Origin of the sequence: Achromobacter sp. K91 (genome assembly GCF_003576205.1) — a bacterium.
GTDB classification, from domain to species: domain Bacteria; phylum Pseudomonadota; class Gammaproteobacteria; order Burkholderiales; family Burkholderiaceae_B; genus Achromobacter; species Achromobacter aegrifaciens.
The window spans coordinates 1-50,452 of the sequence record NZ_QWFB01000007.1; the positions used below are offsets into that span (position 1 = coordinate 1).

Here is a 50,452-nt window from a genome sequence, read left to right on the forward strand (position 1 = left end):
CGAAGTGGAAGCGCAGTTGCTGTCGCAGCCGGAAGTCAGGGAGGCGGTGGTGGTGGCGCGCGACGGGCCGGGCGGAGCACGGCTGGTGGGTTATGTGTCAGCGCAGGTCGGAAACACCGTCGACGTCGGAGAACTGAGGGAGCGTCTGGGTCGGCAGTTGCCGGACTACATGGTGCCTGGCGCGATCGTGGTGCTGGAAAGCCTGCCGCTCAATGCCAACGGCAAGGTGGACAGGAAGGCGCTGCCCGAGCCCGGGCTGGAGAGCATGCGGGCGTACGAGGCGCCGCAGGGCGAGGTGGAGCAGGTCTTGGCGGCGATCTGGTCGGAGGTGCTGGGAGTCGAGCGCGTGGGGCGCCAGGACAACTTCTTTGAGTTGGGTGGGCATTCGCTACTGGCGCTAAGCGTCCTGGAACGCATGCGTACGCAGGGTTTGGCCGTGCAGGTGCGTACGCTGTTTCAGCAGCCTGAGCTGGCGGGTCTTGCGCAAGCCGTTGCGCAGGCTGAGGATCGGCATGACGTCGTTGTTCCACCCAATTTGATCCCGGCTGGCTGCACTGCAATCGAGCCGGAGATGTTGACCCTGCTGGAGCTTGATGCGCGGGAGATAGGATGGATCGAGGCGGTGGTGCCCGGAGGTGCGGTAAACATCCAGGACATCTATCCGCTGGCGCCGCTGCAAGAAGGCATCCTGTTCCATCACGTGCTGGAGCAACAGGGCGATGCCTACGTGACTCCCTGCCTGTTGAGCTTTGACAGCCGGGAGCGACTGGAGCGCTTCATCGACAGCTTCAACCGGGTGATCGCGCGCCACGACATTCTGCGCACGGCGGTACTGTGGGAAGGATTGAGGGAGCCGGTGCAAGTCGTTCAGCGACAAGCGCATTTGCAGATCGAGTGGTTGCAGGAGGCCGACACGGACAGTGCCGCCGATCGGCTGAATGCGCATGTCGATCCACGTCGCCATCGTATCGATGTGCGCCAAGCTCCGATGATTCGCGCGGTAGCCGCGCGGGATACGGTACAAGGACGTTGGCTGCTGCAACTGCCCAGCCATCATCTGGTGCTGGATCACACGACGTTGGAACTGATAGTCCAAGAGATTGCACAGATCCAGCAAGGCCAGGAGGCCGCGTTACCCGTGCCCGTGCCGTTCCGGCGCTTTGTCGCCCAGGCGAGACTGGGCATCAGCCGGGCCGAACATGAAGCCTTCTTCACCAAGATGCTGGGGGAGGTGGATGAGCCGACGGCGCCGTTCGGACTGCTGGACGTGCAGGGCGACGGCAGCGAGATAGAAGAAGAGAAGCTGACGCTGGAAGCAGAACTGTGCGCCGATATCCGTCGGCAAGCGCAGCGCCATGGCGTGAGCGCAGCCAGCCTGTTCCATCTGGCTTGGGCGTTGGTGCTTGCCAAGACGACGGGCAAAGCCGACGTGGTGTTCGGCACCGTGCTGTTCGGACGGATGCAGGGTGGGGAGGGGGCCGAACGAGCCTTGGGAATGTTCATCAATACGCTTCCGATCCGCGTCAAGCTGAGCGGCCGTAGCGTACAGCAATGTCTACGCGAGGTTCATGCAGGGCTGACGGGCCTGATGCATCATGAACATGCCAGTCTGTCGCTGGCTCAACGCTGCAGCGGGATGCCGGGCGGGGCGCCATTGTTCTCGGCCTTGCTCAACTACCGCTACAACGTGGCGCCCGACATCGACGCAACGACGCCTGGCTGGGAGGGGATGACGGCTCTGGGCGGCGAAGAACGCACGAACTACCCAATCTCCATGTCAGTGGATGATCTGGGCCGTGGCTTCGTGTTGGTGAGTCAGGCGCACAGATCCGTAGGCGCGCAACCGCAGTGCGAGTATATGAAGGCGGCACTGGCGGGTATGGTGAAGGCGCTGTCGAACGGTCAGCAGCAGGCAATTGGTGAAGTGGAGCTGCTCACCGATTTCGAGCAGCAACGACTTCAGCGGTGGGCGGAGAATACAAGACATTACCCTGCAGTGGAGCCGGTGCACCGGTTGATTGAGCAACAGGCGCGAGAACGCCCGCACGCGACCGCGCTGGTGTTTGGAAGAGAGTCGCTCAGCTACGGAGAGCTTAACGAACAGGCCAATCGCGTGGCGCACCGCTTGACGCGACTTGGAGTCGGGCCAGAGGTGAAGGTTGGAATCGCGGTGGAACGTTCCACCGAGATGGTGGTGGGGCTGCTGGCGATCCTGAAGGCGGGTGGCGCCTACGTGCCGCTGGATCCGGAATACCCGGTCGAACGTCTGGCCTACATGATGGATGACAGCGGGATCCGGTTACTGTTGACGCAGCGCGCGGTGAGGAATCGCCTGCCGACGCTGCACGGGCTGACGGTGCTGGAGTTTGATGGGCTGGACGTGAAGGACGAACCTGGACACGATCCGCAGGTCCCGATCCACGCAGAGAACCTCGCATACGTGATCTATACCTCGGGATCCACGGGGCGCCCCAAAGGCGCATCGATCTGCCATGACGCGTTGAGTCGCTGCATGACGTGGATGCAAGAGATGTATGCCTTGACAGCAGCCGACGCCGTGTTGCACAAGGCGCCGTTCAGTTTCGATGTGTCGGTGTGGGAAATATTCTGGCCCTTGACCGTTGGTGTGCGACTGGTGGTGGCTAATCCGGGAGATCATCGTGATCCGCAGCGGATCATTGATCTGATCGTCAAACACGAGATCACGACACTCAACTTTGTGCCGGCGATGTTGCAAGCGTTCCTGGACCAGGCAGGTATCGAGAAGCAGACACGGCTACGCTACGTGATATGCGGTGGCGATGCCATGCCGCTTACCACGCAGCGGGAGGTGCTACGGCGGCTCACGGGTGTAAGTCTGCAGAACCTGTACGGTCCGACGGAGACGACCATTCATGTCACACAATGGACGTGCCAAGAAGAAGGGAACAACCTGGTGCCGATAGGGAGGCCGATTTCGGGGACACGGGCCTACGTGCTCGATGAATCTCTGAAATGGGCGCCCCAGGGTGTGGCCGGCGAACTGTATATTGGCGGTGAACTGTTGGGCCGCGGCTACCTGGGACGGCCAGGGTTAAGCGCGGAGCGCTTTGTTGCGGATCCGTTTGACGAGGTCGGCGCCCGACTGTATCGCACCGGTGATCTGATGCGGTGGAATGCCGAGGGCCAGTTGGAATACCTGGGGCGGATCGACCATCAGGTCAAGATTCGAGGGGTGCGCATCGAATTGGGCGAAGTGGAAGCACGGTTGCTATCGCAGGCGGAGGTGAGAGAAGCGGTGGTAGTAGCGCGCGACGGGCCTGGCGGGGCGCGCCTGGTTGGCTACGTGTCGCTGCAAGCCGGGATGACCGTCCAAGCAGGGGAGCTGAGGGAGCGTTTAGGTCGGCAGTTGCCGGACTACATGGTGCCCAGTGCGATCGTGGTAGTGGAAAGTTTGCCACTCAATGCCAATGGCAAAGTGGACAGAAAAGCGCTACCAGAATCACGAATGGAGAGCGCTCGGGCCTACGAGGCGCCGCAGGGCGAGGCAGAAGAGGCGTTGGCAGCAATGTGGTCCGAGGTACTGGGAGTCGAACGGGTTGGGCGCTACGACAACTTCTTCGAGTTGGGCGGTAATTCGCTGACGGCGCTGCAGCTTGTACGACTCGCGGCCAAATTTCACGGAAGACGGTTTACGTTGCGGGACGTTTTTTCCAGGCCCAGCTTGGCTGGGTTGGCTGGGGAGGAAGCACGTTCCTGCAGCAGTGTTCCTCTGAATACGGTGACGACGCCCCTGCGCACGCTGTTTGTTATGCATGACGGTTGGGGTAATTTGCTGGACTACACCACGCTGGCGCTTACGTTGGAGTCGAGCAACTGCGCTGTGATCGGAATACCATATTCGGCAGATTCTCTGAGGGCGCCGAATGATCTGATGCAGCTTGCGGATCGGTATGCTGCTGCAATCGTCGAGTCGGGTCAAAATGGGCCATTTCTGCTTGCGGGTTGGTCCATGGGGGGAGCCCTCGCCGTTTTGGCGGCCCAGTCGCTTGAGCGCAACGGTCATGCGGTAGAGTTCGTGGGGGCAATTGATCCTTTTGTTCCTGTTGCGCGAAGAGACGAGGGGACCATCGGCTACGAGACCGAATTGCGGGAGTTTCTGGGGATCTTGTTGCCGCAAAACCAACACGAGCGTCTACTGAGTAATCGAACGCTGCAGGGGCTGCTTGACCAAGCCTATCGTGATCCCGAGGCGTTGATCCCCATGCTGAAGGTTTTGCTTACTCACACGGACACCGGTGACTTGCACTGGTATGGAGCGCTGGGGGAAGAAGCGCTGGCAAGAATGTTCCTGGCAGGGCGAAATCTTCGTGCGGCGGGGAACAAGCCGTACCCGGGTATCGAGCTGGATGGACGCGTCAAGGTATGGTGGGCCGAGGATACGGCACCTCAAGAAAGGGCAGCGTTCACAACTTGGGTCAAGTCTCACCTTTCCATTGCCGAAAGTACGTTGGCGGCGGATCACTTTCTTATCGTACGAACTCCGACTCTATTTGACCAAATGCGTCGAGAGCTGCGTCTGATGCGATAGGAGAAGGACGGAGAAGGAGCACCTGCTACTGCAAAGGGGCGGGTGTTATTCGATGGCGGTGTTGTTTGGGGCCAGCGGTTTGCAGATCACCCGGAGGGGGCGACCATTTATGAATGTCGATCCGAGGCAACGCGGAGCTGGCGGAGTGTCAGCGTTTTTTGTTTTAGAGATAGAAGCCTGATCGTTATTCGATCAGGCCAGTTGATGCTATCTCAATGATATGGGGCGGTGAAGCATTCGGTACAAATGACAGCGAACTGGTTAATAGTAGCCTTCCTGTCGTATGTGGCGCCGCCCTGGTTCCAGTGATGTTGCGCAGGACCAGCCACATGACACTCCCCGGAAGACTAAGTGCAGGTGCAATGTTCTGGCGAGTTTCCGTCTAGCGTACCGTGCCTATGAAGGAGCAGATCTTCACCACCTGTAGGTCACTGTTCCCAGCACTTTGCGAGGGTCGCCATAGAAGCACCCGTAAGTGCAAGACGCGATGTAAGTCTTGTCGGTCAGATTCGTCACGTTAAGCGCCAGTTTCCATGGGCCTGTTGTATAGCTGACCATCGCGTCGAACAACGTGAAAGCTGGCACACTTGCATTTCCCCAGTCGCCTCGGCCACGGGCTACGGCCGAACCGACGTAACGTATGCCGGCGCCTGCCTTCAGCCCGGGCAGTCCAAACTCCCCAAAGCTATAGTCGCCCCATAGCGAAAACTGGTTGTATGCAACGCCTTCCGTGCGCTTGCCTTTTTCTTCGGGTGTGAGCGGACTGCTTTCAAGCGTGCGGGCATCGGTGTAGGCATAGGCCAAAATGAGGTTTGCCTGCCGCCCGATCCTGGCCTTCATTTCGAGTTCAAAGCCGCGCGAACGGACTTTGCCGAACTGGACGGAGTAGTCGGGGTCTACCGGATCGGTGACCAGCATATCGGTCTGGGTGAGATCGTAAATGGCGGTCGAGATCAGCATGTCACCCTCGGGCTGGTATCGCAAACCCAGTTCCCATTGTTCGCCGCGAGTGGGTTTGAACCTTTCCCTGTTACGGTCAGTGCCGGATTGGGGTTCGAACGACTGGCTGAAGCTCACGTAGGGCGCCAAGCCGTTGTCTGCCAGGTAAACCAGCCCGACGCGGCCCGTAAAGGCATGGCTCTTCTCGTTGTCGGTGATGATCTCGTCCGTGAAAAATGCGCGTTCACTGTTCCGTGCCTTGTCATACCGCCCTCCCAGAAGCACCACCCACCTGTCAGCGATTTTCGCCTGATTCTGAGCGTAAATGCCGAGTTGGGCGCGATTGTCCTTCCATGAATAGTCCAGTGGCTCTGGCGTGCCCAAGCTTCCGCCATATAAAGGATCAAATACGTCAAGCTCCGGGGCGGTTCGCCTGTAGCGTTCGGATTCATGGTGCTGGGATGTGTAGTCAAATCCGAGCAAACTAGTGTGGCTGATGTTTCCTGTACTCCACTTGTACTGCAACGATGTATCCATGACGACGGCGCGCGAGCGATCCTGCCTGTCTATCGAATTGCGTCTGATCAATGTTCTTAGGTCACTCGCAATTCCACGGTCCCATGTTGAAGGATAGTTATTGTTGGCGTCAAAATAACGCGCGCTGTTTCGCAATACGAGATCGTTCGTCAAGGCATGCTCAAAGAGATAGCCGATTGAGCGTCGTGTTACCTCGAAATCGTCGTAATCTGGCTCACCCACGAAGCGGCTGCGTGAAATCTTGCCATTTGGATTGGACAGAATTGTTCCCTCTGCGGGTAAACCATAGACATATGTCGTACGGTCACGTTGATATTCCGACAGCAGCGTTAGCGAAGTTCCGGCGCTTGGTTGCCATTTCAAAGCGGGGGCTATGTAGGTTCGATCGTCAGGTACGTAGTCGGTGAAACTGTCGCTGTCACGTTTCAACGCGGTCAGTCGATATGACCATGCGCCGTCTTCGGTTAACGCGCCGCTAAAATCTCCTGAAATCTGCTTGCGATTGAAGGATCCCATGTCGACGTTCAATTCATGAAGAGGGTCGGTGGTTGGCCGCTTGCTGACAGTATTGATGATGCCCCCTGGGGCAGCGGTACCGTAGAGTACGGAGGGAGCTCCCTTGAGCAATTCGATGCGTTCCAGGCCGTAGGGCTCCTGCAGGCCGTTGTAGGTGTTGACGTTGTATTTCATTCCGTCGCGGTAGAAGCTCCCGTTTTGGGGGTTCATTACGAACCCACGAAGAAGGAAGGACTCGCTAGTCCGATCTGCGCCCTCGAGGCGAACGACTCCGGCGGTATAGTTGAGGGCATTCATCAGGTCGGCCGCCTTGCGCGTTTCGATTTCCTCCGCGCCGATCACGGAGATCGACTGTGGAGTTTCGATGATCGGTGTGTCGGTCTTGGTTCCGGTCGCGCTGCGCTTGGCGACATAGCCATTGATTGGTCCGCTTGCGCTTTCTGATTCTGCCTCCACGGCTACGGCTGGCAGTATCGTTACCGCCCCAACCGACGGAGGGGGACTGAATGCGGTATTGGGTGCTTGCGCTGCTGCAATGCCGGTTACTGAATTGTCTGCCGTGGCGGCTTGGGCGCGAACTATCCCCGGATCGCTCAGCGTTAGGGAGATGGCGACGGTGAGTAGTGCCGGGTTGAAGCGGATGTACGGGAGACACATTGAGGTCGGTTCCTTGGATGATAGGCAACTAGAAGTAAGTCGACTATGTTCAAGACGAACGATCGTCGCGGATGTACACCCTTTCCGGGATTTTTTGCTTACAGGGGTAGCTGACGGCTTGACGTTTCAGGTGCCCGCAGCATGCGGAGCGGGCTTCGCTTGTCCATCTGATCCTCTGGTCTAGGTACTCAACGAAGTTGCCATACCGGGCCCTTAAGTTCTTGGAATCCGATCAGCAGGACCAAGCACCTGTCTGACGACAGGGCCCAAGAGAACGACGGTGCGATGTAGTCGCCCGAATTGTTCGACTTTGTGCTTAGCCATAGCCTGGCGTTCGCAGTTCATCGATATGTTGGTAGGCGATGGGGATATCGACCGCCCGGATGCTTAGCATCCGAAATCGACACTGTCATTTCCATGGGACTCCGACGTGATCTGGAGCAGGTCAGCGTGCGCCAACCGTAGCCCGCTGCTCTACAGGCCGCCCGGCCGCCAACAACGCCGTACCGATCTCCCCCGTGCGCACCGCCGTCACCGATAGCAGCGTGTCGCTCAACCCGTGCGTCGGTTCGCTGGCACCCTGCATGAAGATGGCGGGATGGAAATCCTGCGAGGTCTGGATCCGGTATTGACGGTCGATATCGAAGTCGCCGAGGTAGGGCGCTAGCGCGGCCAGCAGGGTCTTGTGCTGCTGACGCTCGTAGCCTGTGGCCAGCACCACTGCGTCGTAGCGGATGGTGTCGCCCGGTCCGTCGGCCGTTTCGTTGAGCGTCAGATGGACCCCATGTTCATCGGCGCGGGCGGCCGCGACCTCGCGCTGCGGCAGGATCCGGTGCCGCGCCTGCGCCTTGACCTTCTGTTCGTAGAGAACCTTGAACAGCTGCTGGATCAGTTCCAGGTCCGGGCTGGCATAGTTGGTATGGCGGAACTCGCGCAGCAGTTCCTGGCGTTCGGCCGGGGTGCGGCTGTATATATGGTCGACGAAGCCGGTGTTGAAGATTTCGTTGACAAAGGGGCTGTCGTCGGCTGGCTTGATGGTCCGCGCACGCATGATGAGATCGACCTGGGGAGCCCCAGGCCGGCCATGAAGATCCATGAATATTTCAGCGGCGCTCTGGCCGGCGCCGATGACGGCGATCTTTCCGGCCTGGGCGTTGGCGGCAATGCGGTCCAGGTAGCGGTGGGAGTGAAAGATTCGGGGATCGTCGCGTAAGGAGCGAAAGCTCTCGGGGATCCGGGCAGTGCCGCCCACGCTTACCACCAGGTTGCGGGCCAGGCGCTCGTGTACTTCCCCGGTCTGGTCGCGCGAGCGCACGCGCAGCACGCTGACCACATTGCCGCGCTTCTCGGGCAATACCTCGAACACGCTTTCGCCGTAGATGCAACGGTCTGCGAAGCGGCTCGCTGCCCACGCGAAGTAGTCGCTGAATTCGTGGCGGCTGGGGAAGAATGTCTTGAGATTGATGAAGTCCTGCAGCCGGCCCTTCTCGTGCAGATAGTTGACGAAGGTGTAGGGGCTGCACGGATTGCGCAGCGTGGCCAGATCCTTGAGGAAGGATACCTGCATGTGCGCATGGTCGAGCGCCATGTCGGAATGCCAGGCGAACTCCGCCTGGCGTTCGATGAAGAGCGAACTGAGGCTCGGGCCGCCGGCTTGCCGCTGTTCCTCCAGGGCGATCGCCAGGGCGAGATTGGACGGGCCGAAGCCGATGCCGATGAGGTCATGAATGGCCAATGGCGCACTCCTTGGTCTGATTGGGTAGGCACTGCACGGGGCCGTGTTGCGTGCAAGCGGACCGGGAGGCCGGGTCGCAGATATCTAGACGAGGTGTTATGAAGTTTGTTTAGTGGGGTCGACCGGCTGCTCGACGCCTCATGGACCGGCGTTCTTGCCTGTCGGTTTCTTGTCAATCTGATGTTCCGGCGCCAAGGGGCAGGCACCGCAATAGCTCCGCCTTGGCAAGCGATGGAATAGGCAGCATTGGCGGTGCAGTAGGAGGGGCGTCGTGGCACCGTCCTCCGTGCGCACGGAGACGCGCTGTCGGCCAAAAAGGGGATTGGGGGGGCCGTCAGGACGAAGCGGACGCTGCAGCAGGATTTGCTTGTCCAGGGCGATCCGTTCGGCGTTGCCGGTCAATGCCAGCGCTTGGTCAAGTATGGCCTCCAGATGGCGCGCCGTGTTCCCCCAAAGGATTTTCTCGGCGACGCGTGTCTGTCGGCTGAGGGCCTTGAAGAGCGGATCGAGGTGCGCGTCCAGCAGGAGGCCGTAGCGGACCGCCGGCGGGCTGGCAGGCGCTGCGCTGCCTTCATGGCGAATGTGAAAGCGGATCGGAGCGCCGAAGTCGTTCAGGCTCAGTGCAACGTCTTCGGCCCGCATGGGGAAGACATGTTGCAGCACGCTTGCCGCGGCGGCTGTCGCGGGCAGCAAGGTCCACAGGTAATCGAGACTCCAGGCCGAGGCGGCAGCCCGCAGGTCATTGCCCGAGACGTTCAGATGCGCGGCATAGCGTCGCAGCGTGGCGTCGAGCAGCGCGTCGCTGGCCAGCAGGCGCGCAACAGGAACCGCCCCGGCCGGCCATTCAGCGGCGCAATGCAGCGTCTCCGCATAGGGGGCCCAGTCACCCTGGAACAGCGGAGAAAGCAGGGGAATCACCGCCGCTTCCCGTACATGACGAGGCTCAAAAGCGATACCGTGCGTTGAGAACGACGGTCCGTTCCTGGCCATACTGGCACTGGCTGCCATCGCCGACCGACTGGTAGCAAGTTGCGACATACTCCTTGTCGGCCAGGTTCTGGACGTTCAGCGCGAAGCGCCAGGGTCCTGTGTCGTATTGCAGGGCGGCGTCAAAGAGTGTGAACGACGGCGTTTTCCAGGTGTTGGCTTCGTCGTTGTAGACGGATCCGACATAGCGCACGCCAATCCCGATGCCGAGGCCGCGCAGCACGGAGTCCGGCAGGCGGTAGTTCAACCAGGCCGATGCCATCTGCTTTGGCGTCGCTGTCGGCACCTTGCCCTTATCGGGGCCGTTGCTGTCGGTGATCTTGACGGCGCCGTAGGTGTAGGTGGCGATGAGGTCCATGCCGGGGGCCAAGGCCGCTTTTGCTTCCAGTTCGATGCCCCGCGACCGCACGGCGCCGTTCTGTGTCTGATAGTCGGGGTTCGTCGTGTCCACCGTCAGCGCATTGGTCTTGCGCAGGTCGTACAAGGCGACCGTGTACAAGCTGCGTCCGTTGTCGGGGGTGAATTTCAGGCCCACTTCGTATTGTTTGGCTTCCGTAGGCTTGAAGGGCGTATTGTCGGCATCGCGTCCGACGGTCGGCAGGAACGACTCGGCATAGCTGAAATATGGCGTCCAACCCGTGCCGGTGAGATAGCTGATCCCGAGGCGCTTGGTGAACTTGTTGTCTCTCTGCGTGGTATCGGTTTCCGTCAGACGATCGAGGGATCTCAACGTTGTCCAGTCCATGCGTCCACCCAGCGTGATCAGCCAGTGTGGCGTCAATTTGATCTGGTCCTGCACGTACAGCCCGAGTTGACGCAAGCGCTGCTTGGAGTCGTCGAAGTCCGCGATCGGCGACACCGTCACGGGCTGGCCGTACACAGGGTCGTAGATGTCGAGCGGTCCCGTCTCGCCCGTGTAGACCCGCCTGGCATTGTTCTGCCTTTCTGCGTCCAGGCCGAACAGCAACGTGTGCGCGATGCTGCCGGTCTTGACCTGGCCTTCGACCTGCGTGTCTATCGCAATTTGTTGGTTTTCGTCCTTGAACTTGCGTACCTGGCGTTGCATGGTCCTGCCATCGTCCTCCAGGCTGAGCGACATGATGCGACGATAGGTCACGTCGACCTCGGACAAACGCGTGTTCTGGCGCAGGGTCCAGGCGCTGCTCAGCTTGTGCTCGAACAGGTAGCCGACGGTAGCCTGGTACTGATCGAAGCCCGAATACCCGGGTTCGCCTTCGAGCAGCGACGCGGATTTCCGGGTCGACGCACCGGGCGGTGCATAGCGGAATGCAAACCCGTCGTTGCGATCGCGGAGGAATTCGGACAGCAGCGTCAGCGAGGTGTCCGGGGTCGGTTTCCAGGTAAGCGATGGCGCCAGATAGCGGCGCGTGTTCGAGACTTCATCACCGCTGGCATACCTGTCCTGCGTGTCCGCGTTCATCCCGAGGCCGATGATCCGATACAGGATCCGTTCCTCTTGGTCCAGCGCGCCGCCCACGTCCACAGCAAGCTGGCGCCGGTCCTCGTTGCCGATCTGGACCTCGATTTCGCGCGGCGAGTCGGCTGCGGGGCGCTTGCTGACGCGGTTCACGATTCCGCCCGCGTCGCCTTTTCCATAAAGCACCGAGGTGGGGCCGCGTAGGACTTCGATGCGTTCCAGACCGTAGGATTCGCTGCGCTGACTCGCAAAGGTGCCTGCGTTGGTGTTCATCCGCAAGCCGTCCTGGTATAGCGACGTGCCGTAGCCCGAGAATCCGCGCAGATTGATCCAGTCGTCTTGTCCGCGGATGTCCGCGCCATACGTCTGGCTGGCCACGCCAGGTACGTAACGCAGCGCCTCGACCACGGACAAGGCGCCACGATCATCCAGCTCGTCTCGGCCGATGACGGAAATGGACTGCGGTACTTCGGTGATCGGCGTGCTGGTCTTGGTGCCGGTAAGGCTGCGTTCGGCAACATAGCCGGACACCGGTCCGGTGGCGGAATCCCGGTCTGCCTCCACTCTTACTGTGGGGAGAGTGACCACGATGTCGGCTTGGCCTGGTTCTTGGGCCAGGGATGTGCCGGTGACGGCGATGGTCAATAGGCCGGCCTGGGCGACGCGCGCTATGGGTGCGAGAGGCCGCGCCGGCGGTTCGCTGTTACGCAGCGGATAGTGGATTCTCATCATTTTGGTTTTGACGGTTGAAATGGCGATGCGTCGGCGGGTAGGTTCGCGAGTTCGCCGGCTGCATCGATGTAGCGAACTAGACGTTGCGCATCGGGTTTTGTTTAGGCGGGCCGAGCCAGCTTTTCCCGGGACGTACCGCGGAAGGGCGGGCCGGGAAGTTGCTGCTAAACAAGCGAGTGGTTATTTCGTCTTGTTTGCGTGGCGTGCAGGGTCTTGTGGCTTTTCAAATCTTCTTTCTATTGGCGCAGATGACGAAGACGAAGCTGGTTTACGTTTGGTCCTTGAGAAATGCCGCGGCCGACAGGGCCGGGCAGCACATTGAGTACAAGGGCGGGCGGCGCTATATGAAGTCGCCGCTGGAGTACCTGGCTGAAACCTTGAACGGGACCGAGCTGGGGGATGCCTATTCGTTGGAAGCGGTCATCTTCGACGACGACGAGGGCTCGGTCCGGGACCGCGAGAGCGTGGGGGACTATGGCTTTTCATGGCGGCCCGGCGGGCAATGGTTCTATCCGCCTGCGCTCGAGGCGGGTGGGCGGCGGGTTAACGACCTGCTGTGTTCGGTTCCATCGACCTATCGGCGGCTGCCGCTGGACGCGGCGGACCGGCCCGCTGGTAAGCGCGCCTTCGAGGCGCGCCTGCTGGACAAACTGCTGGTCCTGGGCGCCGAACTGGTGGTGCTCGATGGCCTGCTGGTCATACTGGACGAACTGGTGCGCCCTGGTGCGCCGTTCCATCGGAAGATCGTCAACATCCACCCTGGCATCACCAGGATCGAATCGCCCTATGAGCGACGGGGAGCCTGCGCGACGCTCGACGCCTTGCATGGAGCTCGCGGACAGAAGGTCGTGAATTGGCAGACCGGCGAAATGAAGCAGGTGCCGGTGGTGGACATGACCGGAGCGTCGTTTCACTACGTCGACAATGGCATCGATTCAGGCGAAGTGATTCTGGACGTGCTCAATACGCGCATCGACCCGCGGGACACGATCCTGGAACTGCGCTGGAACAACTTCAACAACAGCCTGTTTCCGGCCCTGCGCCAGGGGCTGGCGCATATGGCGGCGATGCTGGCGGCATGACGCCTCAGGGCGCCGAAGCCGGATGGTCGGCATCGGGACGCCATACCTACAGGAAGGATTTGAAGGATGGGCTTAGCGTACCGGTTTGCGGCGAAACGGCGCCAGATCATTGCGTGTGTCTGGAGATTGATGCTGGGCGGTGCGTTGGCGCTGGCCGGCGGCGCCCATGCAAAGGCGGATGAACCTGGAGTTCGAGCGCAAGCAACAGGCGTCGAGATTCGACGCACCACCGATGGTATCCCTCATGTTCGCGCGGAAAGCTGGCTAGGGCTCGGCGTCGGCGTCGGCTACGCGCAGGCCCAGGATGCGCTGTGCACCCTGGCCGAAGCGTTCGTGACCTACGAGGGCAGGCGGGCGTGGTTCTTCGGCGCCGAAGAGCGGCCGGTGCGGGACTCCACCTTCGGGCGGCCGAAGAACGTCGATCTGGATTTTTTCTTTCGCGCCTACGCCGATGGAGAGGTCCTGGTCCGCTATCGGGAGCAGGAGCCGCCCGAACTGAACCAGCTCGTCGAAGGGTTCGCCGCGGGCTACAACCGTTACCTGGCCGATGTCCGCGCCGGTCGGGCGTTGGCGGTCGGCCGTCCTTGTCTGAATCAGCCCTGGGTGCGCGATATTTCGGCGGACGACGTCCATCGGCGCATGTATGCGGCCCAGATCGCCGCCGGTTATGCCAAGTTCGTCACAGAGATGGCCAACTCCAGGCCCGCTGATCCCGCTGCCGTGCCGCAGGAAGGGGCGGGCGGACGCGCCGCGTTGCGCAGCCGGTTGGCTCAAACCATCGGTGCGCAGCCCGGCATCGGCAGCAATGTACTGGCCTTTGGAAGCGCGGCCACCGGCGGCGACGGCGCGGTGCTGTTCGGCAACCCGCACTGGTATTGGGGCGGGCCGGATCGCTTCTACCAGATGCAGCTGACGATTCCTGGGAAGCTCGACGTGGCGGGCGTGGCCTTTCTGGGCTTGCCGATAGTCATGATAGGTTTCAACCGCGATGTGGCCTGGAGCCATACGGTGTCGCAGGCGCGCCGCTTCGGATTGTTCGACCTGGCGCTGGATGCGGCGGATCCGACGCGCTACCGGGTCGACGGCAAGATGGAGGCGATGACGACGCGCGAAGTCGCCGTCGAGGTGCGCGCGGAAGACGGAAGTCAGCGGCGCCTGACGCGTACCTTCTACCGGACCCGATACGGGCCGGTGGTGGATCTGGGCGGACACCACGCGGCATTTGGCTGGGGCACGGCGCACGCCTTGGCGATCCGCGATGTGAACGCCGACAACTTTCGCATCTTTCGCAATTTCTTCTACTGGAACCAGGCGAAGTCGCTGGACGACTTCATCGGCATCCAACGCCGCGAGGCGGCTATTCCCTGGGTCAACACGGTGGCGATAGGTCGTGGCGAGGGGCGTGGGGCCGGCCGGGTCTGGTTTGGAGACGTCGGCGCGGCGCCAAATGTTCCGGATGCGCTGCGCAAAGCGTGCGTCACGGCGCTGGCGGAAGCGTTTGCCAGCGTGGACCCTATCACGCCGGTTCTCGACGGCAGCCGTTCGGATTGCGAATGGCAGTCGGATCCGGCGGCGGCGCAGGCCGGCGCGATGCCGGCTGCGGCAATGCCTTCGCTGCTGCGTGAGGACTATGTGGCGAACATGAACGACAGCTACTGGCTCAGCAATGTCGCCCAGCCGCTGGAGGGATACGCGGCGGTGTTGGGCGGAGAGCGCCAGCCGCTGGGGCTGCGGGGGAGACTGGGGCACCGCATGGCGCTCGACCTGATTCAAGACAAGGCCGAGTCCTCGGAAGCCCTGAGCCGGCGACTGATGCGGGAGGTGCTCGCGCCCAGGAACCATGCCGCCGAGTTGTTCAAGGACGACGTGCTGGTCCAGGCTTGCGTGCGGTCGGAGGTCGAGCTGGATGCCGATGCGTTGGCGGCGGGGGAGCCGGGAGCATTGCGTAAAGGGGAGTCGGTCTCGCAAAAGGTCGACATAGCGCCAGCGTGCGAAATCCTGCGTCGTTGGCCGAACAAGGCTGACGCGCATGACCGGGGCGCCTTGCTGTGGGAGGCGCTTTGGGCCCGCTTGGAACGGATTCAGGCGGACGATCTTTATGAGGTGGCGTTTGCCAGCGAATCGCCGCTGGAAACTCCTCGCGAGCCGCGCGCGGGGCGGGGCGCGGCGGCCCGGGCATTGGCGGCGACCGTGCTCGAGTTCAGCGACAAGGGTTGGCTGTTGGATGGCGCGCTGGGAACGCGCCGCTTTGTGACCAGCGGCGGGCGACACCTTCCCCTCTATGGCGGATGCGACTCGGCGGGCTATTTCACCGTGGCTTGCAATGAAGATCGCGGTGCCCGGATGGGCCCGGACACCCTGGGCAACAGCTATCTTCAGGTCGTGCGTTTCAGCCCGTCCGGCATGCAGGCGCATACGCTGCTGGCGCACGGCCAGGATGAGAACGCGGTGGCCAACGGTCAGGGCTGGGGGCCCGTGCTGCGGTACGCCCGCAAGGCTTGGCTGTCTTTCCCATTCAATGAGGAGGAGATCGAGCGGGATCCTGCGCTGGAGCGGTTGCGTCTGCTTCCTTGATGCCGTTGGCGCATCGCTCACGTAAACATATGGCCGCGCCGCTCGTCTAGGTGTAGATGGTTCCCGAAGCCATGGCCGCGCGAGCCGTGCCCGCGTCCCTCTCCATCCCAGTCCGAGGCGATTCCCTTGCTTTCTTACCTGATTCGACAGTCGCGCAAGCTGCTGATGGCCGCGGCATTGGCCAGCATAGCCCAGGGCGTGTGCGGCGTGCTGCTGCTCACTCAGATCAATGCGGCCTTGACCGCGGCCTCTTCGGCGGAGCGCGCGGCGCTGGCATGGCGCTTCGCGGCCTTCGCGGTGGCGGCCATGCTGAGCCAGATGACGGCCTCGGTGCTGTTCGAGCGGTTGAACCAACGCGCCCATGCCGACCTTCGGCGCTTCATCTCGGCGCGGGTTGTCGCCGCGGATTACCGGCGGCTGGAGGAGATCGGCGGTCCCAAGGTGCAATCGGCCCTGTCGGAACACAGCGCGCGGGTGGCCGAGTTCTTTGTGAGCTTTCCGACGATCCTGGTCAACGCCATCATCGTGGCGGGATGCCTGGCCTATATGGCATGGCTATCCTGGCAGGTGTTTCTGGCGGCGGTAGCCGTCATCGGGCTCGGTTCTCTTGGGTACCATCTGGCGCATCTGCGCGCGATCCGGCATTTGGAGGTGGCTTCCAAGGAGCAGGACCGCTTGTTCGGCCATTTCCGTTCGCTGGTGGAGGGGGCCAAGGAACTGCGTCTGCACGCCGTCAAGCGCCGCCGCTTTGCCGACGACGTGTTGGGCCGCTCCATTGAGACCGTGCGACGCGAACGCGCGCTGGGCATGTCGATCTTTCTGGTGTCGTCGGCCTGGGGCAATTTCCTGCTCTACGGCTTTATCGGCTTGACCTTGTTCGCGCTGGTGGGCGATGTGCCCGACCGCGCCAGCGTCATGACCGGCTTCGCGCTGATCTTCGTCTACATCGTGGGGCCCCTGGAAAATCTGTTGATCGCCTTGCCGCGCGCCAATCTGGCTCAGGTGTCGGGTGCGCGCATCGACGAAATCACCTCGCAGCTTGAACATGATGAGGGCGATGGCGCCCCGGCGACTACACCGGGTTTGACGAGTGTGGCGCTGCGGGGCGTTTGTCATCGCTATTACCACGAAGGGGCTGACGACATGTTCACCCTGGGGCCCGTAAACCTGGATTTTTCGCCGGGTCAGATCACCTATCTGGTCGGGGGGAACGGCAGCGGCAAGACCTCGCTGGCCAAACTGCTTGCCGGGCTATATCGGCCGGAGCAGGGCGCCATCCTGCTCAATGGCGAGCCGGTGGACGACCGCAGCCGTGATCGCTATCGCCAGACGTTTTCGGCCATTTTTTCCGACTTTCACCTGTTCGAACATACGCTCGATGCCGCGTCCGCCGAACTGGACGCGCAGGGCAACGCCTTGCTTGAAAAGCTGCGTTTGCAGCACAAGGTGCAGGTGCGCGACGGGGCCTTCACCACGCAAGCCCTGTCGCAGGGGCAGCGCAAGCGCCTGGCCCTGGTGGTCGCGTACCTGGAGAATCGGCCTTTCCTGTTGTTCGACGAATGGGCGGCCGATCAGGACCCGCTGTTCAAGGACGTGTTCTACCGCGAATTGCTGCCGGAGTTGCGGGCCCGCGGCAAGGCGGTGCTGGTGATCTCCCACGACGACCGCTATTTCCATCTGGCCGACCGCTTGATACGGATGGAGAACGGCCAGATCGTGGCGATCGAAACGCCGGTTGCACGTGATCTGGCGATCTTGGCGCCCGCCGAGCTGGCTGCCGCGCAATGAGAGGCAGCCGTTCCTCGGCGCCACCCAGATAGTTTATGTGTGAATTTTTATTTCCACCCGGCGTGGCGTGCTCAGCCAGGGATGATTGCTCCGCGCCGCTGGCGGGGAATACACAAAATGTTCTATTTTTTGCGGTTTTCTAATGCCTGAGAATTGACCCGGCGTCTACGCTCCCTACAGTTCCCTGAACGGAGAGGAGTATGAAGCCCCTTGATTTGGATCAGGTTTCTCCTGGTGTGGCCGTCATGCCTGGCGTCCCCATCGTCGGCTGGTTGCTGGACGGGCCGCAACCCGAGTTCACCGATGTCGTCAGCGTCGCCCGCCAATGGATGGCGGACGGGCAGCGCGTGTCAGAAGTGGTGCGGGCGCAGGACTACCGCGCAACGCCCGCGGGGCCTGGGCACATCCTGATGCGCGCCTGCGCCATCGCGGGCCAGCGTTGAGGCGCCGGGGAGAAAACAATGAGAACCGGAGTGATCAGGCTCAACGGGCATCAGCTCGAATACGAACTCAGGCCGCTTGCGTCGCAGCAAGGCTACGAAGCCTGGGTGCGCACCGCGCCAGGCCGCGAATGGACGCGGATAGGCGTGGGCGATTCCGCCTTCGTGAGCGAGGACGCCGCGCTCAAGGGCATCAAGTACGCCGCAGTGGAAATCAGCGCGAGACGATTGCAGGCATAGCGCGCGGCGCGCCGTGTTGGCGCAGCGCGGCTCAACCCTTCACCAGTCCGCCGTCGACGATCAGGTTCTGGCCCGTCACCGCGCGCGACCAGGGGCTGGCGAAGAACAGCACGGCGTCGGCGAATTGCTCGGGCGTGGTGACTTCGCGCAGCGGCGTGCCCGCGGCAATCATGTCGAAGACCGCGTCCGGCGTGGCCGCCGAGGCGTCGGTGGTGCGCAGCAAGCCTCCCGACACCATATTGACGGTGATGCCGTCCGCGCCCAGTTCATGCGACAAGGTGCGGGTGAAGGCCAGCAGCGCCGCCTTGGCCGCGGTGTAGTCGTGGTACGGCACCACCGGGTTCTGGACCAGGTTGGTGCCCACGTTGATGATGCGCCCGCCGCCAGCGGTCCGCATGGCGGGCAGAGCGGCCTGCGTGGTGTTGAGCGCGGCGCGCACGCTGCCTTCCAGCTGCGCGTTCATCTGCGTCCAGTCCAGCGCGCCGGCATGCGGACGGGCATCGCCGTTGAACTGGAAGGCGGGCAGGGCGTTGTTGACGACGGTGGTCACGGGCTGGCCGAAATGCTTGGCGGCTTGCGCGAACATGGCGGCGACGGCGGCCGGGTCGCGCACGTCGGCCTGCAGCGCGATGGCGCGGTCCGGCGCACTGGCGGCCAGTGCCTGCGCGCGTTCGGCGCTGTTCAGATAGTTGACGACGACCTTGGCGCCTTCGCGCAGGAAGGCGCGGGCGATGGCGGCGCCCAGGCCGCGGCTGGCGCCGGTGACGACGACGAGCTGCAGGTTCAGGTCCAGGGAGGGGCGTTGTTGCGATGACATGTAGTTAAGGCTTCCTGCTCAATGTTCCGAGCCGCTGTTCAGCATGCGGCTGCGGGCTTTTTCAATATGGGCGCGCATGACGTTGCGCGCGCCTTCGGCGTCCTGTTCCTGGATCAGCCGGTAGATGTGGCGGTGTTCTTCGATGGCGGCGCGGGTGCGCTTCCAGGGTTCGCTGTGGACCAGGTGGCGCATGACGTTCACGGCGTGGCTGACGTCGTACTCCAGGGATTTCAGCACCTGCACGAAGCGCTGGTTGCTGGTGGCCGCGGCGATGGCGCGGTGGAATCCGTAATCGTGATGGTGGGCGATGGCGCCGGAAGCGTCGGCTTCTTCGTAGCCGGTCAGCATGCGGTCCATTTCGCGCAGGTCTTCGTCGGTGCGGCGCAGCGCAGCCAGGTAGGCGCATTCGGGTTCGATCACCATGCGCAGTTCCAGGCCTTCCAGGATATGGCCGACGCGGCGCGCCGGGTCGACCGCGGGCATGCCGCCCATCAGGTCGGGCTTTGCGCGCACATAGGTGCCCGAGCCGCGGATGGAGTCCACCAATTGGTCTTCGCGCAGCCGATCCAGCGCCTGCCGCACCACCGGTCGCGATACCTCGAACAGCGCGGCCAGCTCCAGTTCCGTTGGCAGCTTGTTGCCGGGCGCGATCTTGCCGGTGGCAATGGCATAGAACAGGCTTTCGTAGACGCGCTCGGCAAAGCGTTCGGCGCGCACGTAGCCCAGGCCCGAAGCCACTTCCGCCAGCACGTCCAATTCAGGACGGGGGCGGTCCACGGCTTGCAGCAGCGATTCCAGCTGTGGATCCCGCACATTGCTCATCGTCATTCCTACATGCATTGCCGGGCTTGTCAGTCACCATGACAAATCCGGGGTGGCGTTAAGTCGCTGAATTATTAGGGATTACCCGAGGTAGTCGGGAAATATCCTGACTCTTGGGACAAAAGCTGTCAATTCAATTGACAAGTTGCGGCGCGCTCCCGTACCTTGACCCGAAACCAAAACGCAACCCGCGCGCGACGCCATATCCCTGCAACCGGCCGTTCGGCCGCTACTTTACTCCGCACATCGTGACTCAGAAGAACTTTATCGCCAACCAATGGGTGGCCGCCGCCACCGGTGAAACCATTCCCGTCCTGAACCCGTCCGATGGCAAGCCCTTCGAGGCGATCGCGCGTTCGGGCGCGGCGGACGTGGACCGTGCCGTGACTGCGGCGCGCGAGGCTTTTGAAGGCGAGTGGGGCCAGATGGCGCCCGCTGCGCGCAGCCGCCTCTTGATGCGTATCGCCTTTGCGCTGCTGGAGCGTCAGGAAGAGCTGGCGCAGCTGGAATCGGCCGACACCGGCAAGCCGATCAAGCAGGCGCGCGCCGACGCCGCCGCCGTTGCCCGCTACTTCGAGTTCTATGCCGGCGCGGTCGACAAGCTGCATGGCGAGACCATTCCCTACACCCCGGGCTTCACCGTGCTGACGGTGCGCGAAGCTCACGGCGTCACCGGCCACATCGTGCCCTGGAACTATCCGCTGCAGATCTTCGGGCGCAGCGTCGGCGCGGCCCTGGCCGCGGGCAACGCGTGCGTGGTCAAGCCCGCGGAAGACGCTTGCCTGTCGCTCTTGAAGCTGGCGGAGATCGCGGCTGAGGTCGGCCTGCCGGCAGGCGCCTTGAACATCTGCACGGGTTATGGCCATGAAGCCGGCGCGGCGCTGTCCGCCCACCCGGGCATCGACCACATCTCGTTCACCGGTTCGCCGCAGACGGGCAAGATGGTGGCGCATGCCGCCGCCGAGAACCACGTGCCGGTCACGCTGGAACTGGGCGGCAAGTCGCCCCAGATCGTGTTCGACGACGCCGACCTGGATGCCGCCATGCCGGTGCTGCTGGCCGCCATCATCCAGAACGCGGGCCAGACCTGCTCGGCCGGCAGCCGCGTGCTGATCCAGCGCGGCGTGTACGAAACGGTGCTCAAGCGCCTGTCCGACGCGTTCTCGGCCACCGTTACCGGTCCGGCCGCGGCCGACCTGGACGTGGGCCCCCTGATCAACGCGCGCCAGCAGGACCGCGTGCGCGGCTTCCTGGCTGAAGCCGAAGCTGAAGGCATGAAGGTCGCGGCCCGCGGCAAATTGAAGGAAGGCACGCCCGAGGCCGGTTTCTACCAACCGCCCGTGCTGTTCCGCGACGTGCCGCCCAACAGCCGCCTGGCGCAGGAAGAAGTCTTCGGCCCGGTGCTGGCCGCCATGGTGTTCGACACCGAGGAAGAGGCGCTGGAAATCGCCAACGGCACGCTGTACGGCCTGGTGGCCGGCGTCTGGACCCGCGACGGCGGCCGCCAGCTGCGCCTGGCGCGCAAGCTGCGCGCAGGTCAAGTCTTCATCAACAACTACGGCGCTGGCGGCGGCGTGGAGCTGCCTTTCGGCGGTTCGCGCCAGTCGGGCTATGGCCGCGAGAAGGGCTTTGAAGCGCTGTACGGCTTCACCACCCTGAAGACGATCGCCATCCGCCACTGATCCAGGCTTGCGGGCGGCCCGGCCCCTGGCAAAATATCGGTTAACGTTGATGTTTTGCTTCAGGGGCGCCGCCCCGCATTCAGGATCCGTATGTTCACCGGTATTGTTCAAGGCACCGCGAAGATCGCCAAGATCGCGGATCGCGAAGGCCTGCGCACTTTCACGCTGGATTTCCCCCCTGGTTTTTGCGTGGACCTGGCCATCGGCGCCAGCGTGTCCACCGATGGCGTCTGCCTGACCGTCACGGAAATCCTGTCCGAGAACCAGGCCACTTTCGACGTCATGCTGCAAAGCCTGGCCATCACCACCCTGGGCAGCTACCAGGAGGGCGACCGCGCCAACGTCGAGCGGGCCGCCAAGGACGGCGCCGAGATCGGCGGCCATCCCTTGTCCGGGCACGTGGATTTCACCTCTGAAGTGGTGATGGTGAAGTCGTCCGATACCAACCGCCTGATGCGCTTCAGTATCCCCGAGGCATTCCGCAAGTATGTCTTCGCCAAGGGCTATATCGCCATCAATGGCGCCAGCCTGACCGTATCGGAGGTCAACCGCGTCGAGGGCTGGTTCGAGGTCTGGCTGATTCCGGAAACCCGCCGCATGACGGTGTTCGAGGACAAGCAGGTGGGCGATTTCGTCAACATCGAGATCGAACGCAGCACCCAGGTGGTGGTCGATACCGTGCGCGAAACCGTGCAGGAAAGCCTGGGCAAGCTGCAGCCGCTACTGGAAGCCATCCTGAAGGAAAAGGGCCTGACGCTGGAAGACTTCGTCAGTCCGCAGGGCAAGCTGAAGTAGTGAGCGGGGGCGGGCGGGGCAGGCGGCGCCTGGCCCCTCAGCCGGAAAGCCGGGCCGAAGTCAGGTCCGTCAGCACGCCATTTTCCAGGACAGCCATCGTCAACTTGTCGACCGTGCCGCGAATTTCAAGTCCGTTGCGGTTCAATTCATCGCACAGCGATTTCATCAGCGCGCGGTTGGTGGACGACCCCATGGTGATGTGCGGCACATAAGGAATGTCCAGGCGCAAGGTCGGCGCCAGCACCTGGCGGTACAGGGCGTCATGCAGCCGCGACAGCTGGCTGTGGCCTTCATCGGGAACCAGGTACGCGTAAGCGTGCGCGGGGTCGGCCCCCAGCATGGCGTAACGGCATACGAAGTCTATCGGGCCGTGCAGGCCGGCGACCTCTTCGAGGTGCTGCTGGTAGGCCTGTTCGTCGATGCCCGCGCAGCCGAATGCCATGGTGAAGTGCGCCTGCACCAGCGGATGCTGGCCGTCATGCTGGCGCCGGAACTCCTCGATGAACGCGGAGTCCGACGCGCCGAGGCGCGGATAGGCGAGCGTATGGAGCTTTTTCATGCTTCCAGTCTGCCACTGCGCCGCGCGAAAGCAAACCCCGCCGGCTGGCGGCGGGGCGGGGCGTTCAGTAAGAGAACGGCTTGCCTTGCGGACGCACGCGGATGCCGGGCTGCAGCCGGGTCCAGGGCAGGTCGGCCGGGTCGGCCTGCATCGGGCCGGGCGCCTTGGCCACCAGCACTTCGTGGGCGATGGGCTGGAAGTCCGCGCGGAAGTGCACGGAACTCTTCACCACCAGTATCGCCATCTCCTCGGGCTGCACGCCGCCGACGCGGAACAGGTTGCGGTCCAGCATCTGCGACTTGGTGGCGCTGACCACCACCCGCACGCCGCCGATGCGCAGGCCGGCCACGGCTTCCAGGTCCACGTCCATGCCGTTCATCATCGGCCCGTCAAAGCGCAGCTTGCCGGGCGACAGGGTTTCGACCACGAACTCGCCTTCGAAAGCGGAGTCGCCCGCCACGCCCGATTGGCCTCCCAGGCTCAGGCGGACCTTGCCGCCGATGCCGGCCGCGGTGGCCTGGCGTACCGCCTCGGGGTCGTAGAACAGCCCCAGCGCGGCATTCTGGGCATCGGCCTGCACCAGCGCGCGCAGCATGCCGGTGGTGTTGGCGTCGCCGCCAGCGCCCGGATTGTCCTGCGTGTCGGCGATGACCACGGGGCGCGATGCGCCCGCCGCCAGCGCCTGCGCGCGGCGCACGGCCTCGGACGGATCGAGGAAGTCGGGCGACCATTGCGGCTCCAGTTCCAGCACGCGCTGGTACAGGGTTTCGGTCACGCGTTCGACGGCTGCCGCATCGGTGCCGTAGGCCCAGACCACCGGGCCGCACTCGGGGAAGTCCGCCGCCGGAAAGCCGGGCGCGAACGAGATGGAGGCCACGCCCGGAGTCTGCTCCAGGCTTTCCAGCAGCTCGTACACACCCTTGGACGGCTGCAGCATCGTGCACATGCCGTTGATCGGAATCAGGAAGGGCAGGCGGCGTTCGCTGCGGCTCCAGCTGTCGCCGGCCGCGATGCGGGCCTGCAGCAGGCGCGCCGCGTGCTCGCCGGTGTCGGCCATGTCCACATGCGGATAGGTGCGGAACGCGGCCAGGCCGTCGGCTTCCTGCAGCATCTGCGCGGTGACGTTGGCGTGCAGGTCCAGGCTGGCGATCACCGGCACGTCGGGCCCGACGATCTGGCGCACGCGCGCCAGCAGTTCGCCTTCACCGTCGTCCAGGTGTTCGGCGACCATGGCGCCGTGCAGGTCGAGGTAGACGGCGTCGTAGCTGCCGTTGCGGGCCGCGTCCAGGATTTCGCCGGCGATTCGTTCGTAGGCGTCGCGGGTTACGTGGGCCGAGGGGCTGGCGCCCGCCCAGATCACGGTCTCGACCGTATGGCCCTGGGCCAGCGCCGCGTTGATGAAGCCGCCGGCGGGGATGTTGACCTCGCGCAGCGCCAGCATGTCCTTGCCGCGCACCATGGCGGGGAATCCTTCGCCGCGCACGAAGTTGTCGTAGGCGGCGAGCGACGGCGCGAAGGTGTTGGTTTCGTGCTGGAAGCCAGCAACCAGAATATGCATGATCGTTTCCTGTGGGTTGGACTTCAGGCGCGGGCGGGCGCGGAACGGGGCGGACGGTTCACCAGCAGGAGCAAGGCGCCTGCCACCAGCAAGGCGGAGATCACGTACAGGCCGCCAGCCAGCGTGCCCGTGGCTTCCTTGGACCAGCCGATGATGGACGGGCTGAGGAATCCGCCGAGCAGGCCGATGCTGTTGATGAGGGCGATGCCGCCGGCTGCTGCCTCTCCTTTGAGGTACTGCGAAGGAATCGCCCAGAATACCGTGTAGGAGGCCCACATGAAGCCCGTGGCCAGGGTGATCGCGCTCAGGGATAGCGCGAATTGCGTCGGCGCGGCGGTGGCGATGCACAGGGACACGCCGGCCAGGAGCGCCGGAATCAGCGTATGCCAGCGCCGTTCCTGCATGCGGTCCGAGCTGCGCGCGAACCACAGCATGAAGACCGCCGCGGCGATGTAGGGGATGGCGGAATACAGGCCGATCTCCATGGCGTCGTGCACGCCCGCCAGCTTGAGCAGCGTGGGCAGCCAGAAGCTGACGGCATAGATGCCGCAGATCAGGCAGAAGTAGGTCAGGGCCATGCCGTAGATGACGGGGTCGCGCAGCACCTGCTTGAAGGCGTGCTTCTGCTGCGTGCCGCGGGTCTCCAGGTCGGCCGCCAGCAGCGCTTTTTCCTCGGCGCTGAGCCACTTGGCCTCGGCCGGCTTGTCGTCCAGGTAGCGGTACGCGATGACGCCCAGCAGCACGCAGGGCAGGCCTTCCAGCAGGAACATCCATTGCCAGCCGTCCAGGCCGTGCGCGCCCGAGAACGCGGTCATGATCCAGGCCGACACGGGGCCGCCGACGATGCCGCCGATGGGGCCGGCCAGCATCACCACCGCCATGACGCCGGCCATGCGCGACTGCGAGTACCAGTAGGTCAGGTAGAAGATCATGCCGGGCGCGAAGCCGGCTTCGAATACGCCCAGCATGAAGCGCAGGACGTAGAAGCTCCATTCGCCCTGCACGAACAGCATCGAGGCCGAGGTCAGGCCCCACAGCACCATGATGCGGCTGATCGTGCGGCGAGCGCCGATGCGGGTCAGCAACAGGTTGCTGGGTACTTCGAAGATGACGTAGCCCAGGAAGAAGATGCCGGCGCCCAGGCCGTAGACGGCGTCGGAAATGCCGATGTCCTGCTGCATCTGGAGCTTGGCGAAGCCGATGTTGATTCGGTCCAGGTAGGCAAAGACGTAACAGAGCAGCAGGAAGGGCAGCAGGCGCCACGTGATCTTGCGATAGAGCGGGGCCAGGCGCGGGTCCGCGCCCGGCGTGGTCGGATGGGGCATTGCATGTCTCCTCGCGCGGGTCTGGCGCCCGCGCTGGCTGGGGTTGGGCCGGAAACCCTGTGGCTTCCGCGGCCGCCATTATTGGAAGACAGGGGCGTTCCGAACAATGACCGGGGTGATAAATTATCGTTGCCCTGTGGGCAACGCTTGAATCACCTTCAACCGGCGCCACCAGGCGCCCCAGGAACGCGGGACATGCAGGAAATCAGCCAGGTCCGCCTGAAGTACTTCAACGAGGTCATGGCCTGCGGCTCGATACGGGGCGCGGCCGACAAGCTGGATACCGCGGCCTCCGTGATCAGCCGGCAGATCCAGCTGCTGGAAAAGGAACTGGGCGTGCAGTTGTTCGAGCGGCGCTCGCGCGGGCTGACGCCCACCGAGGCCGCCGATATGCTGCTGGAGTACCACCGCGGCTGCCGCGCCCAGCAGGAACATCTGAATGCGCGCCTGCAGGAATTGCGCGGCATGCAGCGCGGCAACGTGCAGCTGATGATCAGCGAAGGCTTTATCGACGGCCTGATGGAACACGTGGTCGGGCCGTTCTGCATCGAATATCCGCAGATCAACATCAGCGTCAACGTCGGTTCGGTCAATGAGGTGGTCGAGGCGGTGGCCTCGGACGCGGCCCACATCGGGCTGGCCTACAACCCGCCGGTGGACCCGCGGCTGCGCTGCCGCGCCAGCCGCAAGCATCCGGTCTGCCTGCTGGCGGGCCGCGGCCATGCCCTGGCCGCAAGGCGCGGGCCGCTGACCATCGCCGACATCATGCCGTATCCCTTCGCGCTGATGTCCGCGCCCTACGGGCTGCGCCAGGCGGTGGACCTGCTGGAATTCACCGAGCGCATCCATCTGACGCCCAGCCTTACCACCAATTCGCTGCGCGTACTGAAGCAGTACGCGATGACCGGAGCGGGCGTGACGCTGATGCCGAACCTGGGCGTGCATCATGAGCTGGCCAGCGGCGAACTGGTGGCGATTCCCATCGCGCATCCCATCCTGAGCGCGCCCGAATGCCAGGCGCTGCTGCGGCTGGGGCGGCCGCTGTCGTCCGCCGCCAATGAGGTCATGCGGCGCATAGAACAACGCCTGCCGGCGTTCTCGGGCGGCTGAGCGCCAGCGCGTCGGGCCGCGCCCGCTTACAATGGGCGCACTTTCGGAGGTATCACCATGTCGGTCACAACCGATATCAAAATACGCCCCCTGGAGCGTGGCGACCTGCACTTCGTGCACAAGATCAACAATAACGACGTCATCATGCGTTATTGGTTCGAAGAGCCTTACGAGGCCTACGACGAACTGGTCGCCCTGTATGACCGCCACTTGCACGACCAGAACGAGCGGCGCTTCATCATCGAGCACGACACCGGGCAGCCCGCCGGCCTGGTCGAGCTGGTGGAAATCGACTACATCCACCGCCGCGCCGAATTCCAGATCATCATCGCGCCCAGCTATCAGGGCCGGGGCTACGCCAAGGCGGCGACGCGCATCGCTGTGGGCTATGCCTTTCGCGTGCTGAACCTGCACAAGGTCTATCTGGTGGTGGACAAGGACAACACCGCCGCCGTGCACATCTATGAGCGCTGCGGCTTCCAGATCGAAGGACTGTTGAAGGAAGAGTTCTTTTCCAACGGCGGCTATCGCGACGCCTACCGCATGGCGCTGCTGCAGCACGACCATCTGCGCGACGTGGGGCCTGGCGCGCCGGACGCGCCGGTGCTGCGCGACTGGCCGCAGGAAGAGCAGACGGGCTGAGGCCTGCTTTTCCCGGCGGCCATGCAATGCATGCGCCACCGGGAATCGGACTGCTCCGCGTCAGTGTGCCGCAGGCGCCGCCCGCAACAGCCGCAGGCCGTTCGCCACCACCAGCAGGCTCGCGCCCACGTCGGCGAACACCGCCATCCACAGCGTGGCGTTGCCGGTCATGGCCAGGGCCAGGAACACGGCCTTGATGCCCAGCGCCAGCGCGATGTTCTGCACCAGCACGCGATGCGTGGCGTGGGACAGACGCAGGAAAGTGCCGATCTTGCGCAGGTCGTCGTCCATCAGGGCCACGTCGGCCGTCTCGATGGCGGTACCGGTGCCCGCCGCGCCCATGGCGAAGCCGATGTCGGCGCGCGCCAGGGCGGGGGCGTCGTTGATGCCGTCGCCCACCATGCCGACGCGGCCGCCAGACGCCAGCTTGCTTTCGATGGCGGCCAGCTTGTCTTCGGGCAACTGGTCGCCGCGCGCTTCGTCGATGCCGACTTGTTGCGCGATGGCTTGCGCGGTGGGCGTGTTGTCGCCCGTCAGCATCAGGGTGCGCACGCCCAGGGCGTGCAGGTCCGCGATGGCGGCGGCGCTGGTCGGCTTGACCGTGTCGGCCACGGCGGCTACGGCCAGCACGCGATTGCCGTCGGTCAGCGCGATGGCGCTCTTGCCCTGGCGTTCCAGTTCGTCCAGGCGCGCTTCCAGCTTGGGGCTGGAGACGCCCAGTTCGCGCATCAGGCGGCGGTTGCCCAGCTGGAAGGTCACGCCGTCCAGCGTGGCGCTGACGCCGCGGCCGGGCAGGGCGGTGAAGTCCTGCACGTCCAGCAAGGCCGTGCCGGCGTCGCGCGCGGCATTGGCCACGGCCAGCGATACCGGGTGGTCGGAGCGGGCGGCCAGGCTGGCGGCGACCAGCGCGGCCGGCTGGCGGCTTTGGTCAGACATGTCCCAATCCTGGATGTCGGTCTGCACCGGCTTGCCGTGGGTCAGGGTGCCGGTCTTGTCCAGCGCCAGCCATTTCAGGTTGCGGCCTTCTTCGAGGTACACGCCGCCCTTGACCAGGATGCCGCGGCGCGAGGCCGCGGTCAGGCCGCTGACGATGCTGACCGGCGTGGAAATGACCAGCGCGCAGGGGCAGGCGATGATCAGCAGCGCCAGGGCGCGGTAGATGGCGTCGAACCAGGGCTGGTTCCAGAACAGCGGCGGCAGCACCGCCACCAGCACCGCGATGCCCACCACGGCCGGCGTATAGATGCGCGAGAAGCGGTCGATGAAGCGCTGGGTCGGCGCGCGCGCGCCTTGCGCCTGTTCGACGGCGTGGATGATGCGCGCCAGCGTAGTGTTGCCGGCGGCCGCGGTGACGCGGTATTCGAAGGAGCCGGCCGCGTTCACGGTGGCCGCGTAGACCGGGTCGTCCTGCGTCTTTTCCACGGGCAGGCTTTCGCCGGTGATGGGGGACTGGTCCACCGCCGAGCTGCCGCTGACGATGATGCCGTCGGCGGCGATGCGTTCGCCCGGGCGTACCCGCACGATATCGCCCACCTGCAATCTGGCGGCGGGCACTTCGAGCCAGTCGCCATTGGCCTGGCGCACGGTCGCCGTTTCCGGCGCCAGGTCGAGCAGGCCACGGATGGCGTTGCGCGCCCGGTCCAGGGAGCGGGCTTCGATCAGTTCGGCCACGTTGAACAGGAACATCACCATCGCCGCTTCGGGCCATTGGCCGATCAGCACGGCGCCGGTGACGGCGATGCTCATCAGGGCATTGATGTTGAGGTTGCCGTTGCGTACGGCGATCCAGCCCTTGCGGTAGGTGCTGATGCCGCAGGCCAGGATGGCGGCCACGGCCAGGGCTGCGGTGACGCCCAGCGGCCAGCCGGCGAAATGCGACAGTTCCGACAGCGCGGCCAGGACGCCGGAGCCGCCGATCAGCCACCAGTTCACCGGTTTGGCGGCAGGGGCTGGCGTGCCGGGAGCGTTGTCGGCCAGGGGCTCGGGCGTCATGTCCAGCGACTTGATGGCGGCCATGACACGGTCCAGCGCGCCTTCGGCGTGCACCACGGTCAGCACGCGCTGCATCAGGTTGAAGTCCAGCGCGTGGACGTCGGCCATGTTGTCGAGCTTTTTGCGGATCAGCGTTTCCTCGGTGGGGCAGTCCATCTGGCCGATGCGCAGGCGCGCCAGCGACTGGCCCGGGCCCGCGGTAAGCGTGGCCGCGCCGGCGCCCGAGACGGTGAAGGGCTGGCCATCGCCATGGCCGCAGCAGGCGTCGCCGCCGTGGTCGTGCTTGTGGCTGCGATCGTGCTTGTGATCGTGCTTGTGATCGTGCGCGTGGTCATGGCCGGCATGGTCGTGGCTGTGATCGTGGCCCGCGTGGCTGTGATCCGCGTGATCATGGCCCGCATGATCGTGTCCGGCCTGGGCCTGGGCGTTCTTGGCGGGCGCGTCGCAGCCGTCGTGCGCGCAGCAGGCGCCGCCTTGCCCGGCGGGCATATGTTCGTGTTTTTTGACCGGAGGTAAAGACATCGTCCTCTGCCTTGAAATAAGCTGGTGACGCTATTCCACACCTTGGAGTTACTATAGGGTCAACCCCCTATATCAATCGGATGCGATCCGGGAGGCAGCGATGCGTATCGGCGAATTGGCCACGGCGGCCGGAACCACGGTCGAGACCGTCAGGTATTACGAGAAAGAAGGGCTGTTGCCGGCCCCGGAAAGGGGACTGAACAACTACCGCAGCTACGGCCAGCCCCATCTGGAGCGGCTGCGCCTGATCCGCAACTGCCGCGCGCTGGACATGACGCAGGACGAGATCCGCGCCATCCTGTCGCTGGCGGATAACCACCAGAGCGGTTGCGGCCCCATCAACGAACTGTTCGACGAGCACATCTCCCACGTGGATGAACGCATCGCCGAACTGACCCAGCTCAAGACCCAGCTCACGGAATTGCGCCAGCGCTGCCTGTCGGCCCGGCCCGACACGGAAGACTGCGGCATCCTGCATGGCCTGAGCGAAATGCAGGTCGAAGAGCGCCAGGAACGCCACACGCACCTGGGCTGACAGCGGCCCTGGACAGGGCGGCATCACGGAGCACGGGCCTGATGGCCTAGGGAAAACCCGCCGCGCAAAAAGCGCGGTGGCGTCTTGTTGCGTCCAAAATCAGCATGTAAGATGTCCAACATCCAACAAATAATGACAAGGCAGCCGCGGTCGACGATTGGCGGCGCCACACAGAGAGGCAGACAAGCATGGATTCCAAGCCCTTGGGCCGATTCACCGTTCTGGACCTGACGCGAGTGCGCTCGGGTCCCGCCGCCGTGCGCCAGTTCGCGGACTGGGGCGCCACCGTCATCCAGATCGAAGAGCCGGGCGACGAGCAGGACGACAAGCCGGGCGGCTCCGCCCAGTTCGCGGACTACCAGAACACCCACCGCAACAAGCGCAGCGTCACGCTGAACCTGAAGCATCCGCAGGGCCGGGCGCTGTTCCTGGACCTGGTGCGCCAGGCCGACGTGGTGGTGGAAAACTACCGGCCCAACGTCAAGTTCAAGCTGGGCATCGACTACGAGACGCTGCGCCAGGTGAACCCGCGCATCGTCTACGCCAGCGTGTCCGGCTTCGGCCAGGACGGCCCCTACGCCGGACGCCCGGGGCTGGACCAGATCGCGCAGGGCATAGGCGGGCTGATGTCGGTGACGGGCGAACCCGGCCGCGGCCCCATGCGGGCGGGGATTCCGGTGGCGGACCTGACCTCCGGCCTGTTCTGCGCCATCGGCATCTTCATCGCGCTGCTGGAGCGCGAGGTGTCGGGGCAAGGGCAGTGGGTGCAGACATCGCTGTTGCAATCGCAGGTCTGGATGATGGATTTCCAGGCGATGCGCTGGCTGATGAACGGCGAGGTGCCTGGCCAGAGCGGCAACGACCATCCCACCAGCAGCCCGACCGGCGTGTTCCCCACCAGCGACGGCTATATGAACATCGCGGCCATGGGCAACGACATCTATGCGCGCCTGTGCCGCGTGCTGGAATTGCCGGAACTGATCGAGGACGAGCGCTTCCTGACGGTGCCGCTGCGGGCGCGCAACCGACCCGCGCTGAACGCGGCCATCGGCGCGCGCACCGCGACCCGGCCCACCGCCGAATGGATAGCGCTGATGAACAAGGAAGGCGTGCCTTGCGGTCCGATCCTGGGCATGGACCAGACTTTCGAGGATCCGCAGGTGCGCCATCTGGGGCTCAGCCGGGAGATCCGCCATCCCGCGCTGGGGCCGATTTCGGTGGTGGGGCAGCCCATGATCCTGAGCCGTTCCACCACCGGGGAAATGGCGCCCGCGCCCGAACGCGGCCAGCACAACGGCGACGTCTATGGCGGCATGCTGGGATTGGCGCCTGCCGACTTGCAGCAGCTGGCCCGCGAAGGCGTCATTTAAGGGATACGTCCAGGCACGGAGCATAAAATCGCCGCCAAGGCCGCCCGCGTATCCGGCGGCCCAGACGGAGACAGCCCAGACATGAACGCACCATCCACCGCCGCCGCCGACCAGGTCTTTTCCAGCCTGGGACGCCCCGACAACCTGCCGGACGAGATCGCTTCGCAGATCCGCCAGAAGATCGTGGCGCGCGAATTCGAGCCCGGCCAGCGCCTGCCCACCGAGTTCGAACTGGCGCAGATGTTCGCCGTCAGCCGCAATGTGGTGCGCGAGGCGATCGCGAGGCTGAAGCTGTCGGGGTATGTGGATACGCGGCGCGGCGTGGGGTCCTTCGTGGCGCAGGACGTGGGCACGCGCAATTTTGAGATCGCGCCGGAAGACCTGCTGCAGCCCGAGCCGCTGGCGCACATCTTCCAGCTGCGGGTGGAACTGGAATCCGGCGCGGCCGCGCAGGCGGCCCTGCACCGTACCCCCGAACAGATCGAAACCCTGCGCCAGGCCCTGCAACGGGTCGACGCGGCAGGCAATGACTGGCAGGCCGGCGCCGACCACGCGCTGGACTTCCACATGGCCGTGGGCGAGGCCACCAACAACCCTTATTTCGTGCGCCTGTTGGCGCACCTGCGCCACGTGTTCCGCGGCGCCGTGCGCACGCTGCGCTACACCAGCGCCGGCACCGAGCGCGTGCCGGAAATCGAACGCGAACATCACCGCATCTTCGATGCCATCGTCGCCGGCGACAGCGAGGCAGCGCGCCTTGCCATGCGCGTCCACCTGACCAACGGCATACAACGGCACCAGACAGTCATACAAGGAAAGCAACCGTGACCATACAACGCATCCTGCAGGGCGACATTACCGACAACATCGTGGCCGAGAAGCGTGGCGCGATAGGTTGGCTGACTTTCAACGATCCGCAGCGGCACAACGCCGTATCGTTCGCCATGTGGGAAGCGGTGCCGGTAGTGCTGGAAGCTTTCCGCCAGGACCCGGAGATCCGGGCAGTGGTGCTGCAGGGCGCGGGCGGCAAGGCCTTCGTCAGCGGCGCCAACATCTCGCAGTTCGACAAGCTGCGCAGCGGCGAGGACGCGGTGGTGGAGTACGAGCGCGTGGCCGAAACCGCGCAGCTGGCGCTGTACGACTACGACAAGCCCACGATCGCGTACATCCAGGGCTATTGCATCGGCGGCGGCCTGAACATTGCCCTGTGCTGCGACATCCGCATCGCTTCCGACAACAGCAGCTTCGCGATTCCCGCAGGCAAGCTGGGCCTGGGCTACCGCCTGACCGCGATCCGCAACCTGGTGACGGCGGTCGGCCCGGCCAACGCGCTGGAAATCTTCCTGACGGCGGCGCGCTATGACGCCCGCGAAGCCAAGGAGCTGGGCCTGATCCGCAGGGTCGCGCCGGTGGACGAACTGCCGCAGGTGCTGGAAACCATGCTGGCCCAGATCCAGGCCAACGCCCCGCTGACGCTGCGCGCCGGCAAGAAGATGATCCGACAGCTTCAGCAGCTGGGACCGGAGGTCGACGTGGAAGGCATGCGCCGTCTGGTGCTGGAGTGTTTCGAAAGCAATGACTACCGCGAAGGCCGCAAGGCGTTCGCGGAAAAGAGAGCGCCGGTGTTCACCGGTACCTGATCTCCGGCCGCGGGCCGGATTCCCTACGCGGCTTTCAGGTCCGCGCCGTCGCCGGCGCGGCCCGGGGAGGCTTGCGTCCTGAATTCGCCGCGGACCGGATCAACCCGGCCACCGATCCCACCGGGGACGGCCTGGCCATAGACCGCGCAGCAGAAGCGCGGCGACGAGGAGACAGACATGAAAGCGGTTTATCTGAGGGCAGGCCTGGCTGGCTTGGCGGCGTGGCTGTGCGCGGCGCCGCTGCACGCGCAGGGGGCGTACCCAAGCCAGCCGGTGCGCATCGTGGTGGGCTACGCCGCCGGCGGCACCACGGACATCCTGGCGCGGGCGCTGGGCGAGCAGTTGAGCAAGGAGCTCAAGCAGCCCGTCATCATCGAGAACAAGGCTGGCGCCGCCGGCAACATCGCCGCGGCCTCCGTGCAGCAGGCCGCGCCGGATGGCTACACCTTGTTCATGGCGACCGTGTCCAGCCATGGCATCAATCCGGTCGTGTACAAGAAATCGCTGGGCTACGACCCGGTGGGCGGCTTCACGCCGGTCAGCATGATCGCGTCCATCCCGCTGGTGCTGGTGGCCAATCCCAAGCTGCCCGTGGCGTCGGTGGCCGACCTGGTCAAGCTGGCGCGCGAGAAACCGGGCGACCTGAACTATTCCTCCAGCGGCAATGGCTCGCCAGTGCACGTGGCCGGCGCCATGTTCGCCTCGGAGGCCAAGGTGCAGATCCAGCACGTGCCGTACCGCGGCGGGTCGCTGGCCAATTCCTCGGTCATGAGCGGCGAAACCCAGTTCAGCTTCGCCACCTTGCCGGCAGCCTTGCCGCAGGTTCGCGCGGGCGCGCTGCGCGCCCTGGCCGTGACCACCCGCGACCGTTCGGCCGAACTGCCCGACGTGCCCACGGTGGCGGAGGACCCGATGTTCAAGGGCTACGAGATCAACACCTGGAATGCGTTGATGGCGCCCAAGGGCACGCCCAATGCGGTGGTGGCGGTGCTGAACCAGGCGGTGGCGCGCTCGCTGGCCGTGCCGGCCTTGCAGACCCGCTTCAAGGGCGAGGGCGCCACGCCCGGCGCCAGCAGCCCGGCCGAGCTGGGCCAGTTCGTCAACGCGGAGCTGACGCGCTGGGCGGGGGTCATCAAAGAGGTCGGCATCCAGATCGAATGACCTCTGGCGGTCCGGGGGGATGACGGCCTGGGGCGGCGGAGTGGCGTAATATGAATTGTGTTTCTTTCTCATTGACGCCCGATCCGATGACCACGACCCAGACCGCCACCCCGCTGCACGCCCTGAATACCCGCCGTTCCTTCAAGTTCCTCCGCGCCCCGGCGCCCAAGCCCGAGGAACTCGAACAGATCCTGCAGGCGGCGATGTCGGCGCCCGACCATGGCGCCTTGCGCCCGTGGCGTTTCGTGGTGATCCAGGGCGAGGCCATCGGCAAGCTGGCCGATCTGGCGTTGGACGCCGTCAAGCGCAGCGGCGATCCGCGCATGACGCCGGAAAAGGAAAAGTCGGTGCGTGAATGGATGGCCGGCGTGCCGCTCTTCGTCGCGGTGGCGCAGAAGATTGCGCACGACAACACCAAGATCCCGGAGCAGGAACAACTGCTGGCCACCGGCGCCGCCACCATGAACCTCCTGAACGCCGTGCACATGCTGGGCTACGGCGCGTTCTGGAGCACCGGCATCGGCACCTACGTCGAAGACGTGCAGAACGCGCTGGGCCTGGACGCGCTGGACTACCGTTTCCTGGGCTTTCTGGCCATCGGCACCCCGGCTTGCGCCGTACCGCCGGCCAACCGCCCGGACTACCGCGAATTCGTCACGGAGTGGACCGGTCCGGTCTGAGTCTGCCGCCCTGGATGAAGCAAACCGGCCCATGGCCGGTTTTTTTATGGCATCTCCGGCTTAGCGCCGGCCCGGGATCGGCCGGAATGCGGCGCGCACGAGCTTCTCCAGGCCCCAGCCCGCGAAGTAGAAGAGGGCCAGCGTGGGCAGCCCGATCAGCAGATAGCCGCCGACCCAGGACAGGTCTCCCAGCAGGCGGTCCAGGTTCAGTTCATGCAGCAGCGCCAGTTGCGGCGCCAGCGGCAACTGCAGCAGCACGAAACGCCCCTTGTCATCGCCGTCGGCCGAGAGCGCGCCGGCAACGCAGAGGATGACGATGGCGAGGTACAGCGCGGCGAAGACGATGCCGGTCCAGCTGAACCATCTTGAGGCTGTCGATCCGGGCACGTGGCTTTCCAGGGAATCAGGGACGGCAAGTATAGAGCGCTCCAAGCCTGGGATGGGGCAGGCGGGGCGCATGCCGCGCTTGCGTGGCGGGGAATAAATAACAATAATTCTTATTTTTATTGACCCGCTACCGCGCCTTCCCCCATGTCCCATTCTGTGCAGCCGACGCAGCCTACCGCCGCCCAGATGTACGAGGCCCATCATCCATGGTTGCAGGAATGGCTGCGCCGCCGGCTGGGCTGCCGCCACGATGCGGCCGACCTGGCGCACGACACCTTCGTGCGGGTGCTGACCGGCAGTCGGGCCGAGGTCATCCGGGAACCGCGCGCCTTCCTGACCACGCTGGCACAGCGCACGCTGTACACCTTCTGGCGTCGCCGCGAACTCGAGCGGGCCTATCTCGACAGCCTTGAACTGCTGCCGCAGGCTCATGCGCCCAGCGAGGAACAACGCGCGCTGGCGGTCGAGGCCCTGATGCAGATAGACCGCGCCCTGCAACGCCTGCCGGCGCGCACGCGCCAGGTCTTTCTGCTGAACCAGCTGGAAGAACTCACGTATCCGCAGATCGCCGAGCGCCTTGGCGTGTCGGGCATCACCGTCAGGCGCTGCATGAAACAGGCCGTCACGCTCTGCGTCGCGGCGCGCCTGGCGGCATGAGCGGGCCCACGCTGCCGGCGGACCTGGAGGCCGCGGTCGACTGGATGGTGCTGTTGTCGTCGGGCGTGGCTGGCGACGCCGACCGTGCCGGCTTCGACGCCTGGCGCCGCGCCGACCCGCGCCACGCAGCCGCCTGGGAGACGGTCGCCGCGGCGTTGAAGAACACGTTCGCGCCGTTACCCGACGGGGTCCCGGCGCGCGCCGCAGGAGCCGCCCTGGCTACCGCGCCGGCGCGGCGTCGGGCCTTGCGCAACGCATTGGGGCTGGCATTGGCGGCCGGGGGCCTGGCTGTCCTGGTCGACCGGCAGACGCCATTGCGCACGTTGGCCGCCGATCTGCATAGCGGCACCGCCGAGCGCAGCACGCACACATTGCCGGACGGCAGCCTGCTGACCCTGAACGCCCGCTCCGCGGTGGACCTGGAATTTGGCGGCCGCGCCCGCGTGCTGCGGCTGCGGGCCGGCGCGGTGTACGTGCGGGTGGCGGCCGATGCTGCACGGCCGTTCATCGTCGCCAGTCCCGATGGCGAGGTGCAAGCCCTGGGCACGGTGTTCGGGGTGGCGCGCGATGAGCGGGGCAGCATCGCCAGCGTGATTGAACACAGTGTCGAAGTGCGCGCGGCCGGCCAGCGGCGGGTCCTGGCGGCGGGCGAGGGCGCGCGTTTCGGCGCGGATGGCGTCGGCGCGCCGGACGCCGCGCTGGCCGAGGCTGCAGCCTGGCGGGACGGCATGCTGGTGGTGCGCGACCGGTCGCTGGGCGAGGTAGTGTCGGCCTTGCGGCCGTACCGGCGCGGTTTCCTGCGTATCACGCCCGAAGCCGCCCGGCTGCGGGTGCTGGGGGCCTTTCCCCTGGACGACACCGATCAGGTGCTGGAGTCCTTGCGCCAGACCTTGCCGATCGAGGTGCGCGCCCTGACCGGCTGGCTGGTCAGCATCGACCTGCGCAGCCCGTCAGTCGAAAAAAAATGATCGCCTGCGCCGGGTCCGCTGGACATACCTCCTGAAGCACACACTTGCAGCAGGAGATTCCATGTTCCCCGTTCGTTCCGCGCCGCGCCTGGCGGCCGCGTTCCTCATTGCCCTGGCGGTGCCGGCCGGCCCCGCCCAGGCGCAATCCAGCACCCAGGCGGGCGCATCCGCCGCGCTGCGCTACGACCTGCCGGCTGCGCCGCTGGCCGACACCTTGACCCGCATCGCGCGCCAGAGTGGCCGTGCCGTGTCGGTCGAGCCGGCGTTGGTGGCGGGTCGCCAGGCCCCCGCCGTGGTCGGCGTCTACACCGCCGAACAGGCCTTGCGGCTGGCCCTGATGGGTAGCGGGCTGGAGCTGCGGATCACCGCCAACGGCACCTTCAGCGCGCAACCCCTGCCGCAGGGCGGCGCGGCCATGCTGGAGCCCGTGCGCGTGACCGCCGCGGCCGAATCGCCCACCGGCCACGTCGACGGTTACGTGGCCCTGCGCAGCATGGCCGGCGCCAAGACCGACACGCCGCTGATCGAGACGCCGCAATCGGTGTCGGTGGTCACCAGCGACCAGATCCGCGTCGTCAAGGCCGCCAGCGTCGCCGACGCGCTGGGCTACACGCCGGGTGTGGCGGCCCAGTCGCCGGCTTTCAGCCGCATGGTGGACGACCTGATGTTGCGCGGCTTCAACGTGGCCACCGGCAATTCGGGCCTGCTGCGCGACGGACTCAAGCTGCAGTCCAACGTCTACGATGGCGGCCAGGAACCCTATGGACTGGAACGTGTCGAGGTGTTGCGCGGCGCGGCCTCGGTGCTGTATGGCCAGCTCACGCCGGGCGGGGTGGTCAACACCGTCAGCAAACGCCCGACCACCGAGCCGCTGCGCGAACTGAACCTTGAGACCGGCAGCTACGCCCGCCGGCAGGTGTCGGGCGATTTCGCTGGCGCGCTGACGGAAGATGGCACCTGGTCCTATCGCCTGACCGGCCTGGCGCGCAACGCCGACAATTGGGTCGATCACGTGCCCGACGATCGCACCTACCTGGCGCCGGCCCTGAGCTGGCGGCCCAACGCGGCGACCTCGCTGACGCTGCTGGCCAGCTACCAGCGCATCCGCACGCGTTTCGCGGCTCCGATGCCGGCGGCCAACACCTTGAACGGCCAAATCCCGCGCGACCTGTTCATCGGAGAACCGGACTTCGATCGCTATGACACTGACACCTACACCGCCGGCTACGTGTTCGAGCACGCCTTCAACGAGCGCGTCAAGCTGCGCCAGAGCGCGCGCTACTTCACCGCTTACGGCGAGTGGGACTATCTGTCGTTCGGTGGCCTGCAACCCAATGGCACTACGCTGCGGCGCGGGGTTGTGAGCCGAACCGAGAACTCGTATGGCATCGCCGCCGACACCTCGCTGGAATTCAAGCTGGAGGGGGGCGGGTTGCAGCACACGGTGCTGGCAGGCCTGGACTATTACCGCAGCAACTACGACACCAGCCGCCACTCGGGCACGGTGGCGCCCTTGGGCGACATCTATCATCCCGTCTATGGCGCGGTGCCGGTGGTGAACACCGCGCGCAACAACGGCTTCGTGACGCGTTCGAACGGCATCGGCTTCTATCTGCAGGACCAGATCAAGATCCATGACCAGTGGGTGGTGGTGCTGGGCGGGCGCCAGGACTGGGCCGATACGGACCAGCGCAGCCATGGCAGCGGCGCCGCCACCCGGCAGCGGGACACGGCCACCACCGGGCGGGTCGGCCTGGTGTACCTCGCGCCGGCGGGCCTGGCGCCTTATGTGAGCGTGAGCCAGTCTTTCGCGCCCACCGTGGGCATGGACCGCGCCGATAATGCCTTCAAGCCGACCAAGGGCGTGCAGTACGAATTGGGTCTGCGCTACGAGCCGCCTGGCAGCGACATGCTATACAGCGCTGCCGTCTATGACCTGACGCAGACCAACGCCCTGACGGCCGATCCGGTGGATCCGACCTATTCGGTGCAGACCGGCAAGGCGCGCTCGCGCGGCCTGGAACTGGAGGCCAAGGCGCGGCTGGGGGCGCTGAACCTGACCGCGAGCTATGCCTACACCGATGCGCGCACCATCCGCAGCACCTTGCCCGAACTGGTCGGCCAGCGCACCACGCTGGTGCCGCTGCATAGCGCCGCGGTGTGGGCCGACTACAACCTGACGGCGGCGGGCGTGCCCGGGCTGACCCTGGGCGCCGGCGTGCGCTACGCCAGTTCGACCAACCTGCCGGGCTATCCCGCGGAGGTGCCGGGCCAGTTCCTGGTGGACGCGATGGCCGCGTACGACTTCGGCGCGGTCTCGCCCCAGTTCAGCGGCCTGTCCTTGACCGTGAACGCGCGCAACCTGTTCAACCGTGGTTACCTGTCGTGCGCCGGCGCCACCGGTTGCCGCTACGGCGATCCGCGCACGCTCTACGCGACTCTCAGCTACCGCTGGTAGCGAGGCCCGGCGCGGCCCCTGTCTCGGGGCTGCGCCCTGTGCTACTCTGGCTGCCGGTCGTGCATGTTCATCCCTTTGCACCGGCCGACGATGGCAATGTCCGAGGTCACCCCCTTGGGCAGTGTCTTGGTAAGAAGAATGCGCATGACACGATCAAGCGTGGAGACAATACATGAGCCAATATGGGCCGTTGAAGTTGCACGTCCCGGAGCCTACAGGGCGCCCGGGTTGCAAGACCGATTTTTCCTACCTGCACCTGTCGCCGCCCGGCGATGTGCCCAAACCCTCCATTGATGTTGCCGCGGTCGATACCGGCGGACTGGCATACAGCCTGGTCCGGGTGATCGCGGACGACGGCAGCGCCGTCGGACCGTGGGCGCCGCAACTCAGCCACGAGCAGCTGCGCGCGGGCATGCGCAACATGCTGAAGACGCGTCTGTTCGATGCGCGCATGCTGACCGCCCAGCGCAAGAAGAAGATCTCGTTCTACATGCAGAGCCTGGGCGAAGAGGCCATCGGCACGGCCCACGCCATGGCGCTGGAGCAGGGCGACATGTGCTTCCCGACCTACCGCCAGCAAAGCATCCTGCTGGCGCGCGACGCCTCGCTGGTCACCATGATGTGCCAGTTGATGTCCAACGAACGCGATCCGCTCAAGGGCCGCCAATTGCCGGTCATGTACTCCGACCGCGAACGGGGCTTCTTCAGCATCTCGGGCAACCTGGCCACGCAATTCATCCAGGCGGTGGGCTGGGGCATGGCCTCGGCCATCAAGGGGGACACCCGCATCGCCTCCGGCTGGATCGGCGACGGCGCCACCGCCGAGGCCGACTTCCACACCGCACTGACCTTCGCCCACGTCTACCGCGCGCCGGTCATCCTGAACGTGGTCAACAACCAGTGGGCCATCTCCACCTTCCAGGCGATCGCCGGCGGCGAGGGCGCGACCTTCGCGGGCCGCGGCGTGGGCTGCGGCATCGCCTCGTTGCGGGTGGACGGGAACGATTTCCTGGCGGTCTACTCCGCCTCGCGCTGGGCCGCCGAACGCGCCCGCAGCAATCTGGGACCGACCCTGATCGAATGGGTGACCTACCGCGCCGGGCCGCACTCCACGTCCGACGATCCCTCCAAGTACCGCCCCGGCGACGACTGGAGCCACTTCCCGCTGGGCGATCCGATCGCGCGCTTCAAGAAGCACCTGATCTCGCTGGGCATCTGGTCCGACGAAGAGCATGAAGCCGTCAAGGCCGAGCTCGACGCCGAGATCCTGGCGGCGCAGAAGGAAGCGGAAAGCTACGGCACCCTGGTGGACGGCCACGTTCCCAGCGCCGCCAGCATCTTTGAAGACGTGTACAAGGACATGCCGGAGCATCTGCGCCGGCAGCGTCAGCAGCTCGGAGTCTGATCATGGCTATCGATAACAACGCTGGTCCGGCCTCCGCGCCGATGACCATGATCCAGGCTTTGCGCTCGGCCATGGATGTGATGCTGGAGCGCGACAACAACGTGGTGGTGTTCGGGCAGGACGTCGGCTATTTCGGCGGCGTGTTCCGCTGCACGGAAGGCCTGCAGACCAAGTACGGCAGCTCGCGCGTGTTCGACACGCCCATCTCCGAAGGCGGCATCGTCGGCGTGGCGGTGGGCATGGGCGCCTACGGCCTGCGTCCCGTCTGCGAGATCCAGTTCGCCGATTATTTCTATCCCGCTTCGGACCAGATCGTGTCCGAGGCCGCGCGCCTGCGCTACCGCTCGGTCAACGAATTCGTCGCGCCCATGACCATCCGCATGCCTTGCGGCGGCGGCATCTACGGCGGCCAGACGCACAGCCAGAGCCCCGAGGCCATGTTCACGCAGGTCTGCGGCCTGCGCACGGTGATGCCGTCCAACCCGTACGACGCCAAGGGCCTGCTGATCGCGGCCATCGAGAACGACGACCCGGTCATCTTCCTGGAGCCCAAGCGGCTCTACAACGGCCCGTTCGACGGCCACCATGACCGGCCCGTCACGCCCTGGACCGGACGGCCGGGCAGCGTGGTGCCCACCGGCTACTACACCGTGCCGCTGGATACGGCAGCCATCGTGCGCCCCGGCAACGCGCTGACCGTGCTGACCTACGGCACCACCGTGCACGTGTCGCTGACGGCCGCCGAGGAAACCGGCATCGACGCCGAGATCATCGACCTGCGCAGCCTGTGGCCGCTGGACCTGGACGCCATCGTCAACTCGGTCAAGAAGACCGGCCGCTGCGTGGTGGTGCACGAAGCCACGCGCACCTGCGGCTTCGGCGCCGAGCTGATTTCGCTGGTGCAGGAACACTGCTTCCATCATCTGGAGGCGCCCGTGGAGCGCGTGACCGGCTGGGATACGCCGTATCCCCACGCGCAGGAATGGGCGTACTTCCCCGGCCCGCGCCGGGTCGGCGAAGCGTTCAAGCGCGCGATGGAGGGTTGAGAGATGGGTATTCATGTCATTAAGATGCCCGACATCGGCGAAGGCATCGCGGAAGTGGAACTGGTCGCCTGGCACGTGAAGATCGGCGACATGGTGGCCGAGGACCAGCCGCTGGCCGACGTCATGACGGACAAGGCCACGGTCGAGATTCCCGCGCCGGTGGTCGGCCGCGTGGTCGCGCTGGGCGGGGACGTGGGCCAGGTCATGGCGGTGGGCGGCGAACTGATCCGCCTGGAGGTCGAAGGCGAGGGCAACCTGAAGCCGGGCGCCGATGCGCCGCCGGCCAAGGCGGCTGCGGCTCCCGCTACGGCACAGCCTGCCGCCGCAGCGTCTGCGCCGCAGCCTGCGCCAGCGCCGAAGGCTGAGGCTGCCGCACCCGCGAAACCGGCCGCGCCGCCCGCTGCGCCGGCCAAGCCCGCGCGCCAGGCGTCCGCCGCCGTCGCCCGCCAGCCCGGCGACAAACCGCTGGCCTCGCCGGCGGTGCGCAAACGCGCCTGGGACCTGGGCATCGAACTGCGCTACGTGCACGGCAGCGGCCCGGCAGGCCGGATCCTGCACGAAGACCTGGACGCCTATCTGCAAGGCCAGGGCGGGGGCGCTCAAGCCCGCGGCGGCGTGGCCTACGCCGAGCGTAACGACGAGGAAAACGTGCCGGTCATCGGCCTGCGCCGCAAGATCGCGCAGAAGATGGCCGAGTCCAAGCGCCGCATTCCGCACTTCAGCTACGTCGAGGAAATCGACGTGACCGAGCTGGAAGAGCTGCGCGCCAGCCTCAACCAGAAGTGGGGCGCGACGCGCGGCAAGCTCACGCTATTGCCGCTGCTGGCGCGCGCCATGGTGGTGGCGCTGCGCGATTTCCCGCAGATCAACGCGCGCTACGACGATGAGGGCGGCGTGGTCACGCGCTACGGCGCGGTCCACATCGGCATCGCCACGCAAAGCGACGGCGGCCTGATGGTGCCGGTCATGCGCCACGCCGAGGCGCGCGATCTCTGGTCCATGGCGGCCGAGATCGTCCGTCTGGCTGAGGCGGTGCGCACGGGCAGCGCCAGCCGCGACGAACTGTCGGGGTCGACCATTACTATCACCAGCCTGGGGCCTTTGGGCGGCATCGTCACCACGCCGGTGATCAACCATCCCGAGGTCGGCATCGTGGGCGTGAACCGCATCGTCGAGCGGCCCGCCATCCGCAATGGCGCCGTGGTGGCGCGCAAGCTGATGAACCTGTCGTCGTCCTTCGACCACCGCGTGGTGGACGGCATGGACGCGGCGCGCTTCATCCAGGCGGTGCGCGCGCTGCTGGAGCAACCCGCGCTGCTTTTCGTGGAGTAAGCATGAGCCAGATCACTAAGACTACGACTTTGCTGGTGATCGGCGGCGGCCCTGGCGGCTACGTCGCCGCCATCCGCGCCGGCCAGCTGGGCGTGCCGACCATCCTGGTCGAAGGCGCCCAGCTGGGCGGCACCTGCCTGAACATCGGCTGCATCCCCTCCAAGGCGCTGATCCACGCGGCCGAGGAATTCGACAAGGCGCGCCACTACGCGGGCAAGTCGGCGCTGGGCATTTCCGTGTCGGCGCCCGCCATCGACCTGGCCCAGACCGTGGCCTGGAAGGACGGCATCGTCGGCAAGCTGACCGGCGGCGTTGCTGCGTTGTTGAAGAAGAACGGCGTGGAAGTGGTGCGCGGCTGGGCCCGGCTGCTGGACGGCAAGACCGTGGAAGTGGATGGCGGCGAGTCCGGCGCCATCCGCATCCAGTGCGAGCATCTGCTGCTGGCGGCGGGCTCCGAACCGACGCCGCTGCCGTCCATGCCGTTCGGCGGCATGGTGGTGTCGTCCACCGAAGCCTTGTCGCCTTCCAGCATCCCCAAGCAATTGGTGGTGGTGGGCGGCGGCTATATCGGCCTGGAACTCGGCACCGTGTACCGCAAGCTGGGCGCCGAGGTGGCCGTGGTGGAAGCGCAGGACCGCATCCTGCCGACCTACGATGCCGAGCTCACCAAGCCGGTGGCTGCCGCCTTGGCGAAAATGGGTGTGGACCTGCACCTGGGCCGCAAGGTGCTGGGCCTGAACGGCGCCGGCAATGCGGTGCGCGTGCAGGACGCGGCGGGCGTAGAAACCCTGCTGCCGGCCGACCGCGTGCTGATCGCGGTAGGACGGCGTCCGCGCACGCAGGACTGGGGGCTGGAAAGCCTGCAGCTCGACCGCAAGGGCAACGCGCTGCGCATCGACGACCAGTGCCGCACCTCCATGCGCGACGTCTGGGCCATCGGCGACATCGCCGGCGAACCCATGCTGGCGCACCGCGCCATGGCGCAGGGCGAGATGGTGGCCGAGCTGGTTTCGGGCAAGCGCCGCCACTTCCTGCCTGCCTCGATCCCGGCGGTCTGCTTCACCGACCCCGAAGTCGTGGTGGCGGGCCTGTCGCCTGCCGAGGCGGAAAGCGCTGGACTGGACTGCCTGACGGCTTCCTTCCCCTTTGCCGCCAACGGGCGTTCGATGACGCTGGAATCCACCGACGGCTTCGTGCGCGTGGTCGCGCGCCGCGACAACCACCTGATCGTGGGCTGGCAGGCGGTGGGGCGCGGCGTGTCTGAGCTGTCGACGGCGTTCGGCCAGTCGTTGGAAATGGGCGCCACGCTGGAAGACGTGGCGGGCACCATCCATGCGCATCCGACCCTGGGCGAAGCGGTGCAGGAAGCGGCGCTCAAGGCGCTGGGGCACGCGCTGCATATCTAGGAGGTGCAATGGAACGCCGCGCTTGCGCGGCGTTCCACCGCAAGCCCGGACAGTGCCTAGCGAGGGGTTACGGCTTGCGCCAATGCTGCGCTGAATCCTTCCACCGCAGGGTTGCCTTGGTCGCGCAACGCTGCCAACACCACCTGGGCCGTGGCTCCAGCCACATCGCGCAAAGGCAGGAAGCGCAATGAATCCGAACGCATTCGGGACAACGATTGGGGCACCAGTGCAGGGCCGACGCCGGCTTCCACCAGCGTCAGCAAGGTGGGAATGACGCTTTCCTGCGCGATTTCCGGCTTCAGCTGCGCACGCGCGTACAGCGCCTGGATCATATTGCGGAAGTACGGCGAGATGTCCTGGCGGTAGCCCACCAGGGGAAATTCCAGCAGTTCTTCCAGCGAAACATCACGCTGATGCGCCAGCGCATGATCATGGCGCAGCGCCACGCGCAGGGGCTCTTCGTAGATGACGCGGGTCACGATATCCGCATCCAGCGGATGCGGACGCATCAGCGCCACATCGACCGCGCGCGACCGCAGCGCGGGCTCCATGTCGACGGAGTTCATTTCGCGCAGATCGATGCGGACTTCGGGGTGCGCATCGCGGTAATGGCTGAGCGCCGACACCAGCGGCGAGCTTGCCGCGCTGGGCGTGATGCCTATCACCAGCGACCCGGTTTCGCCGCGGGCCGTGCGCCGCGCCTGCCGCAGCATCAGCTGGGTGTCCGCCGCGATCTTGCGCGCCCGCTCGTACATGATTTCGCCGGCGGGCGTCAATTTCACCGAGCGCGTGGTGCGCACGAACAGCGGCACGCCGACGATCGCTTCCAGTCGCTTGATCTGCTGCGTGAGGGGCGGTTGGGTCATGAACAGGCGTGCCGCCGCCCGCGCGAAGTGCAGTTCTTCCGCCAGCGTGCAGAACAGGACCAGCAAGCGACCGTCCACGAAGATTAATTCTGATTTCGACATAATTAGGGCGAAATTACATATTGGACATAGATTAGTCGAGTTCCTAAGATGCCGCATCGCTACACACCGCCGGCATTCCGGATCCGCACATGTCCCTCGCTTCCATTTCTCCGTCAGTCGCTGCCATCGCTCAAAGAGTGCGGGATGGCGAAGCGGCGGTGTTCGCGGCGGCGCGCCAGAGCCTGGCGGCCATCGCGCGGCAAGATCCGGCAATCCGTGCATGGAGCCATGTGCTGCCCGCCGTGGCGCTGGAGCAGATGGAACCGGCGCGGCACGCCGCCGGCGCGCTTGCCGGCGTGCCCATCGGCATCAAGGACGTGATCGACGTGGCCGACATGCCTACCGGTTTTGGGGCGCCCGCCTTGATTGCCGGCAATGCGGCGTTCGACGCCTGCAGCGTGGGCATGTTGCGCGCGGCGGGCGCGATTCCGGTGGGCAAGACCGTGACGGCCGAGTTCGCGTTCAGGACGCCGGGCCCCACCCGCAATCCGCATGCGCTGGCGCACACGCCTGGCGGCTCCTCGAGCGGGTCCGCGGCCGCGGTGGCGGCCGGCATGGTGCCAGCCGCGCTGGGCACGCAGACCGGAGGTTCGATGATCCGCCCGGCGGCGTATTGCGGAGTGGTGGGATTCAAACCGAGCGCCGGGCGCGTGTTCCGGGACGGCATGAAGCTCACCTGCGAATCGCTGGACACCATAGGCTGGTACGCGAATAGCGTGGCGGACGCCCAGCTCATCGCGGACGTGCTCGTGGGCGGCGCGCACGCGCCCGTACCGTCCGGCCGCCAACTGACCGTCGCGGTGCAATTGAACAATCCGAAAGCCGGATTGTGTGCCGAGAGCCATGCCGAGATCGATCGCGCCCATGCGGTTCTGGCCGCGCATGGCGTGCAGTGCGTGCCAGTGCAAGCCGAGCGCGAGACGGCGCTTTTGCTGCAGGCGCACGATGTGATCATGCACTACGAGTTCGCGCGCAGTCTGGGGCCGGTGGTGGAGCGCCAGTGCCATGCATTGAGCGCCGTCTTGCGCCAGGCGGTGGCGCGTGGCCTGGCCATCGGGGCAGGGGAGTACCACGAGATGCTCGGGATTCAGGCCGCGCTGCGCCACGGCTGGGGCGCGCTCTATGGCGGCGCCGACCTGGTGCTTACGCCCAGCACGCCGGGTCCGGCGCCCCTTGGGCTGGAGCACACCGGCGACGCTTCATACAACAAGATCTGGTCGGTGCTGGGGTGGCCTTGCCTGCACCTGCCGACCGGATTCAGCCGCGCGGGACTGCCCATGGGCATGCAATTGGTCGGCGATCTGGGCAAGGACCTGGCCTTGCTCGCCGTCGGCCGGGATTTACATCATCTGCTGAAACAGCAAGGGGAATGAAATGGGATTCAAGAAACTGAGGCAGGGCGTGCTGGCCCTGTGCGCCGCCGCGGCGGTGACGGGATTGGGGCAGGCGCGTGCCGCTTTTCCCGACCGTCCGATCAATGTCGTCGTGCCCACTGCGGCCGGCGGCACGGTGGATATCGTTGCGCGCATCATGGCGGAAAAACTCGGCGCCGAACTGGGACAGCCGGTGGTCGTCATCAACAAGCCCGGCGCTGGCGGCGTCGTGGGCACGCAGGCGTTCCTGCGCGAGCCGCAGGATGGCTACACCGTGCTGTTCACGGCGAACAGCAATCAGCTGATCGTGCCTTGGGTCTACAAAGACGCGAAGTTCGATCCCATCAAGGACTTCGCGCCGATCGCCGCAGTGGGTGAAGTGCCCAACGTGCTGTGCGTGAACCCGGCCTTTCCCGCGAAGGACATGAAGGAATTCATTGCCTTGATCAAGGCCAATCCGGAGAAGTACCAGTACGCCTCGGCCGGGGCGGGAACCTTGAACCATTTGCTGGGCGTCATGCTGGACCAGATGGGCGGGCTGCGCATGCAGCACATCCCCTATCGGGGCGTGTCGCCAGCTATGGCGGATGTGATGGGCAATCAGGTGCCGATGCTGTTCGCCAGCCTGCCCTCGGCCGTGGAAGGCATCAAGGCCGGCAAGCTGCGCGCGCTGGGCGTCAGCAGCGAAAAGCGCAACGCCTTGCTGCCCGACGTCCCTGCCATCAACGAAGCCATACCGGGATTCCGCGGCGACCTGTGGGTGGCGTTCTATGGCGCAAAGGAAGCGCCCAGCGCGGCGATCGACACCTTGCATCTGGCCATCCGCAAAGTCCTGGCCGACCAGGCGCTGCAACAGAAGTTCGACCAGCTGGGGGTCACCATGATGCACGACGGCCCGGCCGAGCTGGCGGCGCGGCAGCAGGCCGAGTACATGCAGTGGAAGCAGGTCGTGCAGGCCTCGGGAGCGAGTCCGGATTAAGGCCTAACGGCTGCCGTCGATATACGGCCGGGCCTGCAGGATCAGGATGTTGTCGCCCTGCACGGCCCATTCGATATCCTGGTCCGCGCCGCCCAGGCGCTGCTTGACCTGGCTGCCTACCGCGGCCAGGCGCGCCACCAGGGCATCGTTCAACACCTGGCGCGCGCCCTCGATCGGCACTTCGCGCACGCCGCCCGCTGCGTCGGCTACCAACTGGGTGTCCTCGGCTGAGCGGGTCAGTACCTGCACTGCCTTGGACCAGCTGGAGTACATCAGCTGTTCGGCCTGCCGCTTGCCTTCCACCACCTTGATGCCCAGGCCGCGCTTGGCCGAGATGTAGGTGACGTAGCGGCGCGAGGCGTCGAAGGGATCGCGGGTGATCATGACGCCCGAGCTGTCAGACGCGGCGGCCTGTTGCACCAGCACCGCCATCACCACGCCGTCCTGGCCGATGCCGGCCGCGCGCCGGGCTTCGTAGGCTTCGTAGTTGTAGACCGAGGCCCACACGGTCTGCACGGCTTGCGCCAGCGCGTCGGCCTGTGTCACGTTGGGTACGGTGGTGTAGAGGCCGGCGCCGCTGAATCCCGGCAGGTCTTCGGAGTTGGACGAGCTGCGCACGAATACGCCCCGGCCCTGCAACTGCTTTTGCCAGCGTTCGCGCCAGGCCGCAGCCAAGGCCGGATCGGGCTGGGCCTGGATGATGTCCTGGCGCAGCGCGGCCAGTTCGGCGCGGCGCACGTTGGCATCGCTGGCGAAGTCCGCCCGCTGTTCCAGCGCGGCGATGCGTTGCGGCACGCGCAGCTGCGCCATGAATGCCGCGTACTGCGCGAAGGGGATGCAGAAGCCGTCCGGCACGGTGGCCGCGGGTGGCAGCGCCGACTTCAGCGCGCCCAGGTTGGCCGCCTTCACGCCGCAATGGCGGCTGTCGCGTGTGACCATGCCGGAGAGCGGCTTGATTGCCTTCACCGTCAGGTCGGGCTTGGGCAGCGGCCGCGCGGCCTTGGGCGGCGGCGCGGTTTCAGGCTTGGCGATGCGCTGCACCTGATAGGCATTATTGGTGACGGTCAGCTCGACCCACTGGCCGTCGTGCTCGCGCAGCGTCGCCACGGCATCGCGCACATAGGCATTGGGGATGCGCCAGCCCTTGGCCAGCAGATTGACGTGGGACAGCAGGGTGGAGGGCCGTTGCGTGACCAGGCCGGCCACGGGCGGCAGCGCGACCGGGACCTCGTCCAGCACCAGGATGTCGGTCGGCGCCAGATCCGGCGTGTCGCCCACCGAGGCCACGATGCGTAGCCGGCCCTGGGCCTGACCCGTGTTCAGCGGCAGGAAGGTCTGTTCGCGCAGCAGCGATTCCTGCGTCACGGCCTTCAGGCCGGCGTTTTGCGCGAGCTGTTCATGCAGCGTGGAATTGGCCTTGAAGCGCACCGGTTGGTAGAAGCTGGCCTGCAGTTTCTCCTCGGTCAGCTGCAGCAGTTCCGGAGTGAGCCGGTCGCCTTCCCAGAATTCATAGGTGTAGCCGGGCAGGTCGCGCTGCCAGCTCAGGGTGCCGAACAGCAGACGCCGCTGCGGGTCCTTGTACTGGGCGATCAGCGTGGCTTTGTCGTCGGCGGGCAAGAGGCGACGTTCACGTGCGAAGTTCTCGTGCAGCGAGTAGCGCGGTGTGTTGAGGTAGTAGATCTTGCCGCCCTGTTTCCGGTCGATCACGAACAGCACGTGGGGGATCTCCAACGGCGTGCCGGGGTTGTAGACCCGGGCCAACTGCAGGAATTCGGCCTGGGTCTGGATTTTCCCCAGAAAGGCCGGCCCCGCCTTTTTGGCGTCTTCCGCTGGCTGCGCCGCACGCTCGTCGGGAGTCAACGGCCGAGAGTTCTCGTAGGGCGAAGGCTTGCGGGCAGTCTGCGCCTGGACGGACGGACCGAAGCCGGCGGCTGCCCCAGCCAATGCGGCCAGGACGATCAGGCGGGTCAGGTGGCGGGAGGAAAGGCGGCGGCGGGCGGGTGATGGACCTGTCTCTTATACACATCT

The 50,452-nt window shown here is 65.4% G+C and carries 38 protein-coding genes; 25 read left to right on the plus strand and 13 right to left on the minus strand.

The window, feature by feature from the left end; genetic code table 11:
• Positions 1 to 4,570: non-ribosomal peptide synthetase (locus DXK93_RS01210; RefSeq protein ID WP_119449112.1), on the plus strand; the 4,570-nt coding region annotated here is incomplete at its 5' end.
• 414 nt (positions 4,571 to 4,984) lie between these two features.
• On the opposite strand, the gene DXK93_RS01215 is transcribed toward DXK93_RS01210, so the two are convergent.
• The 4 genes from DXK93_RS01215 to DXK93_RS01230 all read right to left on the minus strand — a co-directional run bounded on the left by DXK93_RS01215 (position 4,985) and on the right by DXK93_RS01230 (position 12,024).
• A complete protein-coding gene (locus DXK93_RS01215; RefSeq protein ID WP_119449113.1) occupies positions 4,985 to 7,219 on the minus strand; it encodes a TonB-dependent siderophore receptor in 2,235 nt (744 codons plus the stop codon).
• A 445-nt stretch (positions 7,220 to 7,664) separates the two neighbouring features.
• Positions 7,665 to 8,954, minus strand: coding sequence for a lysine N(6)-hydroxylase/L-ornithine N(5)-oxygenase family protein (locus DXK93_RS01220; RefSeq protein ID WP_119449114.1), 1,290 nt, complete (start codon positions 8,952 to 8,954; stop codon positions 7,665 to 7,667).
• Positions 8,955 to 9,092: 138 nt separating this feature from the next.
• The gene (gene fhuF / locus DXK93_RS01225) at positions 9,093 to 9,872 is read right to left on the minus strand and encodes a siderophore-iron reductase FhuF (protein WP_119449115.1); all 780 of its coding nucleotides are present in this window, start codon (positions 9,870 to 9,872) and stop codon (positions 9,093 to 9,095) included.
• Positions 9,873 to 9,897: 25 nt separating this feature from the next.
• Positions 9,898 to 12,024, minus strand: a complete 2,127-nt coding sequence (locus DXK93_RS01230) for a TonB-dependent siderophore receptor (protein ID WP_233564479.1) — start codon at positions 12,022 to 12,024, stop codon at positions 9,898 to 9,900.
• A 335-nt stretch (positions 12,025 to 12,359) separates the two neighbouring features.
• Between DXK93_RS01230 and DXK93_RS01235 the strand changes: the two genes are divergently transcribed.
• The 5 genes from DXK93_RS01235 to DXK93_RS01255 all read left to right on the plus strand — a co-directional run bounded on the left by DXK93_RS01235 (position 12,360) and on the right by DXK93_RS01255 (position 18,235).
• Positions 12,360 to 13,193: a N(5)-hydroxyornithine transformylase PvdF gene (locus DXK93_RS01235; protein ID WP_119449138.1), complete on the plus strand. Its 834-nt coding sequence runs from the start codon at positions 12,360 to 12,362 to the stop codon at positions 13,191 to 13,193.
• Between the two features lie 66 nt (positions 13,194 to 13,259).
• Positions 13,260 to 15,767, plus strand: coding sequence for a penicillin acylase family protein (locus DXK93_RS01240; RefSeq protein WP_119449116.1), 2,508 nt, complete (start codon positions 13,260 to 13,262; stop codon positions 15,765 to 15,767).
• A 126-nt stretch (positions 15,768 to 15,893) separates the two neighbouring features.
• Positions 15,894 to 17,555 carry a cyclic peptide export ABC transporter gene (locus DXK93_RS01245; RefSeq protein ID WP_119449117.1) on the plus strand — a complete coding sequence of 554 codons (1,662 nt, stop codon included), beginning with the start codon at positions 15,894 to 15,896 and terminating at the stop codon, positions 17,553 to 17,555.
• Positions 17,556 to 17,755: 200 nt separating this feature from the next.
• Entirely contained in the window at positions 17,756 to 17,998 is a 243-nt protein-coding gene (locus tag DXK93_RS01250) for a hypothetical protein (protein ID WP_054456554.1), read from the plus strand.
• Between the two features lie 18 nt (positions 17,999 to 18,016).
• Entirely contained in the window at positions 18,017 to 18,235 is a 219-nt protein-coding gene (locus DXK93_RS01255; protein ID WP_125472666.1) for a hypothetical protein, read from the plus strand.
• A gap of 31 nt (positions 18,236 to 18,266) precedes the next feature.
• Here DXK93_RS01255 and DXK93_RS01260 read toward each other — a convergent pair whose 3' ends face one another.
• Together DXK93_RS01260 and DXK93_RS01265 are read right to left on the minus strand one after the other, a co-directional pair.
• Positions 18,267 to 19,052: a 3-oxoacyl-ACP reductase gene (locus DXK93_RS01260; RefSeq protein WP_119449118.1), complete on the minus strand. Its 786-nt coding sequence runs from the start codon at positions 19,050 to 19,052 to the stop codon at positions 18,267 to 18,269.
• Between the two features lie 18 nt (positions 19,053 to 19,070).
• On the minus strand, positions 19,071 to 19,874 hold the full coding sequence (locus DXK93_RS01265; protein WP_054456557.1) for a FadR/GntR family transcriptional regulator: 804 nt from the start codon (positions 19,872 to 19,874) through the stop codon (positions 19,071 to 19,073).
• Between the two features lie 245 nt (positions 19,875 to 20,119).
• Here DXK93_RS01265 and DXK93_RS01270 point away from each other — a divergent pair, with 245 nt between their 5' ends.
• Entirely contained in the window at positions 20,120 to 21,556 is a 1,437-nt protein-coding gene (locus tag DXK93_RS01270) for an aldehyde dehydrogenase family protein (RefSeq protein WP_119449139.1), read from the plus strand.
• A gap of 90 nt (positions 21,557 to 21,646) precedes the next feature.
• Complete coding sequence (locus DXK93_RS01275; protein ID WP_054456559.1) at positions 21,647 to 22,351, plus strand: riboflavin synthase; 705 nt, start codon at positions 21,647 to 21,649, stop codon at positions 22,349 to 22,351.
• A gap of 37 nt (positions 22,352 to 22,388) precedes the next feature.
• On the opposite strand, the gene DXK93_RS01280 is transcribed toward DXK93_RS01275, so the two are convergent.
• The 3 genes from DXK93_RS01280 to DXK93_RS01290 all read right to left on the minus strand — a co-directional run bounded on the left by DXK93_RS01280 (position 22,389) and on the right by DXK93_RS01290 (position 25,793).
• Positions 22,389 to 22,910: a 2'-5' RNA ligase family protein gene (locus DXK93_RS01280; RefSeq protein WP_054456560.1), complete on the minus strand. Its 522-nt coding sequence runs from the start codon at positions 22,908 to 22,910 to the stop codon at positions 22,389 to 22,391.
• 64 nt (positions 22,911 to 22,974) lie between these two features.
• Positions 22,975 to 24,468: a M81 family metallopeptidase gene (locus DXK93_RS01285; protein ID WP_119449119.1), complete on the minus strand. Its 1,494-nt coding sequence runs from the start codon at positions 24,466 to 24,468 to the stop codon at positions 22,975 to 22,977.
• A 23-nt stretch (positions 24,469 to 24,491) separates the two neighbouring features.
• Positions 24,492 to 25,793 (minus strand): MFS transporter, encoded by a 1,302-nt coding sequence (locus tag DXK93_RS01290; RefSeq protein WP_119449120.1) that lies wholly within the window; start codon positions 25,791 to 25,793, stop codon positions 24,492 to 24,494.
• Positions 25,794 to 25,988: 195 nt separating this feature from the next.
• Between DXK93_RS01290 and DXK93_RS01295 the strand changes: the two genes are divergently transcribed.
• The gene (locus tag DXK93_RS01295; RefSeq protein WP_119449121.1) at positions 25,989 to 26,903 is read left to right on the plus strand and encodes a LysR family transcriptional regulator; all 915 of its coding nucleotides are present in this window, start codon (positions 25,989 to 25,991) and stop codon (positions 26,901 to 26,903) included.
• 57 nt (positions 26,904 to 26,960) lie between these two features.
• Positions 26,961 to 27,545 (plus strand): spermidine N1-acetyltransferase, encoded by a 585-nt coding sequence (gene speG / locus DXK93_RS01300; RefSeq protein ID WP_119449122.1) that lies wholly within the window; start codon positions 26,961 to 26,963, stop codon positions 27,543 to 27,545.
• Between the two features lie 60 nt (positions 27,546 to 27,605).
• On the opposite strand, the gene DXK93_RS01305 is transcribed toward speG, so the two are convergent.
• A complete protein-coding gene (locus tag DXK93_RS01305; protein WP_233564480.1) occupies positions 27,606 to 30,026 on the minus strand; it encodes a cation-translocating P-type ATPase in 2,421 nt (806 codons plus the stop codon).
• A 133-nt stretch (positions 30,027 to 30,159) separates the two neighbouring features.
• Here DXK93_RS01305 and cadR point away from each other — a divergent pair, with 133 nt between their 5' ends.
• The 6 genes from cadR (at position 30,160) to DXK93_RS01335 (ending at position 35,445) form a co-directional block, all read left to right on the plus strand.
• Complete coding sequence (cadR, locus tag DXK93_RS01310) at positions 30,160 to 30,594, plus strand: Cd(II)/Pb(II)-responsive transcriptional regulator (RefSeq protein WP_054456564.1); 435 nt, start codon at positions 30,160 to 30,162, stop codon at positions 30,592 to 30,594.
• A 188-nt stretch (positions 30,595 to 30,782) separates the two neighbouring features.
• Positions 30,783 to 31,964, plus strand: coding sequence for a CaiB/BaiF CoA-transferase family protein (locus tag DXK93_RS01315; protein ID WP_119449124.1), 1,182 nt, complete (start codon positions 30,783 to 30,785; stop codon positions 31,962 to 31,964).
• Between the two features lie 81 nt (positions 31,965 to 32,045).
• A complete protein-coding gene (locus DXK93_RS01320) occupies positions 32,046 to 32,792 on the plus strand; it encodes a FadR/GntR family transcriptional regulator (protein WP_054456566.1) in 747 nt (248 codons plus the stop codon).
• Positions 32,789 to 33,604, plus strand: a complete 816-nt coding sequence (locus DXK93_RS01325) for an enoyl-CoA hydratase (RefSeq protein ID WP_119449125.1) — start codon at positions 32,789 to 32,791, stop codon at positions 33,602 to 33,604. Before DXK93_RS01320 ends, DXK93_RS01325 begins: the two co-directional genes overlap by 4 nt.
• Before the next feature lie 177 nt (positions 33,605 to 33,781).
• Positions 33,782 to 34,765, plus strand: coding sequence for a tripartite tricarboxylate transporter substrate binding protein (locus tag DXK93_RS01330; protein WP_119449126.1), 984 nt, complete (start codon positions 33,782 to 33,784; stop codon positions 34,763 to 34,765).
• 86 nt (positions 34,766 to 34,851) lie between these two features.
• Positions 34,852 to 35,445: a nitroreductase gene (locus tag DXK93_RS01335; RefSeq protein WP_041653427.1), complete on the plus strand. Its 594-nt coding sequence runs from the start codon at positions 34,852 to 34,854 to the stop codon at positions 35,443 to 35,445.
• Between the two features lie 60 nt (positions 35,446 to 35,505).
• Here the strand turns inward: DXK93_RS01335 and DXK93_RS01340 are convergent, their stop codons facing one another.
• Positions 35,506 to 35,832: a hypothetical protein gene (locus tag DXK93_RS01340; protein ID WP_119449127.1), complete on the minus strand. Its 327-nt coding sequence runs from the start codon at positions 35,830 to 35,832 to the stop codon at positions 35,506 to 35,508.
• Positions 35,833 to 35,976: 144 nt separating this feature from the next.
• Here DXK93_RS01340 and DXK93_RS01345 point away from each other — a divergent pair, with 144 nt between their 5' ends.
• The 7 genes from DXK93_RS01345 (at position 35,977) to lpdA (ending at position 45,104) form a co-directional block, all read left to right on the plus strand.
• Complete coding sequence (locus DXK93_RS01345; RefSeq protein WP_119449128.1) at positions 35,977 to 36,489, plus strand: sigma-70 family RNA polymerase sigma factor; 513 nt, start codon at positions 35,977 to 35,979, stop codon at positions 36,487 to 36,489.
• Positions 36,486 to 37,457 (plus strand): FecR domain-containing protein, encoded by a 972-nt coding sequence (locus tag DXK93_RS01350; protein ID WP_175182245.1) that lies wholly within the window; start codon positions 36,486 to 36,488, stop codon positions 37,455 to 37,457. Before DXK93_RS01345 ends, DXK93_RS01350 begins: the two co-directional genes overlap by 4 nt.
• 61 nt (positions 37,458 to 37,518) lie before the next feature.
• On the plus strand, positions 37,519 to 39,915 hold the full coding sequence (locus DXK93_RS01355) for a TonB-dependent siderophore receptor (protein ID WP_119449130.1): 2,397 nt from the start codon (positions 37,519 to 37,521) through the stop codon (positions 39,913 to 39,915).
• A gap of 172 nt (positions 39,916 to 40,087) precedes the next feature.
• Entirely contained in the window at positions 40,088 to 41,320 is a 1,233-nt protein-coding gene (locus tag DXK93_RS01360; RefSeq protein WP_119449131.1) for a 3-methyl-2-oxobutanoate dehydrogenase (2-methylpropanoyl-transferring) subunit alpha, read from the plus strand.
• A gap of 2 nt (positions 41,321 to 41,322) precedes the next feature.
• Positions 41,323 to 42,366 (plus strand): alpha-ketoacid dehydrogenase subunit beta, encoded by a 1,044-nt coding sequence (locus DXK93_RS01365; protein WP_054456573.1) that lies wholly within the window; start codon positions 41,323 to 41,325, stop codon positions 42,364 to 42,366.
• Between the two features lie 3 nt (positions 42,367 to 42,369).
• Entirely contained in the window at positions 42,370 to 43,698 is a 1,329-nt protein-coding gene (locus DXK93_RS01370) for a dihydrolipoamide acetyltransferase family protein (RefSeq protein ID WP_119449132.1), read from the plus strand.
• Positions 43,699 to 43,700: 2 nt separating this feature from the next.
• Entirely contained in the window at positions 43,701 to 45,104 is a 1,404-nt protein-coding gene (gene lpdA / locus DXK93_RS01375) for a dihydrolipoyl dehydrogenase (protein WP_119449133.1), read from the plus strand.
• Positions 45,105 to 45,160: 56 nt separating this feature from the next.
• On the opposite strand, the gene DXK93_RS01380 is transcribed toward lpdA, so the two are convergent.
• Complete coding sequence (locus tag DXK93_RS01380) at positions 45,161 to 46,048, minus strand: LysR substrate-binding domain-containing protein (RefSeq protein WP_233564481.1); 888 nt, start codon at positions 46,046 to 46,048, stop codon at positions 45,161 to 45,163.
• A gap of 113 nt (positions 46,049 to 46,161) precedes the next feature.
• On the opposite strand from DXK93_RS01380, the gene DXK93_RS01385 reads away from it, so the two are divergent.
• A complete protein-coding gene (locus DXK93_RS01385) occupies positions 46,162 to 47,445 on the plus strand; it encodes an amidase (protein WP_119449134.1) in 1,284 nt (427 codons plus the stop codon).
• 1 nt (position 47,446) lies between these two features.
• Positions 47,447 to 48,424: a tripartite tricarboxylate transporter substrate binding protein gene (locus DXK93_RS01390; protein WP_119449135.1), complete on the plus strand. Its 978-nt coding sequence runs from the start codon at positions 47,447 to 47,449 to the stop codon at positions 48,422 to 48,424.
• A 3-nt stretch (positions 48,425 to 48,427) separates the two neighbouring features.
• Here DXK93_RS01390 and DXK93_RS01395 read toward each other — a convergent pair whose 3' ends face one another.
• Complete coding sequence (locus tag DXK93_RS01395; protein ID WP_233564482.1) at positions 48,428 to 50,368, minus strand: PEP/pyruvate-binding domain-containing protein; 1,941 nt, start codon at positions 50,366 to 50,368, stop codon at positions 48,428 to 48,430.
• Positions 50,369 to 50,452: the final 84 nt, after the last annotated feature.

Coding starts and splice junctions, on each gene's coding strand:
- DXK93_RS01215 (WP_119449113.1), bottom strand. CDS start 7,219: ATGTGTCTCCCGTACATCCGCTTCAACCCGGCACTACTCACCGTCGCC.
- DXK93_RS01235 (WP_119449138.1), top strand. CDS start 12,360: ATGACGAAGACGAAGCTGGTTTACGTTTGGTCCTTGAGAAATGCCGCG.
- DXK93_RS01240 (WP_119449116.1), top strand. CDS start 13,260: ATGGGCTTAGCGTACCGGTTTGCGGCGAAACGGCGCCAGATCATTGCG.
- DXK93_RS01250 (WP_054456554.1), top strand. CDS start 17,756: ATGAAGCCCCTTGATTTGGATCAGGTTTCTCCTGGTGTGGCCGTCATG.
- DXK93_RS01255 (WP_125472666.1), top strand. CDS start 18,017: ATGAGAACCGGAGTGATCAGGCTCAACGGGCATCAGCTCGAATACGAA.
- DXK93_RS01260 (WP_119449118.1), bottom strand. CDS start 19,052: ATGTCATCGCAACAACGCCCCTCCCTGGACCTGAACCTGCAGCTCGTC.
- DXK93_RS01265 (WP_054456557.1), bottom strand. CDS start 19,874: ATGAGCAATGTGCGGGATCCACAGCTGGAATCGCTGCTGCAAGCCGTG.
- DXK93_RS01275 (WP_054456559.1), top strand. CDS start 21,647: ATGTTCACCGGTATTGTTCAAGGCACCGCGAAGATCGCCAAGATCGCG.
- DXK93_RS01280 (WP_054456560.1), bottom strand. CDS start 22,910: ATGAAAAAGCTCCATACGCTCGCCTATCCGCGCCTCGGCGCGTCGGAC.
- DXK93_RS01285 (WP_119449119.1), bottom strand. CDS start 24,468: ATGCATATTCTGGTTGCTGGCTTCCAGCACGAAACCAACACCTTCGCG.
- DXK93_RS01290 (WP_119449120.1), bottom strand. CDS start 25,793: ATGCCCCATCCGACCACGCCGGGCGCGGACCCGCGCCTGGCCCCGCTC.
- DXK93_RS01295 (WP_119449121.1), top strand. CDS start 25,989: ATGCAGGAAATCAGCCAGGTCCGCCTGAAGTACTTCAACGAGGTCATG.
- speG (WP_119449122.1), top strand. CDS start 26,961: ATGTCGGTCACAACCGATATCAAAATACGCCCCCTGGAGCGTGGCGAC.
- DXK93_RS01305 (WP_233564480.1), bottom strand. CDS start 30,026: ATGCCCGCCGGGCAAGGCGGCGCCTGCTGCGCGCACGACGGCTGCGAC.
- cadR (WP_054456564.1), top strand. CDS start 30,160: ATGCGTATCGGCGAATTGGCCACGGCGGCCGGAACCACGGTCGAGACC.
- DXK93_RS01315 (WP_119449124.1), top strand. CDS start 30,783: ATGGATTCCAAGCCCTTGGGCCGATTCACCGTTCTGGACCTGACGCGA.
- DXK93_RS01320 (WP_054456566.1), top strand. CDS start 32,046: ATGAACGCACCATCCACCGCCGCCGCCGACCAGGTCTTTTCCAGCCTG.
- DXK93_RS01330 (WP_119449126.1), top strand. CDS start 33,782: ATGAAAGCGGTTTATCTGAGGGCAGGCCTGGCTGGCTTGGCGGCGTGG.
- DXK93_RS01335 (WP_041653427.1), top strand. CDS start 34,852: ATGACCACGACCCAGACCGCCACCCCGCTGCACGCCCTGAATACCCGC.
- DXK93_RS01345 (WP_119449128.1), top strand. CDS start 35,977: ATGTCCCATTCTGTGCAGCCGACGCAGCCTACCGCCGCCCAGATGTAC.
- DXK93_RS01350 (WP_175182245.1), top strand. CDS start 36,486: ATGAGCGGGCCCACGCTGCCGGCGGACCTGGAGGCCGCGGTCGACTGG.
- DXK93_RS01355 (WP_119449130.1), top strand. CDS start 37,519: ATGTTCCCCGTTCGTTCCGCGCCGCGCCTGGCGGCCGCGTTCCTCATT.
- DXK93_RS01360 (WP_119449131.1), top strand. CDS start 40,088: ATGAGCCAATATGGGCCGTTGAAGTTGCACGTCCCGGAGCCTACAGGG.
- DXK93_RS01365 (WP_054456573.1), top strand. CDS start 41,323: ATGGCTATCGATAACAACGCTGGTCCGGCCTCCGCGCCGATGACCATG.
- DXK93_RS01370 (WP_119449132.1), top strand. CDS start 42,370: ATGGGTATTCATGTCATTAAGATGCCCGACATCGGCGAAGGCATCGCG.
- lpdA (WP_119449133.1), top strand. CDS start 43,701: ATGAGCCAGATCACTAAGACTACGACTTTGCTGGTGATCGGCGGCGGC.
- DXK93_RS01385 (WP_119449134.1), top strand. CDS start 46,162: ATGTCCCTCGCTTCCATTTCTCCGTCAGTCGCTGCCATCGCTCAAAGA.
- DXK93_RS01390 (WP_119449135.1), top strand. CDS start 47,447: ATGGGATTCAAGAAACTGAGGCAGGGCGTGCTGGCCCTGTGCGCCGCC.